Below are 57,120 nucleotides of genomic sequence, written 5' to 3' on the forward strand. Positions count from 1 at the left end.
TTTACGCGACCGAGCTTGAGCCCGGGATCGCCACCGACGTTGCCTTCGCCTTCCTGGTCGAGCTTGGTCGCCGCGGAACCGGCCAAGCCCTGACACCGGTTCGGGTCGAGTTCATGCGCTCCGGGCCTAAGAGCGATCTGTATCGGCTCTTTTTCGGGTGTCCCGTGAAGTATGGTGCTCCGCAGAACAGGCTCGTCCTGAAATCGGCCGATCTTGACCGGCCGTTTCCGGGCCACAATCCCGAACTCCTGGAAATCCTCACGCCGGCACTTGCCGCCGCTATGGGCGAACTGCAGGCCCGCAGTTCCATTGGCGACCAGGTGAAAGTCGTCCTGAAGCGATCGCTTGCAAGCGGACGTCCGGAGTTGTCGCAGATAGCGCAGGATCTCAACATGAGCGAGCGAACGCTGCAACGGCGCATCACCGAAGAGGGCAAGACCTTCCGCGAGCTTCTGTCGGAAGCGCGCCAGGAACTCGGACGGCAACTGCTGTCCAACCCGTCCACCGACATCGACGAGGTCGCATGTCTTCTGGGCTATCAGGATCGCAGTTCCTTCTATCGCGCCTTTCGCGACTGGGAGGGGCTGACGCCTCTGCAATGGCGCGAGCTGAACGGACGGGACGCGTTGCATTTCAATTCGCTGCATTGATGCGGATCAGGCCTCGCATGCTCCAGCCATAGCGGCGGAAGGCAGGCAACTACTTTCCAGCCATCGAAGGCAAATCCTTTGGCGCCTGCTGCAACGGGATCGGCAACGTCCGCCACTGCGCCGGCATGCCGGTGCTGATACCAAAAGATGCCGTAGCCGATAGAGGGCTGTTATCAGAATGGGGCTGAAGAAATGTGCGTTGCGCCAACGCACGAACAGCGACATTGGTGCCGTTAAAGGCATTCGCCGACAGCAACCTGCTGAATTGTCATAGCGGATTCCTGTTTTGTTCTTTGATGCATTTTCCGGGCACCGAAGTGCCCGGAAAATTGTTGATTGAAACATACTCAACCGTTTTGGGACAACCCACTGGCTTCCCAGGCTCTTGTTGTGCCAATACTCAGCTGCAGCCGCTCGTAGCCCCACACGTGTCGCACTTCTCGCAAGTTCCATTCCGAACCATCGTGAAGTTCTGGCACTCGGTGCACATGTTGCCGGTGTAGCCCTGCATGATGGAGCGGGCGCGGCGTTCGGATTCGAGCTTCTTGGCTTCCGTCTTTGCGTTGGCAGCCTCGCTTGCCGCGTTGTCGCTGAAGAGGCCCGTCGCGGATTCGGAGATGACTTCCTCTGCGATCTCTTCGGCCAGCTCCTTCGCACGCTCCTCATAATCGCGCTTGAAGGCGACGACTTCTGAGGTCGAGACCGAGCTTGCCGGTTCCAGCTTGCGGACCGTGTTGCCGGCAAAGGCGGTAACGGTCGAAAGCGAGGCGGCGCGGGCAGGGGTGGCCGTTGCCGAACCCTTGGCGTCTGCCGAACGCTCGCCCGATGTCGGAACCAGCGTCGGCTTGTAGCCGCGGGTCAGGCCCTTTGAGACGACATCGGCCTTGCCTTCGGAAACGCCGCGGCCGAGCGCCGTGTTGTTGAAGTCGGACGTGTCGACATGGGCGAGATCGTGGCGGCCGAGATAGGAGATCGCCAGTTCGCGGAACACGTAGTCGAGGATCGACGTGGCGTTCTTGATCGCGTCGTTGCCCGTGACGATGCCGGCCGGCTCGAACTTGGTGAAGGTGAAGGCGTCGACATATTCCTCGAGCGGCACGCCATACTGCAGGCCGAGCGAGACGGAGATCGCGAAGTTGTTGATGAAGGCGCGCAGAGCCGAGCCTTCCTTGTTCATATCAAGGAAGATTTCGCCGAGACGGCCGTCGTCATATTCGCCGGTGCGCAGGAAGATGGTGTGACCGCCGATCTTGGCCTTCTGGGTATAGCCCTTGCGGCGGCTCGGCAGCTTTTCCTGCGTACGCACGACCTTCTCGATCACGCGCTCGACGATCTTTTCCGTGATGGTGACGGCCTGGGCCGCTACCGGTGCCTGCAGGAATTCCTCCAGCGCATCCTCGTCGCTGTCATCCTCGATCAGCGAGGCGTTCAGCGGCTGGCTGAGCTTGGAGCCGTCGCGATAGAGCGCGTTGGCCTTGAGGCCGAGCTTCCAGGAGAGCATGTAGGCGTTCTTGCAATCCTCGACAGTCGCCTCGTTCGGCATGTTGATCGTCTTGGAGATGGCGCCCGAGATGAAGGGCTGAGCGGCCGCCATCATGCGGATGTGGCTTTCCACCGAGAGGTAGCGCTTGCCGATCTTGCCGCAGGGGTTGGCGCAATCGAAGACGGCCAGATGTTCTTGCCTCAGGAACGGAGCGCCTTCCAGCGTCATTGCACCGCAGACATGGATGTTGGCGGCTTCGATGTCCTTCTTGGAGAAGCCGAGATGGTCGAGCAGGTTGAAGCTCATATCGGCCATCTGCTCGTCGGACACCTTCAGCGTGCCCTTCAGAAAGTCGGCGCCGAGCGTCCACTGGTTGAAGACGAACTTGATGTCGAAGGCGCTCTTCAGCGCAGCGTTGACGGCATCGACCTTCTCGGCGGTGAAGCCCTTGGCCTTCAGCGTCGACGGGTTGATGGCCGGAGCCTGGTTCAGGTTGCCGTGGCCGACAGCATAGGCCTCGATCTCGGCGATCTGGCTTTCGGAATAGCCGAGCGTGCGCAGCGCTTCCGGAACGGCGCGGTTGATGATCTTGAAGTAGCCGCCGCCGGCGAGCTTCTTGAACTTCACCAGGGCGAAGTCCGGCTCGATGCCGGTCGTGTCGCAATCCATGACGAGGCCGATCGTGCCGGTCGGCGCGATCACGGTTGCCTGTGCATTGCGATAGCCGTGCTTTTCGCCGAGCTCAAGCGCCTTGTCCCAGGCCGCCTTGGCATGGGCGACGAGATCCTGGTCCGGATTGTCGGAGTGGATCAGCGCCACCGGATTGACCGACAGGTTCTCATAGCCCGAGGTCTCGCCGTAGGCGGCGCGGCGATGATTGCGGATGACGCGCAGCATGTTTTCGCGGTTCGGCTTGAACATCGGGAAAGTCCCGAGTTCGGACGCCATTTCGGCCGAGGTCGCATAGGCGACGCCAGTCATGATCGCCGTCAGCGAGCCGGCAATGGCGCGGGCTTCGTCGCTGTCATAAGGAATACCCGACGACATCAGCAGGCCGCCGATATTGGCGTAGCCGAGGCCGAGCGTGCGGTATTCGTAGGAGAGTTCTGCGATGCGGCGCGAGGGGAACTGCGCCATCATCACGGAGACTTCGAGAACGACGGTCCAAAGGCGGACGGCATGTTCGTAATCGGCGATGTTGATGCGCTTCGTCGCTGCGTCCTTGAAGGTCATCAGGTTCAGCGAGGCGAGGTTGCAGGCCGTGTCGTCGAGGAACATGTATTCCGAGCACGGATTGGATGCGCGGATCGGGCCGGCAGCCGGGCTGGTGTGCCAGTCGTTCATCGTCGTGTTGAAGTGCAGGCCCGGATCGGCCGATGCCCAGGCGGCGTAGGAGATGGATTCCCAGAGATCGCGGGCCTTCAGCGTCTTGACGACCTTGCCGTCCTTGCGGGCGGTCAGGTTCCAGTCGCCATCATTCTCGACGGCACGCAGGAAGTCGTCCTTGATCGAGACGGAGTTGTTCGAGTTCTGGCCCGATACGGTCAGATAGGCTTCCGAATCCCAGTCGGTGTCGTAGGTCTTGAATTCGAGATCCGTGTAGCCCTGGCGAGCAAACTGGATGACACGCTGGACGTAGTTTTCCGGAACCTGGTCCTTCTTGGCAGCGCGTATCTCGCGCTTCAGGGCAGGGTTCTTGGCCGGGTCGAAGCAATCGTCATTGTCGCCTTCGCAATTGACCGTCGCCTTCATGATCGCCTTCAGATGCTTGGCGACAATCTTGGAACCGGTGACGAGGGCGGCAACCTTCTGCTCTTCCTTGACCTTCCAGTTGATATAGTCCTCGATATCCGGATGGTCGATGTCGACGACCACCATCTTGGCGGCGCGGCGGGTCGTGCCGCCCGACTTGATGGCGCCAGCAGCGCGGTCACCGATCTTCAGGAAGCTCATGAGGCCGGAAGAACGGCCGCCGCCAGAAAGCTTTTCACCTTCGGCGCGCAGCATCGAGAAGTTCGAGCCGGTGCCGGAGCCGTATTTAAAGAGGCGGGCTTCGCGAACCCACAGGTCCATAATGCCGCCTTCGTTGACGAGATCGTCTTCGACGGATTGAATGAAGCAGGCATGCGGCTGCGGATGCTCATAAGCCGACTTGGACTTGGTGAGCTTGCCAGTGAAGGGGTCGACATAATAGTGGCCCTGGCCGGGGCCGTCGATGCCGTAGGCCCAGTGCATGCCGGTGTTGAACCACTGCGGCGAATTCGGAGCGACGCGCTGGGTGGCAAGCATATAGGCGAGCTCGTCCTGGAAAGCGGAGGCGTCTTCCTCAGAGGAGAAGTAGCCGCCCTTCCAGCCCCAATAGGTCCAGGTGCCGGCGAGGCGATCGAAGACCTGGCGTGCATCGGTTTCCGAGCCGCTCTGCTGATCCTTCGGCAGATCCTTCATGGCCGCATCGTCGGGCACGGAACGCCACAGGAAGGAAGGAACGTCGTTTTCCTCGACCTTCTTCAGCTTGGCGGGCACGCCGGCCTTGCGGAAATATTTCTGCGCGAGAATGTCGGCGGCGACCTGCGAGAACTGCGCGGGTACGTCGATGTTTTCGAGGCGGAACACGATCGAACCGTCAGGATTCTTGATCTCGCTCGTCGCCTTGCGGAATTCGATGTCCGCATAGGGTGACTGGCCGGCCTTCGTAAAACGACGTTCGATGCGCATGGTCCCAATCCTTCATTCGTTGGTGTGCGCCTGCATGAAAACAGGGCGCAAAAATTCTCATTCCGGCATCGCGAATTCAACGCGCAGCCAGCTTCCGATCCGCTCTTTGACAGGAGGTGTCACCCGGAGATGTCTTTCCTGTATCTTGTGGTGATGGTGGCTGCAAACACTAAATATAGTATTAACAGCTTGTTACCGCCAGTCCCCGCATGTATTTTTTCGGCAGCTCGAGATCGACACAAAAACCCTCACGGCGGGCCACCTGCACAGGTGAATCGCGTTGAATCCAAATCCGATTTCGAATTGAGAACCAGTCCTCGTAACCCCGCCTGGTCCAGTCGCCGCCGCAACGTCGTCCATTAACTTTGAAAGACCCGATTCCGTCAAGGGGTGGTTTGTAATGGATTGCTAACCACAATATCTTGTGGGCTCGCCTGTGGAAACTGGGGAAATGCCAGTAGGCTAAGAGATTCAAGAGCTTGAGGAGGGATGCTCGCCCTTCGCGCGACCGTTGGTGCAGCAAGTATCATCACCGGCGGTGTCGAAAGCGACAAAATTGTGACCGTGACCTCGATGCCATTGGCAGCGCCGCAAATTCATGCCGTGACGCATCATGATTCGCGCGGAAAGCCTTGAATCTCACGCTTTCTCGCCTTTGTGATGCCCACTAAATCTAGTGGGCGCCGTAGCGCCCACCTCTATTACCACTATTCGAATCGCATTTCGCGACGGCGCGTGAATCGTGACTGATTCGCGTGCCGGCAGCGGGAGATCAGCCGCGATGGCCCTTGGCGATTGGCTCCTGATAGGTGAAGCCCATGTCCCAGGGGAAGTAGATCCAGGTGTCCTGGCTAACCTCGGTGATGAAGGTGTCGATCGTGGGAACGCCGGTCGGCTTGGCGTAGACGCAGGCGAAATGCGCCTTGGGCAGCATGGCGCGGACTTCGAGAGCCGTCTTGCCGGTATCGGTGAGATCGTCGATGACAAGGACGCCTTCGCCGCCATTGACCGATAGTTCCGGTGCGATGCCCTTGAGCAGGTTCATTTCGCCCTGGCTGGAATAATCGTGATAGGAAGCGACACACACCGTCTCGATCAGCCGGATATTGAGCTCGCGAGAGATGATGGCAGCCGGCACGAGGCCGCCGCGGGTAATGCAGACGATTGCCTTGAATTCACGGTTCAGGCCGGCAAGCCGCCAGGCAAGCGCGCGCGCATCGCGATGGAACTGATCCCAGGATACGGGAAAGGCTTTATCGGGCAGGGACATGGCAGAAAGCTCCGGGGCATGGAATAACGACGCACCGGCAGCGCCGGTGACCCTGAGCAGACCCCGCGGCGGGCGCGGACCAAGAACCAAATCCGGAACGCGATTCGCTTGCTATCTGCCTGAACGGGATCTTATCCGGGAAAGCCTGGGCTTTTCGGGATCATGCCCCTTCGACCGCGCGAACGGTTCCCTGGCGGGAATTCTGTCATCGGTCGCTGCTTTCTGCTGGATTTACGGGCAAAAGGCAATAGCCGCGAAGCAGCCAACCGATGCACATTTGCACCGGTTGATATAGGATTTGAGCTTTCAGCCGCTCAGCGAGCCAGCAACGTCATTGCTGTCATCGATTGCAGCAGGGTGCGCGTCGTGCCGCCGAAGATCATCTGCCACAGCCAGGAATGCGTATAGGCGCCCATAACAAGCAGGTCGATGCTGTCGTCCGCCAGGCGGTTTTCGATGACCTGCGACGGCGTCGACTTGCCGCTGCAGGCTGCCGTTTCGAACTTGGCGCGCACGCCGTGGCGCGTCAGCGCCGCGGCTATCCGGACGCCGGTCTCCTTGGACGGATGAGGGTCCTTTTCCGACGTGCTGACGGAAAGGATCTCGACCGAATCCGCAGCCTTGAGGAAAGGCAGGGCGTCGAAGGTGGCGCGGGCCACTTCCTTGGAGCCGTTCCAGGCGATCAGCACGCGGCGGACGGGCTTAGGCTCCTTGAGAATATAGGGGATCAACAGGACCGGCCGGCCGCTGTCGAACAGGAAGGTTTCGACATCGACCTGGGTATCGGCATATTTCGACGGGTCCGGCTGCACGGCCACCAGCAGATCGGCACTGCGGGCACTTTCGATCAGCGGTTCGGTGCCGTAGCCGACCGTGCTGGCAAAGCTGTGCCATTCATAGTCGATACCAGCGGCTTCCATTCTTGAGCGGAACACCCGTTCGATTTCGACCGCCTGATTATGGGCGACATCCTGAAGTGCCTGAACCGCAACGGGGTCCGGAATCTCCATCGGCGCCACCAGCGGCACGGTCGAGACGATTTCCGCATGAAGCCCGACGACATGGGCGCCGTGCTCCTTTGCGAGCGCCGCCGAAAACGCGGCAGCGATGCGCGTATTGTCGGGATTGTCGAGAACGGTCACTATCGTTTTGTAGGACATGAAGAGATCTCCCATGCGGAAGGGTTGGATCGGATCATGATATCAGCATTCCGCTACAAGATAATGCTCCGAATGGTCTCAGAGTTCCCTGGAACGTACACACCTTCGTTAAAGGTCAGGCCTCAGCCGACTGATTTTCCTTGGCTTTCGACTGTCGGATGGCTTCGATCATTGCGCGTACTTCCGCTGCGACACTTTCGACCAATTCCGCCGAGCGGCCCCTGACGACGATCTCGGTCGAGAAGAATTGGCCGACATAGCGCGGGTAGGAGCCGATGCTGGTTTCAGGATGCGCCTTCTGGATGAGGCCGAGCGGCGTGCCGATCTCGCCTTCGCCATAGGGGCAGGAAATCGCTGTTGATAGCACCTTTGCGCCGGTCCTTAGCGTCGGTATGACATTGTCGAGCATCGCCTGGAAAACCTGCGGCACTCCGGCCATGACGTAGACGTTGCCGATGTTGAAGCCGGGCGCAGTCGAGACCGGATTGGCGATATGCTTCGATCCCACAGGCATCCGGGCCATGCGCTGGCGAGCCTCGGTGAATTCCATCTCGCGCCGTGCGTACATTTCGCCCATGATCCGCATGGCTTCGGCATCGTGCTCGCAGGGCACGCCAAAGGCCTTGGCGACGGCATCGGCGGTGATATCGTCATGGGTCGGGCCGATGCCACCGGACGTGAAGACGTAATCATACTGGCCGCGCAAGGCATTCAGCGCCGAGACGATGGCATCTTCATCGTCGGCCACGATGCGGACTTCCTTCAGGTCGATGCCGGCCAGCAGCAGCACATCGGCAAGATGGCCGATATTCTTGTCCTTGGTCCGGCCGGAGAGCAGTTCGTCGCCGATGGCCAGCATGGCGGCTGTGACAATGATTTCGTTCGACATGAAGATATCCAGGACAATGCGCAGTCGGCGCGTTCAAAAGTGTTCGAGATAGGTAGCGCTGTTTGCAGCGATTGCAAACGCTCGTTTTCACTCGACCGCAGGTCCCGGCAAATATTGCAAATGAAATTGCGTCTACGCAGGATGAACAGTGCGTTCTGAGCGTGGGGGCTGCGCCCTTGTCGCATCGCTGATACAAGATTCCCCGACATTCAACGCGTCCAACAAACGGGAGACGTTCTTATGGCTAAGGTTCTGGTTCTCTATTATTCTTCCTACGGTCACATCGAGAAGATGGCCTATGCCGTCGCAGAAGGTGCAAAGTCCACCGGCGCCGACGTCACCGTTAAGCGCGTACCGGAACTCGTTCCGGAAGAAGTCGCCAAGGCATCCTACTTCAAGCTCGATCAGGAAGCCCCGATCGCAACCCCGGACGAACTGGCAGACTATGACGCTATCATCGTCGGCGCCGGTACGCGCTTCGGCACGGTCGCCTCGCAGATGCGCAATTTCTGGGATCAGACCGGCGGCCTGTGGTTCGGCGGCAAGCTCGTCGGCAAGGTCGGCTCGGTCTTCACCTCATCCGCAACCCAGCACGGCGGCCAGGAATCCACCATCCTCGGCTTCATTCCGACGCTTCTCCACCACGGCATGGCCGTTGTCGGCCTCCCTTATGCTTTCCAGGGCCAGATGGGCACGGAAGAAGTCAAGGGTGGCTCGCCCTACGGCGCTTCGACGATCACCAATGGCGATGGCTCCCGCCAGCCTTCCGAAATCGAGCTGGAAGCGGCAAAATATCAAGGCGCGCACGTCGCCAAGATCGCTGCCAAGCTCACGGCTTGATTTGAATCTGCATATCGATTGAGAGAGGCGCGGCGAAGGCTGCGCCTCTTTTCATTGGGATTTTGATGAAATTTGATTTTTGGTGCGGACGACGGGGGTCGAACCCGTACAGCCAAAGGCCGAGGGATTTTAAGTCCCTTGCGTCTACCAGTTTCGCCACGTCCGCGTGCCTTTCCCCATCAAGCACTTGAGCGATTCAGTCAAGGATTGTTTTGCAGGAGGGAGCCGATCGGCGTCAGCCTGACATGCTCGGCTCAGCGACCCTTGAGAACGCTGACAAGCGCCGGTGTCACCTTCTTCTGTTGGAACATGGCCTTAAAATCGGCATAGCTGATCTTTCCCGATACCACACCGTTCATCAGTCGCTGACAAAAGAGCCGCTTTGCGTCGCTTCTTTGAGATTTGACGTAGAAAGCGATTTCATCCAGCGTTTCCGGTGGCAGGCGCTGCGACATGCACTTGTCGATGACCTGCGCTCGTGCCGTCGGGCTTTCCTTCATAATGGGGATGTTCTTCTCGAAGCTTTTTTCCTGCGAGGCGCAGGAAGCAAGCACCGCAAGAGTGAAAGCGATTATAGCTGGGCGCATAAGGCGCATGACGATGTTCTCCCCTTGAACAAAACTGGGATAAACATCTTTTGCGCGATTCTCAATCTTATGTGCAAGTATAAGTTAATGCCAGCATGGATAAGCGAAGCCCGCCGTAGCCGACGATCGGATTTAAGGCGGGCCTCTAACCATCATCATGATGGCTGTGTCATATTGGACGCAGGGGGAGCTTGGCTGTCAATTCACAGATTTAGGGGTTTCGACAGTCAGGGGCATAAATGGTTAATGACTTGTTCGGTGCGGCCAATCTTGCCATTGCAGGACCGAAAGCGCGATAAAGAGGCTTTCTTTGCTCATCTTTCCTGTGTCATAGCGGGGGTGATTGAAGAAGGACGGACAAGCCGTGGACAACCAGACTGTTCTCGAAGCCACAGAGGCCATGCGTGGCCTCTTTCCCGCAACGCCGCTGCAGCTGAACGAGCATCTTTCCGCGCGCTATGGCGCCGACATCTGGCTGAAGCGTGAGGATCTCACACCGGTTCGCTCTTATAAGATCCGCGGCGCCTTCAATTTCTTTCGCAAGGTGATTGCCGAGGGTGGTACGGGAAAGACCTTCGTCTGCGCATCCGCCGGCAATCACGCCCAGGGCTTCGCCTTCGTCTGCCGCCATTTCGGTGTGCCCGGCGTGGTCTACATGCCCGTGACGACACCGCAGCAGAAGATCGACAAGACCCGTATCTTCGGCGGTGAGTTCATCACCATCAAGCTCTTCGGCGATTTCTTCGATCAATGCTATCAGGCCGCGCGCGATCACGTCGAGAGCATCGACGGCGTCATGGTGCCTCCCTTCGATCATGCCGATATCATCGAGGGACAGGCGACGGTCGCTGCCGAGATCGCCGAGCAGCTGCCTGATGGCGTTATCCCCGATCACGTCCTTCTTCCCGTCGGCGGTGGTGGCCTAGCTGCCGGGATTACCGGCTATTTTGCCGATAAGCTCCCGCGTGATGCATTCACCTTCGCCGAGCCGGCCGGAGCGCCGAGCCTGCGCCGCAGCATCGAGGCGGGGCAAGTGGTCACGCTCGCCAAGGTCGACAATTTCGTCGATGGCGCTGCCGTCGGTCGTATCGGCGAGCTGAATTTCGCGGCCCTGAAGGACTTTGCGGCCGAGCAGGTGAAGCTCATCGAGGAGAACGCCATCTGCGTCACCATCACCGATATGCTGAATGTGGAAGGCGTGGTGCTGGAGCCAGCCGGCGCCCTGGCGATCACGGCGCTGGAAAAGCTCGATCGCGACAGCATCCGCGGCAAGACCATCGTTGCCGTCGTCTCCGGCGGCAACTTCGATTTCGAGCGCCTGCCTGATGTCAAGGAGCGTGCCATGCGCTATGCGGGCTTGAAGAAATACTTCATCCTGCGTCTGGCGCAGCGTCCCGGCGCGCTTCGCGATTTCCTCAACATGCTCGGCCCGGAAGACGACATCGCCCGCTTCGAATATCTGAAGAAGAGCGCCCGCAATTTCGGCTCCATCCTGATCGGCATCGAGACGAAAAATCCGGATAATTTCAAGCAGCTTATCGCCAATTTTGAAAGTTCCGGCATGGGCTACGAGGACATCACCGAAAACGAGATCCTGGCAAACCTGATCATTTGACTTTGCGACCTTGCAACCTTCATGCTAAAGGCGATCCATGGCTTCGTTCTTTTCAAATATCCTTTCGATTTTCACCGGTGGCGCATCGCAGGCTGGCACTGAAAAATCCGGCGGCTCGACTGTTAGCGTCGAACCTCAGGTACATGCCGGCTGCACGATCTATGCGACGCCGCAGCGCGAGGGCAATCAGTTCCGCCTCATGGGCCGGATTGAGAAGGATGTAAATGGTGAGATCCTGGTGCGCAATTTCATCCGCGCCGATGTCTTCACCTCGTCTGATGATGCCGTGGAATCGACCTTCCGCAAGGGCCAGCAGATCATCGACCAGAATGGCGCCGGCCTCTTCGGCGACGGCGAAAAGGTTCGCCAGGTCTGAAGCAGCCAAACTCCTTTAACATGCATCAGACGCAAGGCCGCCTCTGCATCTGCTTTGGCGGCCCATAACACTCATTGAAAATTGATGGCTGATAATTCGCAGGCTTCAAGCCGTGCGGAAGAGCTTCGCGCCGGACGGAGCGTTGATCGCGCCGCCGTCGACGGTGATTTCGATGGCCGTCACGTTGGCGGAATCATCGGAGGCGAAATAGAGCGCTGCCTTGGCGATTTCCTCGGCTTCGCTCATGCGGCCGAGCGGGCTCAGGCTGCCGAAGCGGGCTTGCAGCGCATCCAGAGCCTCCGGCGTGCTGGCGCGGGGCTCCCAGATCGGGGTCTTGGTGGCGCCGGGTGTAACTTGGTTGACGCGGATACCACGAGGCGCCAGTTCGGAAGCGAGATTGCGTGTCATGGCGCGAACGGCGCCCTTCGTGCCGGCATAGGCCGAAGCGCCGGGAATGCCGAGAACGGCATGGACGGAGCCGTTCAGGATGACGGAGCCGCCGTCGTTCAGATATGGCAGGGCGGCCTGTACGGTAAAGAAGACGCCGGTGAAATTGACGCGAACGATGGTTTCAAACTGCTCAAGCGTCGTTTTGCCGAGCGGCGTATCCCCGGCAATACCGGCATTGGCAAAGACCACATCAAATTTCCCAAGCTTCTCCGCAGCCTCGGCAAAGGCCTTTTCCATGGCCGGGATATCGGTGGTGTCGGCCTGCAAGGCCAGCACGCCGCCGCCGAGTTGCTCGGCCGCCGCAGCCAGTGTCTTGGGATTGCGGCCTGTGATGGCGACCTTCGCGCCTTCGGCGAGGAAGAGGCGGGCAGTGGCGAGGCCAATGCCGCTGTTTCCACCGGTGATGACGGCAACCTTGTTCTTGAGACGCATGTTCGTAGCTCCTGTTGGCTTTTGTCACGATCTGGATTATGATCGTTATCTATAAGGATTATGACCGTAATCCATTTTGTCAAGCCAGGCATGAAAGGATTTTCGATGGGCCGCTCACAATTGGAAAAGCAGAAGACGCACGAACGCATCGTGACGCTCGCCGCCAAGCGTCTGCGTGAGGAAGGATTGGAAGGGATTGGTGTCGCCGACCTGATGAAGGAGGCGGGGCTTACCGTAGGCGGCTTCTACAAGCATTTCGCCTCGCGCGATGAACTGGTGGCGGAAGCCGTGGAATCGGCGATCGGGTCGTGGCGGCGACAGCAGGAGGAAAAGGGGATCGATCCCGAAAGCATCTCGCTCGACGATTATGTCGATACCTATCTCAGCGAGCGTCACCGCGATCATTGCGGCGAGGGCTGCGCCTATGCCGCGCTGACGGCGGATATGGCGCGCAGCAGCGATGCGGTCCGTACCGTCGCGACGGATGGCCTGCGAAGGAATTTCGATGCCATGACGGCGCGCATGCCGAAGCCGGAGGCAGCCGAAGCCAGGCGCAAGGCGATCATCGCCTCCTGCCTGATAACCGGAGCCCTCGGCCTCGCGCGCGTGGCGAATGACGAGGCGTTTTCCAATGAAATTCTGGAGACCGTGAGGTCGTTCGTGAAGGAGTTGCCACAGGCGGAATAGCAAAGCAGCCGGCTGATGCCGGCCGCCTGTCAATGCCTGAAGGCTGCAGTCGATTAAGCGGCGAGAGCCAGCTCCGAGGCGCGGGCCTGGGCGGCACCGACAGCCTTTTCGGCAGCTTCCGGACCAAAAGCAACGCCTTCGATGTAAACGGTCTCGACATCGGTGATGCCGATGAAGCCGAGTACGGACTTCAGGTAAGGAACGGCATGGTTCAGCGGGGCAGCCGGGCCTTCGGAGTAGACGCCGCCGGAAGCGAGCACGATATAGGCCTTCTTACCGGTCGCCAGACCCTTCGGGCCGGTTTCCGTGTAGGTGAAGGTGCGGCCGGCGCGAGCGATGTTGTCGATCCAGGTCTTCAGCGAGGAATAGATATTGAAGTTGATGAGGCCGGTGCCGATAACAAGCGTGTCGGCTGCCAGCAGCTCGTCGACGAGTGCGTCGGAAACCTTGACCAGTTCCTGCTGCTCGGGCGTGCGGGCGTCGGCCGGCGTGCGGATGGCGGCGGTGAAGGGGCCATCGATATGCGGCAGGTTGTCGGCAGCGAGGTCGCGCTTGACGAGCGTCTTGCCCGGATTGTTGGCCTTGATCTTCTCGGCCAGTTCGGTGGCGATCTTCGTGGAGAGCGAGTCCGGACGCGGGCTGGAGGTCAGAAGCAGAATGGAGGACATATCCGTTTTCCTTTTCAATGAGTTGCTAAATCGGCTGGGAGAGTCCGATCACGTTCGCCTCCATAAATAAGTCGTCAGTGCTATCGAGAAAAACTGTGATAATATGGATCGGAATTATCGATAGAATGGATGGCAGATGCTCCCCAATCCCACCCTCGACCAATTGCAGGTCTTTCTGACCGTCGCCGAGTCAGGCAGCTTCTCGGCCGCTTCACGAATGCTCAACCGCGCTCAGTCGGTCATCAGCTACACGATTGCCAATCTGGAGGCTCAGCTCGAAATGCCGCTGTTCGAGCGCTCCGGCTCGCGTCAGCCGAAGCTCACGGATGCGGGCAGAGTAATGCTGGAGGATGCGCGCCGCATTCTTTCCGATCTGCAGGTGATGCGCGCACGCGTGAAGGGCCTGAAGAGCGGCCTTGAGGCGGAGGTGGCCGTCGCCATCAGCGTCATGGTGCCGGTGCATGCCACGGTCGATGTGCTGCGGGAATTTCGCGATCGCTTCCCTTATGTTTCCCTGCGCCTCGACACCGGCGAACTCGGTTCGATGCTGGAGCTGGTTGCCAGCGGCAAGTCGACGATCGGTATCGGCGGCTCGGTGTTGAAGCAGGATGATGCCCTGGTTATCGAGCGCATCGGACATTCCTTCATGATGCCGGTTGCCGCTCCGACGCATCCGCTCGCTCTGCTGGGGCGGCCGCTGACGCTGGCCGATGTGCGCGAAGAAGTGCAACTGGTTGTCACCGACGCGTCAAATCTCACCAATGGCAAGGATTTCAACGTCCTGTCCTACAAGATCTGGCATCTCAGCGATATCGCCACCAAGCATCAGCTGATCCGCGGTGGTCTTGGCTGGGGCGGCCTGCCGGCCTCGTTCATCATGGAGGATCTGCAGAAGGGACGGCTGGTGCCTTTGGCTCTCGATGCCTACGACCAGAGTGAATATCCGCTCTATGCCATCCGTAAGGTGGACAATCCCCCTGGCCCTGCGGCTGCCTGGATGATCGAAGCTTTCCGTGATCGTCTGTCGCGATGCCCGAATCAGGAGGACTTCAAGTCCGCTGTCGAGATGTTCCATCCGGGAGACAAGCGTCTGGCGGCGGAGTGAAAAAGTCCTCTCCCCAAATGAGAGGAGAGGACGATAGCGTTCGTGCTTACAGCACTAGCCGGTAGTTGCGGAAGCCGTCGGCACCTTCGCCGGCGTCTTCGATCTTCACGCTCTTGACTTGATCGAGAAAATCCTTGGCCTTCGGCGAGCTCTGGAACCGTGCGGTCGTGCCCGGCAGCGGCTTGAAGGTCCAGTTGCCGTCGGCGGTCGGATTGATCGTGCCCTGCTCGTGGACATAGCGCACGATGACGTCGCGATTGGTGTCTGGTGCCTGATAGACCACCTTGTCAGCCGCGATTTCCGGGAAGTTGCCGCCGCCGCCGGCGCGGTAGTTGTTGGTGACGACCAGGAACTTCTGCGCGGGGTCGATCGGCTTGCCGTCGAACTGCAGGTTTTGAATGCGGTTTGCGTCGGCATTCAGAACCTTGCCGTCATCGCCGAATCGGCGCGGCTGCGAGAGGTCGATCTGATAGGTGACGCCGTCGATGACGTCGAAGTTATAGGACGGGAAGCTGCTGTTGATCAGATCCGCATCCTTGGCACCCGGCTGAACCTGGTTGAACATGGCGGCCGACATTTCCAGCCAGTTCTTGACCTGCGCGCCGTTGATAACAACGGCCTGGACGGTGTTCGGATAGAGATAGAGGTCGGCGACGTTCTTGATGGCGATATTGCCCGCGGGGACGTCCGTATAATAGTCGGCGCCGTTGCGCCCGCCGCATTTGAAGGGTGCTGCAGCCGAAAGAACCGGCAGGTCCTTGTACTGCGTCTCCTTCAGTATGTTCTTGATGTACCAGATCTGCGCCTGGCTGACGATCTGCACAGAGGGATCGTCGGCGACCAGCGCGAAGTAGGAATAGAGCGGCGCAGACGTCTTGCCGACGGGCGTGCGGACATAGGTCAGCGTCGCCTCATGCTCGGCCTTGGCGGCTTCGACGACTTCCTTCTTGTCGGTGACGTCAGCGATGACCTTCTTCTTGTCGTCGCGATGGTAGATCGGGCGTGCTTCGGAGGTGAAGTCGACGATCTTCCAGCTCTTGCCATCCTTTTCGAGCAGCAGGTCGATGAGGCCGAGATGCGAGCCCCAGAAGCCGGCCATGACGGCAGGCTTGCCGTGCAGCGTTCCCTTGACCGGATCGGCGTCCTTGATGCCATCCCAGGTCTTCGGGCCGGGGAAGACAAGATGCTGGTGGCCAGTGAAGACGGCATCGATGCCGTCGACCGCAGCGACGTAAAGCGAAGCGTTTTCCATCTTCTCGGTCGGGCCGCTGCCGTCGATGCCGGAATGGGAGAGGGCGATGATGATATCGGCGCCTTCGGCCTTCATGACCGGAACCCAGGCCTTGGCGGCTTCGACGATATCGCGCGTCTGCGCCTTGCCTTCGAGATTCTTGATGTCCCAAAGCATGATCTGCGGCGGCACGAAGCCGATGAAGCCGATCTTGATCGGGCTTTCATTGCCGGCGCCGTCTTTGATCTTCTTTTCAAGGATCAGATAGGGCTTGAAGAACAGGTCGTCCTTCGTCGGATCGGAGGCCAGCTGGCCCTTGGTTAAATTGGCGCAGACGAACGGGAAATTCGCGCCGGCCAAGACCTTGAACATGAAATCGAGGCCATAGTTGAATTCATGGTTGCCGAGCGTGCCCACAGAGTAGCCGAGCGTGTTCATCGCCTTGATGACCGGATGGACGTCGCCATCCTTCATGCCGTGCTGATAGGCCATGTAATCGCCCATCGGATTGCCTTGCAGCACGTCACCATTGTCTATCAGGAGCGAGTTTGTGGCCTCGGCGCGGATATTGTCGATGATCGTTGCGGTACGCGTCAGGCCCATCGTGTCGTTCGGCTTGTCGGCATAGTAGTCATAGGGGAAGACGTTGACGTGAATGTCGGTCGTTTCCATGAGGCGCAGATGCGCCTGATTGCTCGCAGCGCGGGCTGCGAAAGGATGCAGCACGATCAGCGCCGCCGTGGCGCTGAGGCCTTGCAGCAGGGAACGGCGCGACATGCTGGGCAAATCCAGAATGGAAGACATAAGGCACTCCTTCAACGATGGGGCTATGGTCCGTCGATCATCTCTCGGGCGAGCGAGATTAGGACGATTTTTGAAGGTGTGCACCAGGAATGTGACAGGCTTATTGTGGATCGTAGCCGGCTTGCGCCGACATTCGATCAGCGCTTGAGAACCGGCTTTATGTCCTTGTGGAAAAAGCGGAAATAGGACGCGACCTTGGCCGAGGCATTGGACGAGCGATCGAACTCGATGCCGATACGGCCGTTATGAGCCCAGCGCACGAAACCATCCAGCAGGCCGATATCGTCGCATTCGACGCGAACCTTGCTGCCCGCCGCTGCATAGAGCGGCGCCTGCAGATCGAGCGCGATGCCGCTTGTCGAAATATCGACGACGCGGCCGGCGACAAGCTTGGTGAAATATCGAACCTGGCCCGTGAGCCGCGCATGATGGCGCGGCGAGCCGCGTGTCTTTATTTTCAGATTGCCCTGAACGGGAGATTTCGAAGAGAACTGCATGATGTTATCCCGGCTCATCCGTCTTTTCTCGGTTTGGATATCAGATGTGCCTTGCGGGATGTTTAGCATAATCGCTAAAATTGTAGCCGGGCGTCCCGAATCGGTACCGCATCGAGATGGCCGCTGCGATCGGCCATGTGACTATGAGAGGTGCGGGATATGCGTATCGTTTCTTTGAATGCATGGGGTGGCCGGCTGCATGAGCCGTTGATGCCCTATCTCGTCGATGTCGAGACGGATGTTCTGTGCCTGCAGGAAGTGGTCCGCACGCACGACGCAAAATCCGAATGGCTGGTTTATCGCGATCACGGGATCGAGCTCCCGCAGCGCGCCAATCTCTTCGAGGAGCTGAAAGCTGCTTTGCCGGCTTATGATGCCTTCTTCCTCCCCGTCGCGCGAGGCGATCTCTTCGACGGTGACGTGCGATTGGACTCTGAGTTCGGACTGGCAACTTTCGTGCGCAGAACCTATCCGATCATCGGCCAGGCAGCCGGCTTCGTCCACGGCGAATTCTCGGCCGATGGCTACGGACCGCATCCGCGCTCCCGCAATGCTCATTGCATCCGCCTTTTCGACTATGAGCGCGGCTATCCCGTCACCATTGCTCATATGCATGGCCTTCGGGATCTGGAAGGCAAGGGCGATACGCCGGCCCGGCGCCATCAGGCGCAAGCGCTGGTTGAGATCATTCGCCAGGTTCGGCAAGAGGGCGATCGGCTGGTGGTTTGCGGTGACTTCAACGTGCTGCCGGATAGCGAGACCTTCGAGATCCTCGGCAGCCTGGGGCTTGTCGACCTCGTCACTTCGCGGGGACATGACGACACGCGCACCTCGCATTACAAGAAGCAGCCGCGTTTTGCCGACTACATGCTCGTGACATCGAATGTCGAGGTCATCCGTTTCGATCCTGTCGCGGAGCCAGAGGTGTCCGATCATCGCGCATTGCTGCTGGATATGTGCTGACGAAGATCACAAGCCGACATTCGGCCGGTCGATGATCTCGCGCAGTGCAAAGCTGGAATTGATCTTCACGACATGGGGCAGGGCGGAGAGCCAGTCGCGATGGATGCGCTCATAGTCTTCGAGGTCCCGCGCGGCGACCCGGAGTATGTAGTCGTATTCCCCCGACATGAGGTAGCAGGAGAGCACGTTGGGGCAGCGCTTCACCGCGGTCTCGAATTCCGAAAGCGTCTTTGCGAACTGGCCGGATAGAGAGATGTGCACGAAGGCGATCATCTTGTAATCCAGCGCCTTGTGCGAGAGATGCGCGTGATAGCCGTCGATGACGCCGCTCTTTTCCAGGATGTCGAGCCGGCGTGAACAGGCGGAGGGGGAAAGGCCGACCTTCTCGGCCAGTTCCGCATTGGTGATCCTGGCATTCTGCTGCAGCATCCGCAGAATCGAATGATCGATGGCATCGAGGTCGGACATTCGAAAATCTTTCGAAGAAATTCCTATTTGCGCAATAAATCACGAAAAATGACTGCAGCGCAAATCGTCTTTGCAAGGACATTGCGGGGCGGAGGTGGTCTGATTTCCCTTGGAGAAAATGAAAGACGCAAAAGCATTCGAGGAGGAATGAAATGCGCGTTGGCTGCCCCAAGGAAATCAAGAACCACGAGTACCGCGTCGGGCTGACGCCGGCATCCGTTCGCGAATATGTCGCCCATGGCCACGAAGTCTGGGTCGAGACAAAGGCCGGTGCCGGCATCGGTGCCGATGACCACGCCTATGCGGCTGCCGGCGCCAAGATCGCCGCAAGCGCCAAGGATATTTTCGAGAAGTGCGACATGATCGTGAAGGTCAAGGAGCCGCAGCCCTCGGAATGGGCACAGCTCCGCGAAGGCCAGCTTCTTTACACCTATCTGCATCTGGCCCCTGATCCGGAACAGACCAAGGGCTTGCTCGCCTCGGGCGTGACCGCTGTTGCTTACGAGACCGTGACCGACGAGCGCGGCGGCCTGCCGCTGCTGGCGCCGATGTCCGAAGTCGCCGGCCGCCTGTCGATCCAGGCGGGTGCAACCGCTCTGCAGAAGGCCAATGGCGGTCTCGGTATCCTGCTCGGCGGCGTGCCCGGCGTGCTGCCGGCGAAGGTGGCGATCATCGGCGGCGGCGTCGTCGGCCTGCATGCGGCCAAGATGGCGGCCGGCCTCGGTGCCGACGTCAGCATCCTCGATCGCTCGCTGCCGCGCCTGCGCCAGTTGGACGATATCTTCAACGGCCGCGTTCACACGCGCTATTCCAGCATCCAGGCTCTGGAGGAAGAGGTCTTTTCCGCCGATCTCGTCATCGGTGCCGTGCTGATCCCCGGCGCCGCCGCGCCGAAGCTGGTGACGCGCGAAATGCTGTCGGGCATGAAGAAGGGTTCTGTTATCGTCGATGTTGCCATCGACCAGGGCGGCTGTTTCGAAACCTCGCATGCAACGACCCATTCCGATCCGACCTTTGTGGTGGAAGGTGTCGTGCACTACTGCGTCGCCAACATGCCGGGCGCGGTTCCCGTCACCTCGGCGCATGCGCTCAACAACGCCACGATCTATCACGGTCTCGCCTTGGCCGATCGTGGCCTGCGCGCCATCGCGGAAGACAAGCACCTCCGCAATGGCCTCAATGTCCACAAGGGCCGCATCACCAACCGGCCAGTCGCCGAGGCGCTCGGCTATGAAGCCGTTGCACCCGAAAGCATTCTGAACGTCGCGTAAAGCCCATCGCGCGCACGTCAGATGGAGGCGCCGGCATCCGCGTATGCCGGCGCTCCTATTTTATCGATCCGGCATTGGTAGCAATTGTTGCGGGCCGAGCGGACATGGACATAGGCTATGTCGGGACGCTCAAGCAGCGAAGCTGCATAGGCTGGGATATCGCCGGTCGGCGTCACAGCACCGCTCCCATAGACGATGCGGTCGTTCTTGCCATAACCACGCACGATGAAATCCTTGCTGGTCGTCAGCACCGGCGGCAGGATTTCTTCTGCTTCGTAGCGCTGACATGGCGTCTTGTGCAGGAAGATAGGTCCCGTCTCCGCATAGGGCTGCAATTCCGAGAAGGGGCGATAGGCGAAGACGAACAGCTCCTCGCCGGCATCGATATTGCGCAGGCAGTGGCGGCAGGGATGGCCGGGGCCATCGGAAATCACGGTCTCTGGCCGGTGACCATAGGCATCGACGCCGCCGTTCCACAGAACTTCGGCATCGGAGGTGGGCATGGCTGCAAAAGCGATGGAAGGCATGGCAAAGCTCCTTTCGAGACTTGCCATGTGATGCGCCCGAACAAGAACCGAAGCCACCCGATTCCTGCCGAAAGCGAACCCTTAGCTCTTCTTGGCGAGCTCAAGCAGTTCCTTGTCACTCAACGGCCGGACGATGCCTTCGCCCGTCGAAATCGGCGAAAAGCCGAACATCTGATAGAGCTGTAATGCCCTGGGATGATCGAGATTGTTTGTCGTCGTGATGATCCGTTGCGGGTTCAGCGTCCATATGGCGTAGAGCGACTGCAGCAGGAACCATTTGCCGATACCGAGGCCGAGTGCGTGTTCGATGAGGCCGAAATGGCTAAGCTCGATCGTCTCCTCGTCCTGGCGGAAATATTCGAAGAATCCACCCGGCGCGCCATTGACGTAAAGCACGCTGATATCGTTGCGTTGGTCGTGAAGAATAGCGGTCAATTGCTCGTCGGAGAGGCGCAGACGCTCCACCCAATGCCAGCGAGCGCCCACCTGGCGATAGAGATAGCGATAGAAGGGCAGCGGAATGCCAGGCGCCCGCATGATCGCAGTCTGGATATTGACCGGCACCGGCAGGCTGGCCTTGGGCGGCGCAGTCATTTCCAGGCGCGTGATATGAACCTTGATGGAGGAGGGCGTCTTCACGATCGATACGCTCAATCTTGACCTGTGACGATGGGCGTATCCGCCCGGCTGCCCCATTCCGACCATGAGCCGTCATAGAGCTTATTGTTACCGTGGCCGAGGGATTCGAGGGCCAGCGTGATGATGGCGGCGGTAATGCCGGACCCGCAGGTCGTCACCACAGGCTTGTCGAGATCGATGCCGGCCTTCTCGATGGTTTCCCTCAATTCCGGTAGCGACTTGAACTTGCCATTCGTAGCAAAGACGCCGGATGGCAGACTTCTCGCGCCCGGCATATGGCCCGAGCGCATGCCTTCGCGCGGCTCTGGCTCGGTCGCTGCGAAACGGCCGCCACTGCGGGCATCTGCGATTTGCACGGAATGGCTGTCGACGATTTCTCGCATCTCTTCAAACGAGACGACGCGGCTGCCGTTGAACTTAGGCTTGAACGTTGCCGGCGCCAAGCTGGGCGTCGTCGTCTCCAGCGGCCGCCCTTCGGCCTTCCAACCATCCAGACCGCCGTCGAGCACGAAAACATTCGGCGCACCCATGACGATGTGGAACAGCCACCAGACGCGCGGCGAAGCAAACAGGCCCGGGCCATCATAAACCACGATCCGATCGCTCTCGCTGATGCCGAGCTTGCCGACTTCGGACGCGAAGAATTCGGGCGAGGGGACCATATGCGGCAGGTTGGTCGAATGATCCGCGATCTTGTCCTGGTCGAAGCGGACGGCGCCGGGAATATGGCCGCTGGCATATTCGGCATCGGCATCGCGCTTCTGTGCCGGCAGATAGAAGGACGCGTCGAGGATGCGCAGATCCTTGGCACCCAGCTCGGCCTGCAGCCAGTCGGCGGATACGACAAAACGGCTCTTGTCCGCTGCCATGATGATCACTCCCTGCTATGGTTTATTGGTCTTGATATCGAGATATAGGCGCTTGCCCGGTCAATTCTCGTCGGTCGGCGCGCCGAAGCGAATGCGGAAGCGGCGGTTTTCCTTGCCCTTCTTCTCGATCTTGGCGATGTGGATCGCGCCGACCTCCTGCGTTTCCGACACATGTGTGCCGCCGCAAGGCTGGCTGTCGATGGCCGAATCCTCGCCGATACAGACAAGGCTGACACGACCGAGGCCCATTGGCGGGCGCACATTCTTGGATTTGACGATACCGGGATTGGCAATCAATTCTTCATCCGTGATCCAGCGGACGAAAACCGGATGGTTTTCGTTGACGAGCGCCATCAATTTCGCCGTTACTTCATCCTTGTCGATCGTCTCGCTCATGTCGAAATCGACGCGGCTTTCATCTTCGCCGACTGCCGCGCCCGTGATCGGATAGGGGCAGACCACCGAAAGAAGATGGCAGGCCGTATGCATGCGCATCAGCTTGTAGCGCCGCGCCCAGTCGATGTGCAGCACCAGCTTCTCGCCCACGATGGGCAATGGCTGGCCCTCGAGTGGAACATGGATGATGATGTCCTTGATCGGCCCATGCTTCGTTTGACCGAGCATGATCCTAGAGCCGTCGCCGCGCTCCAGGAAACCTGTATCACCCGGCTGGCCGCCTGAGGTTGCGTAAAAGCAGGTCTGATCGAGCTCGATGCCCCCATCTTCGTGGATCGCGGTGACGACGGCTTCCGCAGTCGAGAGATAGAAATCGTCACGATAAAGGGCATGGACGGTCATATGATCACGCTGTTGTTTCGTATGGGACGGCGATTTCAGCCCGTTTTTCCAAATAGCTTGGCAGCGGCAAACCCTTCGACTTCAGGAAGTCGGGATTGAAGAGCTTGGACTGATAGCGATTGCCGTAATCGCACAGGATGGTCACGATCGTATGCCCGGGACCGAGATCCTTGGCGAGACGAACCGCGCCGGCAATATTGATGGCCGTAGAGCCACCGAGGCACAGGCCCTCGTGTTCAACCAGATCGAAGACGTAAGGAAGTGCCTCGGCATCGGTGACCTGATAGGCGAAATCGGGCGTGAAACCTTCCAGGTTCGCCGTAATGCGGCCCTGGCCGATGCCTTCGGTGATCGAGGAGCCGGAGGATTTCAGCTCGCCATTCTTGTAGAATTCATAGAGCGCGGCACCTTCCGGGTCGGCAATGCCGATCTTGATGTCCTTGTTGAAGGCATGCAGCCCCATGGCGACGCCCGCCAGCGTGCCGCCGGAGCCAACCGAGCAGATAAAGCCGTCGATCTTGCCGTTGGTGTCGGCCCAGATCTCCTTGGCGGTCGTCTCGATGTGGGCCTGACGGTTGGCGACATTGTCGAACTGGTTGGCCCAGATCGCGCCGTTCGGCTCGGTCTTTGCGAGCTGTTCGGCCAGCCGGCCCGAAACCTTCACATAGTTGTTCGGGTTCTTGTAGGGAACGGCGGGAACCTCAACCAATTCGGCGCCGAGCAGCTTCAGCGCATCCTTCTTTTCCTGGCTCTGTGTCTCAGGAATAACGATGACGGTACGGTAGCCGAGTGCCTTGGCAACCAGCGTCAGGCCGATACCGGTATTGCCGGCCGTACCCTCGACGATGACGCCGCCCGGCCTCAGTAGCCCCTTTTTCTCGGCATCGCGAATAATGTAGAGCGCGGCGCGATCCTTCACCGATTGACCGGGATTCAGGAATTCGGCCTTGCCGAGAATGGTCGAGCCCGTCGCCTCTGAGGCGCCCTTGAGCTTGATCAACGGCGTATTGCCAATTGCTTCTAGGACGGAGGGATGGACGGTCATCGGAATCTGCCTTCTGTTCGCAACTACTGTAAGAACGGTCTTTTCCCTTCACAAGGCGGCATAGGCAAGAAATTCTGTTCCTTGCTACTCCTTTGCCTCGCAAAATTCGACTTGGCGGGTCTCTTGGCCTCTCTCTTTCATCCAAGCCCGCAGTCTCCAATTGGTGACATTGTTTTCCCGATGAAGCCGTCAGTCTGGCCGAAAGCGGCCACAATGATACGCTATTTCTAAAATGCCACGACGGTCGCTGTTGAAAGCGTTTGATGTAGGCGGCCGCCAGCCAAGGAGAAGAGCCATGAGCCCGTTCATCGCACGTCCTGAACATGGAGTGGTCTGGATCACCGGCGCCAGTTCCGGTATCGGCCGCGCGCTTGCGCTGAAACTGGCTGAAGAGGGATATAAGGTTGCCGTTACGGCTCGCAGCCACGATAAGCTTCTGGCGCTGCAGGCAGAGGCCAGCGCGCTTGCCGGCAGCATCGTCGTGCTCGATGGCGATGTATCCGACACGGAGGATATGGAGCACACTGTCGCCGCGATCGAATACCAGCATGGCCCTGTTGCTCTGGCAGTTTTGAATGCCGGGATTTATCTGCCAGCCCGGGGAGAAGACCTCAATCACGAAGTCTTCGAGCGCAGCTTTGCCGTCAATCTTCACGGTGTCGTCAATTGTCTCGTTCCGGCGGTGCGGCATATGCGGGCTCGGGGATATGGCCAGGTTGCCCTTGTATCTTCCGTTGCCGGATATGGCGGACTTCCCGGCGGTGCGGCCTATGGGGCCAGCAAGGCCGCACTGATCAACATGGCCGAAAGCCTGAACTTCGAGCTCGACCGCATGGGCATCCACATCCAGCTCATAACTCCAGGCTATGTCGACACGCCATTGACGGCACAGAACAAGGTCGTGATGCCTGATATCGTGTCGGCACAGCAGGCGGCTGATGCGATCGCCGCCGGATTGAAATCCCCATCCTTCGACATCAGTTTCCCGAAGAGCCTGGTCTATCGGGCAAAACTGTTGAAGTTGCTGCCCTACGGCCTCTATTTCAAGGCGCTCAGGTATTTTCTCGGGAGCGGCAGCAAGCGCAGATCGGTAGGGCCGCGCATAACCGCGCATCCGGCCGAATAGCGCCTATCCGCCATCTTTGAGCGATGCATGGGCGGCGAGTGCGCGCTGCCGCGCCATGGCATGATCGACGATCGGCCGAGGATAGTGCTTGCCGAGTTCTATGCCCGCACGCTTGAGCACGTCATCAGGCGCCTCGAACGGCCGATGGATATATTTGCGGTGGAGGGTGGCTAGCTCCGGCACGAAGGTCCTGACATAGCCGCCCTCCGGATCGAATTTCTCGCCCTGCAGCACCGGGTTGAAGATGCGGAAGAACGGCGAGGCATCGGCGCCGGAGCCCGCAACCCACTGCCAGTTTGCCGTATTGGCGGCCGGATCGGCATCAACGAGCGTATCGCGAAACCAGGCTTCCCCGTCACGCCAGTCGATCAGCAGATCCTTGATCAGGAAGGAAGCGGTGATCATGCGGACACGATTATGCATCCAGCCATGGCGCCAAAGCTGCCGCATGCCGGCATCGACGATCGGATAACCGGTTTGCCCGCGCTGCCAGCTTGTGAGCAGCTTGGTATCGGATAGCCAGGGAAAATCATCGTAGCGATCGTTCCAGTTTTCTGTCCTGAGCTTCGGGAAATGAAAGAGCTGATGATAGCAGAATTCGCGCCAGACCAGCTCCTTGCGGAAGCGGACGACGTTATCCTTGGCGATATTGTCGGCCAGTCGGCGCGTCGCATGCCAGATACGGGCAGGCGAAATCTCTCCGAGCGCCAGATGCGGCGAGAGCAGGGAGGTTGCCGGTCTGTCCGGAAAATCGCGGCCGACCGCATAATCATCGATGGCGCCATCGATGAAGTCCTTCACCTTCTCTTGCGCCGCGGCTTCGCCCGGCTTCCACATGTCCGTAAATTCTGATGCCCAGTTCGGCTTGGTGGGCAGCATTGACCAAGAGGCGAGCGTGTCCGATTGCGGCCAGCGGCCGGGTGCGAGGAGCTTTGCCGGCGCTTCTATCGGAAACGGCGGTTCGCCGGATTGCTCGAATGCGCGCCAGAAGGGCGTGTAAGTCTTGTAATGGTCGCCTGCGCCCGTGCGCAGGCGTGTCGGTTCATGCAGCAGCTGGCCGGCAAAGCTGTTGGCCTCGATACCCTTGCTCCGCAACGCCTTCTTGATTTGGGTGTCCACGTCGATCCCGGCCGGGTCGTATCGACGGTTCCAGACGACGGCCTCAGCCTTGGTTTCCTCAATAAGTTTTTCGAGCACCGTCAGCGCATTGCCCTGGCGGAGGATAAGCCTGCTCCCGAGGCCATCGAGGGCGGTTTGCAGGGCGGCGAGCGAATGATGTAGCCACCATTCCTGCGCTCCGCCAAGCGGCCCGCGCTCCGTCACGCCCGGCTCGCGAATATAGACGGGAATTACCGCGCGGCCTGAAGTTGCCGCCGCCTGTAACGCGTGGTTGTCGTCGAGGCGGAGATCCTTGCGAAACCATAGGAGAACGGGGCTCGGCTCTTTTGTCGGTGTCGTCATGGTCCTGGCCGATCGCCCATCCTCTGTTGTGTCTCGCATGTCTTATAAAGGCGAAAACCCTTATACGGTGCCAGCCGTCAAATGGTTCCACTACCGCGCGTTACATAAGCGGATGCCACACGCAACTCTCGTAAGGAAAACTGGATGCCGCTTATGATATAGGAATGCTTGTCACTGTTCTGTAATGCAAATTCGCTAGCAGTCCACCCGATTGACGTGCCGAGAATGGACAGGCGGGGAAGATTAAAATGGCGGAAATCCGCATCGAACAAGTTCGCAAGGCCTATGGACGCAACCCGGTCGTTCATGGCGTCGACCTGAATTTCCGATCGGGCGAATTTGTCGTCATCCTCGGACCTTCCGGCTGTGGCAAGTCCACGCTGCTGCGCATGATCGCCGGCCTTGAGGACATCACCTCGGGCGAGATCATTATTGACGGCAAGGTTGTCAACAAGCTCGAGCCGCGTGAGCGCGGCTGCGCCATGGTCTTCCAGAATTACGCGCTCTATCCGCACATGGATGTCGCCGCCAACATGGGCTATGCGCTCAAGGTTGCCGGCGTGCCGCGCGCAGAGCGTGATCGCCGCATCAAGGAAACCGCCAAGATCGTCGGCCTCGAGGATTTCCTCGCTCGCAAGCCGGCCGAACTCTCCGGCGGTCAGCGCCAGCGCGTCGCCATGGGCCGTGCCATCATCCGCGAGCCGAAGGTCTTTCTCTTCGACGAACCGCTTTCCAATCTCGATGCCAAGCTGCGCGTGCAGATGCGCGTCGAAATCCGCCGGCTGCACAAGCGCCTGTCGGCAACATCGGTCTTCGTGACGCATGATCAGGTCGAAGCCATGACGCTCGCCGACAAGCTCGTCGTCATGTACAAGGGCAATGTCGAGCAGGTCGGCACGCCGCTCGAGGTCTACAACACGCCGCGCACCCGTTTCGTCGGTTCCTTCATCGGCTCTCCGGCCATGAATTTCCTGGAAGGCACCTTCGCGGCCAATGGCGAGCAATTCATCTTCGACGGCATTCCGATCGCCATCGACGCCAACATCGGCAAGCGCCATGCCGGCCAGCCGGTCGCCCTCGGCATCCGGCCGGAACATGCACGCCTCGTTCCTGCCGGCACGCTCGGTGCTATCCCGGCAACGGTCGATTTCGTCGAAGAACTCGGTGCCGGCCGCGTCATCCATTGCGATATCAACGGTTCAAGCTTTGCCGTCGCCGTTGCCGATCATACGACGGGCCAGACCGGTCAGTCGGTAGCGCTGGAACTGCCGCAGCAGCACACGCATCTATTTGCCCAGGATACCGGGCTGCGGCTAGACGCCGTTGCCTCCGTCACGCCGCTCAAGGTGCTGGCGAGCTGATTTCAAACATAAATTTTCAGTAGTTGAGCCCGGAAGTTTTCCCGACTTCCGGGCTTTTTATTTGTGTAGGTCGACGGAGCTTGCCGATGGCAGAGACCGCTCACGAGCGGATATCCCGTGGAATGTCAGCCGGCGGCGATTGCGGGCAATGACACGAAAGCAGGCATTGCAAGGCATCGGACGGGAGCCAAGTCGATGCATCATGGGTTTTGATCTGTTACAAAGAGGAGAGAAGGCTCGGTCTAGCTCGGGATGTTACTGCACGATGCAGATCGATATGCTCTCGTTAAAAAACTGCCGCGCTCACAAATGCCGCGCGGCAGGTTAGCAAGGTCACTTCTCGGTGGCGATCACGCCGCGAACCACCCAACGCTGCATCAGCACGACGATGGCAAGCGGTGGGATCATGACGATCAGCGTACCGGCCATGGCGATATGCCACTCCGGAAGGCCACCGACGTTCGGGATGAGCGATTTGAGCTCGATCACAGCAGTCATATATGCCGGATCTGTTGTGACCAGCAACGGCCACAGATACTGGTTCCAGGCCCATAGGAACATGATAGTGCCGAGCGCGGCCATGTTTGTGCGCGACAACGGTATGAGGACGTCGATGAAGAAACGCAGCGCTCCAGCGCCGTCCATGCGAGCGGCCTCCGTCAGCTCATCCGGTATCGTCAGGAAGAACTGGCGATACAGGAACGTGCCCGTCGCCGTCGCGATCGATGGCAAGATCAGACCAGGGTAGGAGTTGAGCAGGCCGAGATTCAGCGAGACCTCGATGCCTGTGAGTTTTTGAATGAGCCAGGTGACGCCGGTGATGTCGAGAAGCCCTTGAAAGGGCGATAGGACGTTCGCCGCGACTGCGTAGGTCGGCACGATACGCACTTCGAGCGGCAGCATTAGCGTTATGAAGATCAGCCAGAAAATGAAATGGCGGCCCGGATAGCGAAAATAGACCAGCGAAAAGGCGGTGATCGCCGAAATGAACACCTTTCCTATCGCGACACCCCCAGCGAAAATGAAACTGTTCAGCAGCTTGGGGCCGAGATTGGCAGTCGTCCAGGCTGTTTGCATGTTGGCCCAGAAGTCTGAGCCGGGGACCAGTGACATCGGCACTTTGTTGACGTCGGCGAGATTGTGGGACGCGGCGATGGCAACGATGGCCAAGGGCCCCACCGCGACTACGAAGCCGATGAACAGGATCAGGTGCGTGAAGAAATTAAGAATGGGTGTGCGCTCGATCATGTCGGCCTCAACGGTAATGCACGCGCTTCTCGATGAAGCGGAACTGGAAGACGGTAAGCACGATGATCAGCAACATCAGGACAATGCTCTGCGCCGCCGCACCTGAGTAATCGAGGCCTTTGAAGCCGTCGAAAACGATTTTGTAGACCATGAGATTGGTTGAGTTGTGCGGGCCACCGGAGGTCATAATGTCGACCACGCCGTAGGAATCCTGGAAGCTCTCGGTGATGTTGATGACCAGCAAGAAGAAGATCGTCGGTGTGATCAATGGGAGCTGGATATCCCAGAAGCGACGAAGCACGCCCGAGCCGTCCATAGCAGCCGCCTCGATCTGAGAGCGGGGAATGCTCTGGAAGGCTGCGAGGAAGAAGATGAAGCTGTAGCCGATATATTTCCAGGAGAAAGCGGCGATGATCGATGCCATCGCGGCCGTGCCATCGAGGCCCGGGTCCCAGAAGCCTGGCCAATAGTGATTGACGACGGACATGAAGCCTGCTTCGGGCGCCAGGATGAAGCGGAAGGCCATTGCCGACGCGGGAGCTGCGATGCCGTAGGGCCAGATCAGCACCACGCGATAGAATTTTGAGCCTCTCAGCTGCCGGTCGGTCAGAGCCGCGAGTATCAGCGCGGCCCCCATGGAAATAGTGGTACTGATGGCCGCGAAAATGATGCTGATCGTGACTGAGTTCCAATAGTCGGCATTGGCAAGAATGGACTTGAAATTGTCGAGACCGACCCAGATGTTGCCGCCGCCCCAGGGTTGCTGCAGCGTCAGTGACCAGAAGACCGCCTGACCGGCCGGCCAATAGAAAAAGGTGAAGATGAGGAGCAGCTGCGGCACCGCGAATAGAATGCCGACGCTCCATTTGCTGAAAGTTATACGCTTTTCCATTGTCTCTTCCGGCTTGGTATCCCGATGCCACGCTTGCTCTCATAACGAACGTCCGCCGGGGTTCCCGGCGGACGCTGTCTGTCGCGAGCTTGCGCTGCTTACGGCAGCTGCTTGCCCTTGTAGGTGGCTTCGAAGCGGTCGAGGACGGCGTTGCCGTTCTTGACCAGGTTGTCGATGCCTTCTTGGACGCTGACCTTATTGGCGAAGATGGCCTGCATCTGGTTGCCGAATTCGGCGCGGATCTGCGTGAAGTTGCCGAGGCGGACGCCGCGGGTGATCGGGGTCGGCTCGGAAGCGGTCAGGCTGGCGATAGCGACTTCGCGGCCCTTGTATGGAGCCTTGTCATAGAAACCGGAGGACTTCATGAAGTCGAAGCCGGACTTCTTGACCGGGATGTAGCCGGTGTTGGTGGACCAGAACAAAGCGGTTTCGGGCTTGCCGATGAAGTCGAGGAACGCTGCGGCACCCTTGTACTCGTCAGCCGACTTGCCGGAGAGGACCCAGAGCGACGCGCCGCCGACGAGCGAGTTCTTGCGCTCGGTGCCGGCGTAAACCGGGAGCTCGGCGACATCCCAGTTCATGCCGGCCTTCTGCGTCTTGCCGACCGTACCGTGGTCGCCGACCGAGGTCATGATCATCTGGCAATCGCCGGCGGCGAAGGCCTGAACCATGTCCTGGCCGAGGTCCTTGGACTTGATCTTGATGAGGCCCTGGTCGTACCAGCTCTTGAGGTCCGTTACGTATTTGACGAACTTCGTCTTGTTGACGGTCAGGCGGGCGTCGAGGCCGTCATAGCCGTTGTTCTTGGTGGCAACCGGCTGGTCGTGGATGGCAGAGAACTGTTCCATCAGCTGCCAGCTTTCATTGCCGGAGATGTTGATCGCCATCGGGCAATCATAGCCGGCGCCCTTGAGCGCCTTCATATCTTCGGCAGCTTCTTCCCAGGTCTTCGGAGCGGCGGTCTTGCCGATCTTGGCGAAGGCGTCCTTGTTCCAGTAGAGCAGGGCGGTCGAAGAATTGAACGGGAAGGAAAGCAGTTCGCCCTTGGAGGTGGCGTAGTAGCGGGCGATACCCGGGAAATAGTCGTCCCACTTAACCTTGTAGCCGTTTTCGGACATCAGCTTGCTGACCGGGTAGTAGGCGCCCGAAAGCATCATGGTGGCGGTGCCGACGTCATAGACCTGGACGATCGTCGGCTGCTTGTTGGCGCGGAAGGCGGCAATGGTGTTCTGCAGCGCGGCGTCGTAATTGCCTTGGCTGATGCAGGAAACTTCATAATCCTTCTGGGAATCGTTGAAGTTCTTGCAGAGCGTCTGGACGACGCGTTCCAGGTCGCCCGAAAGGCCAAACCAGAAATCGAACTTGGTCGGAGCAGCAGCGGCCGGCATCGCCAAAGCGACGCTCATGACGCCGGCAGTAGCAGCCGAAATGAAGTTTTTAAGTTTCGACATAATCCCTATTTCCTTTTTGAAAGCTCGGAACCGGTGGCCTTGCGCAAGTCCGCGGTAGCGGCGTTATAGACAAGCTGTGTGACAGTTTGTTGTGGGCAAGAATCCCGCATTGACGGGCTTTTTCACACGCGCAGCGGCTTTGCGGAGCAGCGCTTATCGCAGGATCGTGCATTTGAGGTTCTGCTGATCAAAAGGTGTGGGCTGCGCCTGTTCGCCCACAGATTGCTGGTCGGTTGGAAAGACGCGATGGTCCTCCTTGCCTGTGCCCCGAGCCGTGTTGCAAGATCACCGGCAGGACGTTCGGATGGCATTGGAGGAATGAGAATATGGGTCTCAGCGAGCGGCAGAAAATGGCAGCGGGGGAGTGGTACTGCTGTTTCGATCCGGAGCTCGATGCCTTGCGCTGGCAGGCGCGCGAGGCAGTGCATGCACATAACACGATGCCGCCCGCCCAGCGGGGCAATCTTGCGCCGGCTTTGTCTGCGCTCTTTGCCGAGATCGGCGAGAGCGTCTTCATCGAGGCGCCGTTTCATTGCTCCTATGGCATCAATATCTCGCTCGGCCGTCGGGTCTATATGAATGCCGGCTGCACGATCCTCGATAGCGCCAGCGTCCGCATCGGTGACGGCAGCATGCTGGGACCGGGCGTCCATATCTATTGCGCCGAACATCATAGGGATGCCGAATTGCGCGGGGCGGGTCTGGAAGTCGCCCGGCCGGTGAAGATCGGTAGAAGCGTCTGGATCGGCGGCGGCGCGATCCTAGTCGGCGGCGTGTCGGTGGGGGACGGCGCGATCATCGGCGCCGGCGCGGTCGTCACCAGGGATGTTGCCGCTGGCGCGACTGTGGTCGGCAATCCGGCTCGTCCTGTTCGTGCGGGATAAGATAAAAGAGTTAGTTTGCCGGGCGGCGTTTTCGCGTCCACCATACGGCAAAGCGGCGGCGCCAACGGCGCACCATAGGCATATCGTGCGAGAGCACGATGAAGCCCAGCGGCAGCATCCAGAAGCCGAGCACCGGCAGGAAGCCGAGCAGTCCGCCGAAAATGAGGGCTATCCCCACGCCGACGCGGGCAAGACGCGATCGAGGTAGGGGAATTCTCACGGAGCCGAAAACCAGCTCGCGGGTCGAGGGATCAATGCCAAAATGGCGGGTTTTCCGGCCATTCCGATCGGCATTTGCTGTCGTTTCGCTTTGATCGGTCATCCACAGGAAATGGTGGCGCGAGGAAATAATGCAAGAGAATGCATTTTTTTTGAAAAAACCGCTTGGCAAATCGGGAAAGCATTTGTATTACCCCGCTCACACCGCGCCAAGCGCATTCCCTGGTAGCTCAGCGGTAGAGCATTCGACTGTTAATCGACAGGTCGCCGGTTCGAATCCGGCCCGGGGAGCCACTCTTCTTCTACAGAATTGAAGCTGATATCGGAGCAAGCGTGCCCGATTGACTTAATCCTGTGTTCGTAATTCATCAAAGCTGATGAGTGCGGCCAGGCTTATAGCAGCACATTTTTACAGTTTTATTGTGCATGCCCCGCAGCACTGACTTCGGCCGAGGCTCGCCTGGTTCGACAGCGGTATCTTCGTTGACCGGTCTTTCCCATTCATGCCAGATTGCCGCCACCTGTCAGCCAGGCGTCAATGCCGGTGGGGCAATCGGGGATGTGGGCCAAATCTGGCACATTTGGGGGATAAGATGGCCGAGAATGCGAGCTTTCGTGGTGGAGTGGCGGTGGGATGGGTTCTTAGCGTAATTGTGATTCTTGCATTGGTGGCCGATGGGGCGGTTGATCTGTTTGCGCCAGCCTTGATCAGCGCGCAGATGGAGGAGACGGGCTTTCCCGCCAATCTGGCTACGGTGGTGGGTTTGATCATCTTCGTCTGCGTCATTCTTTACGCAATTCCGCGCACGGCAGTCCTTGGAGCGATCCTGACGACCGGGTTCTTCGGCGGTGCAATTTGCGCCCATCTGCGTCTCGGAGAAATCGGGTCGCCTCCACAACTTATAAGTTTATTACTCGGCGTCATGGCGTGGGGTGGTCTTTATCTTCGCGACGAACGTATTCGGCGCCTGCTGCCCCTTCGTTCGGTGGACGACTGAAAATCGAGCGCATGACTCATTCAGGATTTTTGCGGTGCAATAACAATATCTTGCGCTGCACTTTTCTTCCCACGGGATGGTGAATGGTAGCGGGCTAATGAGATCGTGCCAAAATGATGCATTCGTGATTGTCGAGAGCCCGCCAAGGGATCTCTCGGGTGGATATATGTGGTCTTTCTGAAAAAATTAGTTCAAGGTATGGTTGCTCTCGCGAATGTGAGAGCATGTTCATGTGTCGTTAATGCCATGCGGCGCATGAACGTAATGCGCGATCCGCGCAGCATAGTCCCCCAATGCTTTAGAGGTTCGACATGAAAAATCTGATTCTTGCTTCTGCAGTAGCTGTGGCGTCGGTCTTTGCCTTCAGCGTGCCGTCCGAGGCCGCTCCGATGCATCATCATCGTCATCACCACTATCATCATCACTGCCATGTGAAGAAGGTAAAGCGCAAGATTCATGGGCGCTGGGTTGTGCGCCACGTGCGCGTCTGCCGCTGATCGGAAGACTTAAGGGCCGGCGCAGGTTCCTCTTAAACCCATACGGCCGCTGCCGGAGTTCCGGTGGCGGCCGTATCGTTTGCGTTATACCTCGAAGTGACCGGTTGCCTGCGTGTGGCGGCAGTTTGGCAGCCGGCACATCAGCTGCGATGTGCCAACTGCCCGCAGCGCCGGTACGCTAGGGCCGAATCTCGAATATTACGCCGCCATGGCGGCGATGATGATAGCGACGGTCGTCCCGCCATCTGTCATCCCAATGACGGCGGCGATCCCAGCCGCGGTCACCATGCCAGTGACGGCGATCGCGATCGCGCCAGCGGGGACGGTCGTCATCGCCCCATCGGCGCGATCCACGCTCTTGCACAAGGATAATATCAGACGCGCGCGATATGGATGGATTGCTCGGCGGCGCGGCCATTGCGGGCAGGGCGGCGGGTAGCGCCGAGCCTATGGCCAGCGTCACGCTCAAGGCGAGTGAGGCAAGGTGGTGTTTCAAGATTCTAACTCCTGTATTCAGCCATGTCCCTTTCATCGCTAAACGCCAGGGCAGCGACTAGGTTCCCCTTTTCGTTGACTGGAGATCCTTATGACACGCGTATTGATCGCAGGAGGAGCCGCTGATTGCGGGTGTTACAACAAAAAGGGGGCCGGCAGGGAAAGCCGGCCCCCTTCCTTCTCTGATCGGAGGTCAAGTCTGATCAGGTTAGAAGTTGCGTTCGAAGCGCAGGATGCCCGAAACGGTGTCGTCGTGGGCATAGTCATAGTGAACGTAGGTCAGTTCCGGCTCGACCAGGAGGTTCTTGACCGGGTTGAACTTCAGGTTCGTGGTTGCTTCGAAGATCTTCGAGTCGCTATAGGCGAGCTGGAGGTTCCACTTCAGCTTGTCGTTGAACGGAACGCCAACGCCGCCCCAGACAGCCCAGTCACCCCAGCCGCACTTCGATGCATTGACGGTACCGTTCGGTGCCGTGCAAGCGGAGACGTCCTGGTTGGTGCCTGCGTACTTGTTGAGCTTGTCGCCGTCGGTGTTCCAACCGCCCATCAAGAAGGCCGTGAATGCGCCGAAGTCAGCGTCAACACGAGCCTTGATGGCGCCTTCTTCGACGATCGAGTCGTAACCGCCGACGACCTTGAAGCCCCATGCGCCAGACTTGAAGCCGGCACCGGCGACGACGTCAGGAGCGTAGTGGTTCGTCTTGTCGTCCGTCCACCAGCTTGCACCGTAGGATGCCGAGCCGGTCGTGGCGGAGTTGGAATCTTCGAGCGAGATCACAGCCGAGAAGCCGTTGCCGGCATCATATTCATAGGTCAGCTGGTTGAGTTCGTACGGACCGTCATAGATCACGTCGTCGTTGATGACGTCGCCGGCGTAACCGATGTACAGGTTGTACTGCGAGTCCTTCTTACCAACGGTGAAGCCGCCGAGGCTGATGTAGGACCACAGCAGGTTGGTGGATGTGGAGCCGCCGTCGTTCCAGTCCCAACGAACGATGGTTTCGGTCTTCAGCGGACCGTACTCGGTGTCGGTCGCGGTGTCGACGTTCAACTCAGCACGGGTGTGCCAGAGTGTGCCCTGATGGCTGTCGCGGTTGTAAGCGTTGTACCATTCACCTTCCGTACGAACCTTGCCGCCGATCTTGAGGCAGGTTTCGGTGCCCGGGATGAAGAAGTAGCCAGCGCCGTATGCGTCGCAGATACGGACGTATTCCAGCGGCTCGGGCTCAGCTGCTACGATAGCGTCAGCAGCGTGAGCACCGGATACTGCTGCCAAAGCAGCAGCGGAGCCGAGAAGAAGGCTCTTGATGTTCATAATAACTCCAATCTTTCTTGATTGGGCATGAGATATCGCGCCGAGAAACGACGTGCCCAACCCCATCCCGTTCATGTTCCCTATCAGTAGGTGCGAAGTAATAAGCTTCGCGAACTATTTCCTGAACCTGCTTCAGTGATTTGGCAAGATACTAAGGGGACGGAACTATATGTGCACTACTCGAAAACCGGCGTTGTTGCAAAAATGACGCAATTCACGGGGCGTCTGATCCCAGCCTGTTTGCCATCTCGTTTGGATGGCTTGTCTTCTATAAGTCCAGAAAGCGTTTACGTCTCCGGCTGTTAAGGCGATACGCGCGCTGATTTGGGGCGGGCGAGGGCAGGAAGCCGCCGCCATATGATTATGGGCACTCCTGAGACCGGGCGCAGCCGATTGCCCCTCAATCCGGATGGCCGCCCGAGTCGCGGTTCTTCTGAGTCGCAACTATTGAAACGATTCCCGGCAACGAAACCCGTGGTGGCGCACGCGCATCACTCTATAAAAGAGAAGGTGAGAGACCGTCTGGAATCGCGCTTGGTTGCGATGCGGTTGATGGGCGCTTGGCCATGGTGCGTCCGACGACATTACTGGGGGCGTAGTCTCGTCGGACGCGGCACTGTCCGGTCCGTGGGTGGCTTACAAACCGGTAGTACGAATGCTAACAGCCACCACAGGTTTCCATAACCTACCTGAATGGGCTGGCAGCTCCAGGCGCCCGATAGGATGGCTGCGTCGCGATCCAGCAATGAATTTTCGCCCTCAGTTTCCATCGGTTCGCCAAAATCCAAGATGGTCGCCACAGCATCTGAAATGAAGCGTCATCGGCAGCAGCGCCTCATGGCGCGGTCGGTCTTTGCCATCGCAAATGAAGGATCGGGTAGGGGCGGCCCTGATCGTCGACATCGGCGCGCCCCGTCCCCTTGAATCCGAGCCGCTCGTAAAAGCCGACAGCGCCCGCATTCTGCTCGTTTACGTCGACGGTGACGACATCTTTTCCAGCATGAAAGCCGTTCGGCCGATATTGGCACATCTGCGACGCTCCTGCCGTCTTGGGCGCAATGCATTTCATCACCCGCATTGAAGGCTTACACACGAGCAGCGGGCAATTCTCTCTTCAGAGTGAAAAAAGGACAGAATTCAGAATAAGCCTCTTGCGGTTTTCTTTGGATCATTCTAAATCCGCGCCACCACAACGCAAATTGCTTTCGGATGGCCTCGTGGCGGAGTGGTTACGCAGAGGACTGCAAATCCTTGCACCCCGGTTCGATTCCGGGCGAGGCCTCCAATTTCCCTTAATCAACAATAAGCAATTGATTTTTCTGCGGAATTTCAGCGCGATTTGGGCCTGAAGCATTCAGCTATACCGAAGTTAAATGTGGCAATCCGTTCTATGTTCGGTTTTCTGTCTCATTGGCTGCCAGCAATGATCTGGTGCCTATTCCATTTGCTCCGATCACGGGTAGTCCGGCATCTGCCTGCCCAGTGTGCAGGACGGCGGTGGCGCGTTCGATCTTTCGAAATTCTCTATTGAGCAAACATCATAAGCGACACGATACCGAGCAGTGCCAAAGCACCGAAGATTGGCAGCAGTCGAATCATAATTAGGCGAGCAAGCTTCCTGCGCTCGACCGGTGTCAGCGCAAGCCACTGCGACTTCGGTAACGACATTGATACTCCCTATCCCCGTCACAGCGTCGCATTCGAAACTGAAATGACGCTTAAGGTACTGAGGAGTTGCGGGAGTTGAGGATGGCGGGTGTCGGCGTTTCAGCTTCGGGCATCGCCCAAGTGACAAATGCAATCGAACGCCGATCCGGTTCGGTGCTGAAAGTGCGAAGCAAATGAATAGAGAATTCGTGCTTCCACAAAAGCAAAAGCGGTCCAGTCTAGGGAAAAAACTGGGCCGCCTTTCGCTGGACTAGAGGTCAATCAAATTCAGCGTCCTAATTATAAGTCGTACTTAGTAATTGTCAACGCAAATGCGATGTGACGTCTTCGCGCATCAAGCCTCGCGATCTGCGGCCTGACTGAGATCTTCGCTTGAGCTACCGGTTCCGTTGCGTATTTGGTCCGCGGACGGGCAGGGGCGTGGTCGCTTCGGATGATTCTCAATCCTCAGCGAAAGTTTTAGCTGTCTCGTGTCGGTTCTTAGCCACCATTGCGGAAGAACGACTATTCCTCAAGGCAAGGAAAGGCGAATTTGTAGGCGCGTGCGATCAACGAGCTGGCAGGTCGCTCGAGCTGCCAGGAGTGCTCCGCCATCCATTTGCAGGCTATTGTCGTCGCCTTTGTATTGCTGAGCTCGGGCGGCAGACAGAAAGCGCCGACGAACTGTTGAAGGTAGCGCTCATAGCGCGATGAGTTTTTCGGAGTCTGCTTCGTGGCTCGGATTGTCAGGCTCTTCGTCCGCTGGGCCTCGTCGAGAATGCCCTGGATATAGACAGACGCAAGCGTTCGGTCCTCTTCGCACCATTCGTCGAGCTGTTTTCCGGTAACGACATGTCCGATGATCGGGGCTGTCTCTTTCGGCTCATCCTCGCTTGACGTTTCCTCGCTCAACGCGACCTGGGGTAAGAGAAGGAGAAGCGCGGCAGCGAAGAGCGAAAGCCTCATTCGGAAAACCTACATCATCGAGGAAAGGCTCGCGGCCAGAAAAACCACCAGCGGCAGCGACGTTACGACGAAAAGAACGAGAGAAACAGGCATCCCAGCCACCTTCTATTCAAATTTAATGTTTGGGCCGAATAGCTTCGGGCCGGAAGGTCGATTGGTCACCCACCCGGGCGGGTCCAATGTCCTGAAGCGTGGTCGTGTGAAGTTAACATTTTGCTAACGGGCGTTCCGGTCTGGGACATGGCGGATTAGCAATCCTTGCAGAATCCCGAGTATCAAAAGGCGCTGGCTCGAATTTAAGGGGTCGATTGTTGTTCGTCGGCGACGCCTCACCATGAATCTCGGCGCCTGTTGCGGCAATGCCTTGAAAGCGCAGCGTCAGGCGATTAAGACACGCGTAACAGAAAGTAGAGCCAGCCCGTTCGGGCACCAAGGGCGCAAGAGGATAAGATGGATTTCGAAGCAGCGCGCGTGAAGATGGTCGAGAACCAGATCCGGACGACGGATGTCACCTCCCATTCCGTGTTGAATGCATTTTTCGCCGTACCGCGCGAAAACTTCGTACCGGAGAAGTCGAAGCTCCTGGCGTATGTCGATTGCGATATCGAGGTCGCTCCCGGGCGCTTCCTCATGGAAGCCTCGCCACTTGCAAAGCTGCTGCAGCTCGGCGCGATCACCAAGGACGACAAGGTTCTCGATGTCGGCTGTGGCACGGGTTACGTGTCGGCCGTCCTCTCGCTTCTCGCCGGCAAGGTTATCGCGCTTGAATCCAACGAGGAGCTCGCAGCTCAGGCGAAGACCAATCTTGCCGCGCTTGGCTATGACAATGTAACCGTTGTTGGCGGTGACCTTGAAAAGGGGCATGCCGCCGATGCACCCTACGATGTGATTTTCCTCAACGGCTCGATCGAGCAGTTGCCGCAGGGCCTGCTTGACCAGCTCGGCGAAGACGGCCGCCTGATCACGGTCATCGGCTATGGTCATGCCGCCCGAGCCACCGTTTTCATGCGCGAGCGCGGTGCCTTCTCGGAAAACGTCTTCTTCAACGCCTCGATCAAGCCGCTTCCGGGCTTTGCCAAGGCCAAGGAATTCGTCTTCTGATTTTCTGGACGAGCTATTTTTGAGCTTGCGACGGGCGCCTTTTGGCGCCTGTTTTTTATTGTCGCCGCCTGTGGCAGAATCGTGCTTAGCAAAGCGATTCGTCGTGATCGTAACAAAACTGTGCATCACCGGGTTTAGTGCTTTTCAGGTGATTTTTTTCCCGAAGGCAGTCATCTAGGGTGGCCCTGATTCGGGTGCCGCCTGGCGAGTTTGTGGTGCGGGTTTCCGGTCGCTGAATATGGGAAAACGGGGATGAATATGGCTCAGCCAAATGTAGTGCGTGAACCGTCCATGGAAGAGATTCTGGCGTCGATCCGCAGGATCATCGAAAGCAACGAACCCGTAGGCGCCAAGCCGGTTCCCTCAACGCATTTCGCCGGCACCGGCATGCGTGATGACGATATTCAATTGACTGTGGATGAAGAGTTCGCTGCCGCCGATCGGGCGCGCGCAGCGGAACAGGATCCTCGTTTCGTTGCGGCAAACTCCCAGGTGCCGGTTGCAGAGCCGGAAGCTGGCGGCCGCGGTCTGTCGCTGGCCGATGTTGCCGCGCGTGTGCGTGCTGCTTCCGAGCGTAATACCGCCGCATTGCTGAATGCGGGGCGTGAGCCGCCACAGCCGCGCGAGCTGCCGCCCGCCATGGCTGCGCGCCTTGCCGAGGTGCACGTCGAGCCGATCGCCGACACCCCCCTGAGACAGGCCATTGCGGATGTTGCCGCGCCGGTCGCTCCGCCTGTTATGCCGGCGGTGGCCGAGGTTGAACCTGAGATGGAAGCGCAGAGGCCGACGGCTGCCTCTGCGGTGCCTCAGGTCGCAGCATCCGCCGAGACACCGATTTTTGAGGCGTCAGAACTAACCATTGCGGTGCAAGCGGAGGCTGCATCCTCGCCATCGGCCCAGGCCGTATCCGCATCGCCGCTGATGTCGGAAGCCGCCGGCGCACAGGTTTCCCGCTCGTTTGAAGAGCTGGCTGCCATCGTCGATGGCGGCCCGCGCCGTTCTCTCGATGAACTGGCGCAAGAGATGCTCCGACCCATGCTTCAGGAATGGCTCGACGACAACTTGCCGACCCTTGTGGAACGTCTCGTGCGTGAAGAAATCGAACGAGTGGCCCGCGGTCCGCGCCGCTGACAAGCCTGAGCTTCGGGTAGCTGATCCGCCGCTCCGGGCTCCGGGGCGGCTTTTTTATTGACTTGCCCACGGCCATCCTATTTACAACCCGCATCACCCAGTCCTCTAGATCCGGTCATAAAATGCTCGACAAAACATATGATTCCGCCACCGTCGAACCGAAGATCGCCCAAAAATGGGATGAGGCCGACGCCTTTCGCGCCGGTGCGAACGCCAAGCCGGGCGCGGAAACCTTCACCATTGTTATCCCGCCGCCGAACGTGACCGGTTCGCTGCACATGGGTCATGCGCTGAACAACACGCTGCAGGACATCATGGTGCGGTTCGAGCGCATGCGCGGCAAGGATGTTCTCTGGCAGCCGGGCATGGACCATGCAGGCATCGCCACGCAGATGGTCGTCGAGCGTCGTCTCGCCGAGCGCCAGCAGCCGGATCGCCGCAAGATGGGCCGCGAAGCCTTCATCGAGAAGATCTGGGAATGGAAGGCCGAATCGGGCGGTTTGATCTTCAACCAGCTGAAGCGCCTCGGCGCGTCCTGCGACTGGTCGCGCGAACGCTTCACCATGGACGAGGGCCTGTCCAAGGCCGTTCTCGAAGTCTTCGTCACGCTCTACAAGGAAGGCCTGATCTACAAGGACAAGCGCCTCGTCAACTGGGACCCGAAGCTCTTGACGGCGATCTCCGATATGGAGGTCGAGCAGCATGAGGTGAAGGGCAATCTCTGGCACTTGCGCTATCCGCTGGAGCCCGGCGTTACCTATCAATATCCGATCGCCTTCGACGAGGAAGGCAAGCCGACCGAATTCGAAACGCGCGATTATATCGTCGTTGCGACGACGCGTCCGGAAACGATGCTCGGCGATACTGGCATCGCGGTCAATCCGGAAGACGAGCGTTATCGGGGTATTGTCGGCAAGCATGTCATCCTGCCGATCGTTGGCCGCAGGGTCCCGATCGTCGCCGATTCCTATGCCGATCCGACTGCCGGCACTGGCGCGGTAAAGATCACGCCGGCGCATGATTTCAACGACTTCGAAGTCGGCAAGCGCGCCGGACTGCGTGCCATCAACGTCATGGACGTCGATGCCTCGATCACCATCAAGGATAACGAGGACTTCCTCCAGGATCTCGATCATCCGGCAGCGCTGCATGGCGCCTGGGACGAGCTGGAAGGCAAGGACCGCTTCGAGGCTCGCAAGATCATCGTTCGTATCTTCGAAGAGGCGGGCCTGCTCGACAAGATCGAGCCGCATACGCATGCCGTGCCGCATGGCGATCGTGGCGGGGTGCCGATCGAGCCGCGCCTGACGGAACAGTGGTTCGTCGACAACAAGACGTTGGGGCAGCCCGCGCTGGAATCCGTTCGCGAGGGCAGAACCAAGTTCGTGCCCAGGAATTGGGAGAATACCTATTTCAACTGGCTCGAAAATATCGAGCCGTGGTGCATTTCCCGTCAACTCTGGTGGGGTCACCAGATTCCGGCATGGTATGGCCCGGACGGGCAGGTCTTTGTCGAAAAATCCGAGGAAGAAGCGCTGCAGGCCGCGATCCAGCACTATCTCTCGCATGAAGGGCCGATGAAGGCTTATGTCGAGGACCTGCTGGAGAATTTCAAGCCCGACGAAATTCTGACGCGCGATGAAGATGTGCTCGACACCTGGTTCTCGTCCGCACTCTGGCCGTTCTCCACGCTCGGCTGGCCGGACGAGACGCCGGAACTGGCGCGCTACTATCCAACGAACCTCCTTGTGACCGGCTTCGACATCATTCCGTTCTGGGTCGTTCGCATGATGCAGATGGGCCTGCATTTCATGAAGGATGAGAACGGCAATCCCGTCGAGCCGTTCAGCACGGTCTATATTCATGCTCTCGTTCGCGACAAGAACGGGCAGAAGATGTCGAAGTCCAAGGGCAACGTCATCGATCCGCTGGAACTGATCGATCAGTACGGTGCCGATTCGCTGCGTTTCACGCTGGCGATCATGGCCGCGCAGGGTCGAGACGTGAAGCTCGATCCGGCCCGCATCGCCGGTTACCGCAACTTCGGCACCAAGCTCTGGAACGCCACGCGCTTTGCCGAAATGAACGGTGCAAAGAGCGATCCGCATTTCGTGCCCGAAGCGGCCGAGCTCACCGTAAACCGCTGGATCCTGACAGAGCTGGCGCGTGCGGAGCGTGACGTTACCGAAGCGCTGGAAAGCTTCCGCTTCAATGATGCCGCAGGCGCTCTCTATCGTTTCATCTGGAATCAGTTCTGTGACTGGTACCTTGAGCTCTTGAAGCCGATCTTCAATGGCGAAGACGAGAATGCCAAGGCGGAGGCTCAGTCCTGCGCAGCCTATGTTCTCGAAGAGACCTACAAGCTTTTGCACCCGTTCATGCCCTTCATGACCGAGGAGCTCTGGGCGCACACGGCAGGCGAGGGGCAGGAGCGTGAGGGCCTGATCTGCCATGCGGATTGGCCGGCACCGTCCTATGCCGATAATGTCGCCGCCGATGAAATCAATTGGCTGATCGATCTCGTTTCCGGCATTCGCTCCGTTCGTTCGGAAATGAACGTGCCGCCGGCCGCTACGGCGCCATTGGTTGTTGTCGATGCCAATAGCCTGACGCGCGAGCGCCTCTTCCGCCACGATGCCGCCATCAAGCGGCTAGCGCGCGTGGAAGCGGTTTCGCTTGCCGATACCGCACCGAAGGGTGCCGCTCAGATCGTCGTCGGCGAGGCGACGATCTGCCTGCCGCTTGGCAGCCTCATCGATCTCTCCGCCGAGAAAGCGCGCCTCGAAAAGGCGATTGCCAAGAACGATCAGGAAATTGCCCGCATTGCCGGCAAGCTTTCGAACGAGAAGTTCGTTGCCAACGCCAATCCGGACGTCGTCGCCGCCGAGCGCGAGCGCCTCGGCGAGCTCGAGGGGCAGCAGTCGAGCCTCAAGGTGGCGCTGGCCCGCGTCAGCGAGGCCGGCTAGGACATGCGTGCGATCGAAGGTGCAAAGCACAAGAAGCGAAACTGAGAAATCGCGATTCGCTTGAGGAAGTAGAGATCTGGGATCGAAAAAGGCACGCGGTGTTCGCCGCGTGCCTTTTCGTTTATTTCTCTCGAATCGATAGAATTGACGGGATCTAACACCCTGGATCCGCCGTCAGTTTCGCACAGGCGAAACAGATTACCCCTAAAGTTGCTGGGCACGCTCGAAAAGCAAAACTGTTGTCATATTGTAACAGAATTGTTGCCGTGAAGAATGAGATTCTATTAGGGGCTAAAAATGCTATTTCGAAAGAAAAAATTACCTACACCGATGGATTTTCAGAGGCGGCGTTCGTTTTCTTACGTAAATCAATCACTCTCTTACATGGCCAGTGCTCTTGTGGGCCACATTGCCAATTCACGCGATCGTCGCAACAATCAAACCACTGAATGCACATGTGGGGGAGATACAATGGCATTTTCTGTTGCGTTGAGGAGCGCAGTCACACTCGTTATCAGCTCGTCTTTCGCCACCGCTGCTTTTGCGGGCGGCCTTGATCGTGGCGGCTATGATATTGATTTGCTTTTCGACAAAGGCCGTTATGTGTTCGAGTCAGGCGTTACTTACGTCATGCCCGACCGTAAACTGAAGAACGCCAAAGACATCAATCCGGCTGACGGCAATCTCAACAACCGTAGCCGTTCGACGGATGCGGCGGAAAATTACGCCATTCCCTATGCCGCTTTCAAGATCGGCATCACCGATGATCTCGACTGCATGGCCGACTATTCGCAGCCTTTCGGCGGCCATCTCAACGAAGGTTCAAATTGGGCCGGCGCCAATAACGAAACCGAAGTCAAGGTTCGCACGAACAACTATTCGGCCACCTGCTCGTACAAGTTCGACGCGGGTCCGGGTCAGCTGCGTCTGATCGGCGGCGGTTTCTATCAGGAAGTCAGCGGCTACAAGTCGCGCCTCGTCTACGCCACTCCGGCTCCGATTTCAGCCATTTACAACGGCATGGGTTCGCTTGACATCGACGGTCACGGCTGGGGCTGGCGCGCGGGTATCGCCTACGAAATTCCGGAATATGCCTTCCGCACGAGCCTCGTCTACAACAGCCGGGTCAAATACGACAACCTGAAGGGCAGCGTCGACCTGACCGAAGTACCGCCACCTGTTGTCCCCGGCTTCGGTGGCAAGGTAACGTCTGTTTTCGGCTCGGCCGACGCTCCCGACTCCCTGGAATGGAAGGTACAGACCGGCATCGCGCCTGATTGGCTGGCCTTCGGATCGGTTAAATGGACCAACTGGAGTATCCTTCAGAGCATCGCACTCTGCCCGAGCTCCACGCGCAGCATATCCTGCAGAGCCAATGGCCCCACAGAGCTTACCTCGCTTGATCTGCTGTACAGGGACGGCTGGACGATCACCGGCGGTGTCGGGCACAAGTTCAATGACAAGTGGAGCGGCGCCGTCAGCCTGACCTGGGATCGCGGTACAAGCGATGGCTATGGCATGAACTCCGATACATGGACCCTCGGCGCGGGCGTGGCCTATAAGGCGACAGAGCATGTTCAGTTCAATTTCGGCGGCGCTCTCGGCCTCATGACATCAGGCAAATCCGGACCGGTCACGCGCGGCGGTGTCGTCTACGGCAATGATGCGACCTATAGCTTCGGCAATGACTTGGTCGCCGCTCTTCAGACATCGGTGAAAGTCAGCTTCTGACGATAAGCCATTGAATTGAAGGAGCTAGTTGACTGATCCTTCACTCTATCATCAACGTCGCGAGCTTTTCCGAGTCTCGCGACGTTTCTTTGTCTGAACGGCAAAAGGCGGAACGCAAACCGCCTCTTTTGCCTGATTTATGGTTAAAGAAATCTCAAGTTCGATAAAATCTTTGTGACGAATTAGCAACACTCTATTTCAAGACATTGCAGCCACGTGATCAGATTACAATTTGTCCATTTCCCGCCACAAATGGGGAGCAGCGATTACGTGGGCACAGGGGCAAGCCTTGTAGAAAGTGCGTAAGCGGTCGATGGGTGAACTTCCACTTTGGCATAAGCAACAATTCGGGATCGGAGCTGCGATGCTTCCGACGCAGCCGAAAACGCGTTGTCTGCCAAGGGAAGTCGTCAGCCGGCCGATCTTTGGGCTCCATCATCGGAAGGCGAACGAAGGTGCTGCTTCGATGGTGGGATGCGATAGCGGCCGCGCAAATGCTGGTTTGGACATAATTGCAAGCTATGCTCGCAATTGTGGCAAACAGCATCGGTTGGATGCCACAGGAAATGCCTTTTCGAAGGACGATCCAGTCTCGTGCGCCATCAGGGAAAACATTCGTGAAGCTGGCGGCGATTATGCAAGTGCCGTGACAGGTCCGAATGGAGCGAAAGAAATCGACTGTTATGTTTAAGTCCGAGTTCATATCAGCGAGAGTCATGATGCTCAGCCTGTCCCTTGCCACCGCGGTGGTACTGGCGGGTCAAGCCAAGGCATTCGATATCAATGCCGGCGTCACCAAGGAATCAGGTCCGTTCGATCTCTTCAAGTTCGGCTTTAAGGCCTACAAGAACGGACAGAAGGAAGAGGCAGTCGAAGCCTATCGTTATGCCGCCGAAAAAGGCCATACCGGCTCACGCTGGGCCTTGGCCAATATGTATGCCGATGGCGACGGCGTGGCGCAGAACGATTTCGAAGCCTTCAAGATCTATAGCGAGATTGCCCAGCAGGGTGTGGAACCGGGCTCGGAAGACACCGGCTTCTTCATCAATGCGCTGCTGGCGCTCGCGAGCTACTACAAGACGGGCATTCCCAACAGCCCGGTGAAGATCGACCTCAACCAGGCCCGGCAGCTCTATTTCCAGGTGGCATCGACATTCGGCGTTCCGGAAGCGCAGTTCCAGTTGGCGCAGATGATGCTGTCCGGCGAGGGCGGCGCCACCAATGTTCAGCAGGCCAAGAAATGGCTGAACCAGGCCCGCAAGAGCGGCCATCCGGGCGCCATGGCCGTCTTCGGCAATATCCTGTTCCAGGAAGGCCAATCCATCCGCGGTCTCGCCTTCATGACGGCGGCGCTGGACAAGTGCAAGCCGAAGGACTGCAGCTGGATGGAAGACCTGCAGGAGCAGGCATTCTCCGTTGCCAACGAGAACGACCGCCGCGTAGCGGTCTCCATGGCCCATCAGCTTGATGTTGCCGGCTCCGATTGATCGCGCCGGCTTTACTGACGCTGTTGTTGCTCGGGCCGCGCGGTATGCTTGCAGCCGAACGGACTAGCTCCCGAAATCAAGATGCGCGATGACGGGCACGTGGTCCGACGGTTTTTCCCAGGCGCGCACATGTTTCTCGATTGCCGTTGCGGTGAGGCGATCGGCAGCCTCGGGTGACAGCATCAGATGGTCGATGCGAATGCCATTGTTCTTCGGCCATGCGCCGGCCTGATAATCCCAGAATGAATAAAGCTTGATTGCATCCGTCGTCGCGCGCACCGCATCGGTAAAGCCGAGATGTTCGAGCTGACGGAAGGACTGGCGCGTCTGCGGCAGGAAGAGGGCATCGCTCTCCCAGACCTTCGGGTCGAAACAATCATGTGGCTCCGGAATGACGTTGTAGTCGCCGGCGAGTATCAGAGGCTCCTCCAAGGCCAGGCGATCCAAGGCGAATTTGCGCAGGCGCTCCATCCAGGCGAGCTTGTAGGGGTATTTTTCAGTATCGACCGGATTGCCGTTCGGCAGATAGAGGCAGCAGACTCGCAGGGCGCCGTGTCCTTCAACGGAGAACACAGCCTCGATGAAGCGGGCCTGTTCGTCGCTGCCGTCGCCGGGTAAACCGCGCCTCACCTCATCCGGTTTCGTCTTGGAAAGAATCGCAACGCCATTGAAGCCTTTCTGCCCATGTGTCTCTACGTGATAGCCGAGCGCTTCGATCTCCAGACGTGGAAAGCCTTCGTCGACCGTTTTGATTTCCTGCAGGCAGACGATGTCCGGGTTCGAGTCCTTCAGCCATTGGCAGAGGTTCTCGATACGCGCTTTGACGCCGTTGATGTTCCAGGTGGCGATTTTCATGGGCGGCTCATTCCTTTGCTTCGCCTTGTTGTATCCGCAGCCGATCGGCTTGACTACAGCCCACATGAAAACCGGCCCGGAGCGAAGGCTCCCGGCCGGTCATCAAATTGTGGAAAAAGAGGGTAGGGATCAGATCGCGAAACTGGTGCCGCATCCGCAGCTTGCGACTGCATTCGGATTCTTGATCTGAAAGGATTGGCCGAGAAGATTGTCGACGAAATCGATCTCCGAGCCCGCCATATAGACCAGCGACAGCTGATCGATCAGGACGGTCGCATTGTCCTTTTCGACGACGATATCGTCATCCTCAGGGCCTTCAACGAGATCGAATTTATAGGAAAAACCCGAACACCCGCCGCCTTCGACGGCAACGCGAAGAGCGCGCTTTCCGGCATCCGCGCCGACGATAGCAGCGATTCGCTTGGCCGCAGCATCCGATAGGGTAACACTTGCCTCAGTCATATTTTCCTCCTGCCGGGGTCAAGATCCGGAGAGAACCAATAATAAGCCGTCGAACTTTCAAACGGCTGATATCCGTAGCCTTTATCATGAAAGTCAGGCCGTTGACAGCTATGGTTTCGTGGTTGAGCCACACACCATTTTGCTGTTTTCTTGTCTATAGGTATGAAGGCCGCAAAGCGGCGTCAATGGGCCGGAATGTACGAAGAGCGGGCATATGTCCGTACTGCCGGACAGGGCCGGGGACCGATTGCAGGGAAACGACTGTCGCGCCGATAGCGGTGCGGGAGCCAAATGCCGGAATGGATTGATAATGACGATTGATACGCATGCATTGGGTTTCGGGTATGGGGAAAAGGCAGCCTATGCGACAAATCCCTGGGAATCGCGTGGAAGGCTCTACGAAGAAGGATCGAGCCCGACACGCTCTGAATTCCAGCGCGACCGCGACCGGATCGTCCATGCGACCGCCTTCCGTCGGTTGAAGCACAAGACGCAGGTCTTCATTGCTCAGGATGGCGATCATTACCGCACTCGATTGACGCATACGATCGAAGTTGCCCAGATTGCCCGCGCCTTGGCGCGTGCCCTGAAACTCGACGAGGATCTGGCGGAGGGTGTGGCACTTGTTCACGATTTCGGCCACACACCCTTCGGCCATACGGGCGAGGATGCGCTTCATGAAGTGCTGCTGCCCTATGGCGGCTTTGATCACAATGCCCAATCCCTGCGCATCGTCACCAAGCTCGAGCGCCGTTATGCCGATTTTGACGGACTCAATCTTACCTGGGAAACGCTTGAGGGCCTCGTCAAGCACAATGGGCCATTAATGACGCCTGATGGTAAGGGCATCCGCGGTCCGGTGCCGCAGCCAATCCTCGATTATTGCGAGATCCACGATCTCGAAATTGCTTCCTATGCCAGCCTTGAAGCGCAGGTCGCCGCGATCGCGGATGACATTGCTTACAATACGCACGACATCGATGACGGCTTGCGCTCCGGTTATCTGACCTTCGATATGCTGGAGGAGGTGCCCTTTCTCGCCAAGCTGATGGCCGAGGTCAGGGCACGCTACCCGCATCTGGAGGCGAGCCGCTTCACGAACGAGATCATGCGCCGGCAGATCACCCGCATGGTCGAGGACGTGATCGCCGTTTCGCAGCAGGCGCTCGCCGAAATCAAGCCGGGCAATGTCGCTGACATCCGTGCTGCCGGACGGATCATCGCAACCTTCTCGCCCGAGATGGCCGAAACCGACAAGCTGATCAAACAGATGCTGTTCAAGCGTATCTACCGTCATCCGGACATCATGCGCATCCGTGCCGGCGCGGCGCAGATCGTCACGGACCTTTTCGGCGCCTATATGGAAAATCCCAGGGAGATGCAGAGCCATTACTGGGTCGATCATATTGCGGGCCTGGCGATCGCCCCCAAGGCAAGGCATGTCGGCGACTATCTCGCCGGCATGACGGACACCTACGCCATCAGCGCCCACAAGCGCCTGTTTGACCAGACTCCCGATTTGCGGTAGGCAGCGGCGGCGTCGGGCCGATAGCGGCTCGCGAAGCTCATGCGTGGACGATATGATGAACCTTTTCACCGACTTCGAAGTAAGAATTAAGAACGCTCTCGAACAAATTGATATTGTGCGAGAAAAGCGATCTGAGCTCGACTTCGGACGTATCGGCGTAGAGCCGCCGCGCGATGCCAGCCACGGTGATGTCGCCACCAATGCGGCCATGGTTCTCTCCAAGCCGCTGGGCACGAATCCGCGTGCGCTTGCCGAAATCATCGTCGCCAAGCTGAAGGAAGATGCCGACGTCGCCGAGGTTTCGGTCGCAGGCCCGGGCTTCATCAATATCCGTCTTTCGGTCGGCTACTGGCAGCGGCTGCTGGCAACAATGATCTCCGAGGGCGAGAAGTTCGGCCGCTCCAAGCTCGGCGCGGGGCAGAAGGTCAATGTCGAATATGTTTCGGCCAATCCGACTGGACCGATGCATGTCGGTCACTGCCGCGGCGCCGTGGTCGGCGATGCGCTGGCAAACCTGTTGGCCTTCTCCGGCTATGAGGTGACCAAGGAATATTACATCAACGATGCCGGCTCCCAGATCGATGTGCTGGCGCGCTCCGTCTTCATCCGTTATCGCGAGGCGCTCGGCGAGCAGGTCGGCGAAATCCCGGCTGGCCTCTATCCCGGCGATTACCTCGTTCCGGTCGGGGAGGCGCTGGCCAAGGAATTCGGCACCAAGCTGCGCGGCATGCCGGAAGAGCAGTGGCTTCCGATCGTCAAGGATCGTGCCATCGATGCGATGATGGCGATGATCAAGGAGGATTTGGAGGCGCTGAACGTTCATCACGACGTCTTCTTCTCCGAACGCACCCTGCATGCCAATGGCGCGGCACTGATCCGCACCGCGATCAATGACCTGACCTTCAAGGGCTATGTCTACAAGGGCGCGCTGCCGCCGCCGAAGGGACAGCTGCCGGAAGATTGGGAGGATCGCGAGCAGACGCTCTTCCGCTCGACGGAAGTGGGCGACGATATAGACCGCCCGCTGATCAAGTCGGACGGCTCCTATACTTATTTTGCTGCCGACGTTGCTTACTTCAAGAACAAGTTCGACCGCGGCTTCAACGAGATGATCTATATCCTCGGCGCCGACCATGGCGGCTACGTCAAGCGGCTGGAAGCGGTAGCCCGCGGCGTTTCCGACGGTGCTGCGAAGCTGACTGTGCTGCTGTGCCAGCTCGTCAAGCTCTACCGCAATGGCGAGCCGGTGAAGATGTCGAAGCGTTCGGGCGATTTCGTCACGCTGCGTGAAGTCGTCGATGAAGTTGGTCGCGATTCGGTGCGCTTCATGATGCTTTACCGGAAGAATTCCGAGCCTCTGGATTTCGATTTCGCCAAGGTTACAGAGCAGTCGAAGGACAATCCGGTCTTCTACGTGCAATATGCGCATGCCCGCTGCATGTCCGTCTTCCGTCAGGCCAAGGAAGCCTTCCCGGATCTCGACATCGCCTTGCTTGATCTGTCGAAAGCTGTCATTGGCGCGATCTCCGATCCGGCTGAATTGCAGTTGGTTGCGAAGATTGCGGAATTCCCGCGAATCATCGAAGCTGCAGCACAGTCGCAGGAGCCGCATCGCATTGCTTTTTATCTTTACGATCTGGCCAGTTCCTTCCATGGACACTGGAATAAAGGTAAAGATTTACCGGAATTACGTTTTGTTAACGATAAGAACCGAGAATTGAGCATTGCCAGACTTGGGCTGGTGTACGCTGTCGCGTCGGTTTTGAAGTCGGGTCTTGGTATAACCGGGACCGCAGCACCGGACGAAATGCGATAAACGTCACCATTTACCCACATTGCGCTGGCATTAACTGTAGTGTTTGCGAGTGGAACGGGTGATGGCAGAAAAACAGTTGGCGTATCGCGCAAGCGGAAACGACGAGTTCTTTGCGGATGATGATCCGCTCGCAGAACTCGCTCGTATCGTGGGTTTTGAGCCGCGCCCCGCTGCTCAGGCAACTCCTGCGGCTCAACGGCAGGAGCCGGCCTTCAACCTGGAAGACGAGCTTCTTCGCGAATTCGAACGTTACGATACGCCGCGAATGAGTCCGGCAAATGACATCGCCGCTCCGGTCGAGCAGGTGTCACCGCCGAGCCATGAAGACGTTGCGCTCTCCGCTGAGCCGGTGCAGGCCGAGCCCAAGTTTGAAGAGCCGAAGTTCGAAGAACTTGCGCCGCAGCCTGTGGCTCCGGTGAAGCCGACGATCGGCGCTCGCGATCTGATCGACGAGCTGGAAATGTCGATCGCGCCGGTTCTGCAGCCAGCGCCGAAGGCCGCGCCTGTCGAGCCGCAGGCGGCTGCGCCAGTGCCGAAGCCGACGCCGCAATCCGCTGCCGCCACCATACGGTTGCCGCTTGCCAACTTTGCCCTGGCAACGCCCGTCGCCTCGCGTGAGCAGTTCACGCCGCCGGTCGCGCCTGCTGTTGCTCAGCCGGCGCCGAAAGCCACGTCTGACGAAGCGCTGTTCGATGATGCCCTTGATTTCGAGGCGTTTGATCCTGTCGAGCCTCCGCGCGCTCCGGAAGCCGTCTCGCAGCCTGCTGCATCCCAGCCAGCTGCGGCCGTCTTCCAGGCACCAGAGCCGCCTAAGGTCGCGAAGGCCGATCCGGCTGCGCTTTCCGCCGAGATCGACGCTCTGCTGGCCGATGTGAATCGCTATCCGGTTCCATCCAGAGCCAATGCGCCTGCAGCGAAGGAGGAGCCGGATTTCGGCAATTTCAGTGCGCCGTTTTCTGAGCCTGCAGAGTTGCCCGCCGCTCCCGCGGCAGCCGCACGGCATGAAGAGCCGAAGCCGATTACCTTCGGTGCGGAGGATCCTTTTGCCGGTCAGGACTTTGAATTCGATCTGGCCGATATCGAAATGGAACTTGCCGGCCTCGATTTCGCTGAAGCCGAAAAGTCTCCCGCTGCTCATCAGCAGGCTCCGGCCGCTCCGATCGCAGAGCCGATCCTTTCCCGCGCAACGCCGGTCGCTCCAGGCCCCGCCGCTCCGGTGATTGCCGCCGCAGCGCCGCAGCCAATGCGACCCGCACCGGCGCCGGCTGCACCTGCCGCAAATGTTGCTCATGCCGCAACCACGGCAGCGCCCGTATTTGAGGCCGACCAACCTCTGCCGTTCGATCCCACGGAAATCTCCGAGACGGAGGATCGTGTCGAGACCTTCGAGGGTTCGCACGTTCCTCATCTGCCGGCGATCGAGCCGGAGGAGCCGATCGCTGTTCCGCTGGAATTTGATTTCGATCTCGATTCGGAAATGGCGAGCCTGCTCGGTACGCCTGCCAAGGAAGCCGCACCCGAGCCGATCAAGCCGGCCGTTGCCGCCGCACTTGGCGGTGCTGCCGCCGCCGCTTCCTGGTCCAAAAATGCTGCAGCCCAGCCTGCTGCGCCCATCGCAAAGCAGCCGATCGAGGAGTTCGACGAGTTCGAGCGTGCGCTGGAAGAAGACTTCCGCCGCAGCTATCGCGAGGCGGCTACGCCTGTCGAGAACGTCGCCAGGATGACGTTGAACCCCGCCGCCAACCGTCGCCCGGTCCGCTCTGTGCGCGGCATGGTCACGACTGCAGCCGTCATCGTTGTTCTTGGCGTCGGTGCCTATGGCGCCTACAGCTGGGTTCGTCACGGCGCGCCGATCTCCAGCTTCTCCGGAGAGCCGCGCGTGATTGCGGCCGATAGCGATCCGATCAAGGTCGCTCCGGAAAATCCGGGTGGCACCGTCGTTCCGAATCAGGACAAAGCCGTCTACGATCGCGTCGCTGGCGATAGTACGGCGGCGCCGAAGCAGAAGGAGCTTGTCTCCTCCAACGAGCAGCCGGTTGATGTCGTCCAGAAGACGCTGATTCCCGAGGCGGTATCGCCTGACGACAGCGATGGCGATCAGGTGACGTCGACGCCGGTCGGTGAAACCGAAGATCCGCGCCTGCTGCCGAACCAGAATGGTGGAAACACCAACGTCGCCGCCAACAACGACGATCAGGTGCCATCAGTCTCTCCGCGCAAGGTGCGCACGATGATCGTCAAGCCGGATGGCTCGTTGGTTCCGCGTGACGAGCCGGTTGCCGATACCACGACCGCAGCCGCCAAGCCGGCGAACAGTCAGGTCGCATCGACCAGTTCGCGCCCGTCTCAGTCAAATACTCCCGCAGCAGCCCAGCCGGATAGCGCCGACGCTGCCAGCGCCGAAAGCACGCCGATCCGCGTCGTCAAGACGAACCCGGTGCCGACGGCACGCCCCGAACCTGCCGCCAAGGCCAGTACGGCTGCCCCGGCCCAGGAAGCCCAAGCTCAGCCCAAGGTTCAGCCGAAGCAGGTCGCATCGGCTAGCCCGGCGGCAGCCCCGGCTGCGACCTCTGCCGCGGGCGGCGGCGCTTACGGAGTGCAGATCGCATCCCTGCCGACCGAAGCCGACGCGCAGAAGTCGCAGGCGAACCTCAAGGTCAAGTTCGCCAGCATCATCGGCAATCATCCGCTTGAAATCCGCAAGGCCGACATCGCCGGCAAGGGCACCTACTATCGCGTCCGCGTCGTCGCCGGCTCGAAGGATGAGGCCGCGGCCATCTGCACCCGCTATCGCGCAGCCGGCGGCACCTGCCTGATCTCGAAGTAATCAAGTTGGGCTTTCAGCCTGGGTGTTCGATAAAGTTGAAAAATCCGCCCGCAGAGATCAATCTGCGGGCGGATTTATTTTTGATGCGCTAAGCGCGGGACATGGCGAACGATGCGGCATCTACAGCTATCGACGCGTCGAACGTTCATCAGGCCGTTTGTTCCTGAGGACGCCCCGGATATCTTCGCCAACATATCGCCTGGCATCACGCGTTTCATGGCCTGGCATCCGCCTGAGACTGAAGCGGCTTTTGCGGATGTTTGGCGGGGTTGGCTGAAGGCAATTGAAGACGGCTCGGAATTGCACTTCACAGCCCGCTGCAGGAATGACGATCGCTTTCTGGGTGTTATCGGTATGCATGCCGCGCTGACCGACACGCCGGAGCTTGGAATTTGGCTTCGCAGCGAAGCGCAAGGTCTGGGATTCGGCCGCGAATTGATCGGCGCGATCATCGGATGGGCAAGTGCGAGCTTTTCTATTCGATATTTCGTATACCCCGTCGCGGAGGAGAACATCGCCAGCAGACGGATAGCTGAAGCCTATGGCGGCGAGGTGAGGGAGTGCAGGTCAAATCCTAAATACCGCTCAGTCGTCTATCGTATACCGCCCAAATAGCCTGCCGAAGACGGTTGTTCCTGTGTATCCCAGCTTGACCTCACTCGCATTTCCCGGCGCAAGCCTTATGATTCGGATATGACCGAATCGAAATCCATGATCCTCGGCTGTAGCGGCCACACCATCACGCCCGAAGAGCGATCCTTCTATAAGGGGGAGCAGCCATGGGGTTTTATCCTGTTCGGACGCAATATTTCCGAATCGGCACAGATCGCCGATCTCGTTGCGTCTCTGCGCGATAGCGTCGGACGCGACGCTCCGGTTTTCATCGACCAGGAAGGCGGCAGGGTGCAGCGCATTCGCCCGCCGATCCTGCCGCATTATCCCTCGGGGCAGGCACTCGGCGATATCTATCGCCAGGATCGCGAACGAGGCCTCCGTGCTGCATGGCTGATGTCGCGGCTCCATGCCTTCGATTTGCTGAAATTCGGCATCAATGCCGATTGCCTGCCGGTGCTGGACGTGCCTGTGGAGGGATCGAGCAACGTCATCGGCAATCGCGCCTATGGCTCCGATCCGGTGACGGTGACGGAAATGGGACGCGCGGCGGCGGAAGGGCTCAAGGCCGGCGGCATGCTGCCTGTCATGAAGCACATGCCGGGGCATGGCCGGGGCTTTGCCGATTCGCATCATGAGCTGCCTGTCGTCTCGGTGCCACGCGCGGAGCTGGAGGCGCATGATTTCGCTCCCTTCGTTGCAATGAAGGACGAACTCATGGCGATGACCTGCCATGTCGTCTTTACCGATATCGATCCGGAGAACCCGGCCACGACGTCGCGCAAGGTGATCGAGGAGATCATCCGCGGGCATATCGGCTTCAGGGGCCTGCTCCTGTCGGACGATACCTCGATGAATGCGCTGAAAGGCACGATCGGCGAACGTGCAGCAAATATTATTGCGGGCGGATGCGATATCGTGCTGCATTGCAATGGCGTCATGGACGAAATGCAGCAGGTGGTTCGCAATGTTCCCGCTTTGGCGGGGATATCGCTGAAACGGGCCAAGGCGGTCGAAGCGGCATTCGGCAGAAGTGATGGCGCCGATGAAGCCTCTATTCGGGCGGAATTCGACGCGATGTTCGCAGTGGCGTAAAACCGGACTTCGAGGAACGGGCGGGTGACAGAGTGAGCGGCAGCACGGACAAGCTTCAGCAGGCGGCAACGCCGATGGACAAGCTCTGGCAGGAGGGTGAGACACAGCGCGGCTCGCACGAGCCGTCGCTTGTCGTCGACCTCGCCGGCTTTGAAGGACCGCTTGATCTGCTGCTGCATTTGGCACGCAACCAGAAGGTCGATCTGTCCCGTATCTCCGTTCTAGCGCTGGCCGAACAGTATCTTCAGTTCATCGAGAGTGCGCGGCGTATCCGCATCGAGCTTGCGGCCGATTATCTCGTCATGGCCGCTTGGCTCGCCTATCTGAAATCCAAGCTGCTAATCCCGCAGCAGAGCAAGGAAGACGGACCGACCGGCGAGGAGATGGCGGCGACGCTCGCCTTCCGCCTGAAGCGGCTGGAAGCCATGCGCGATGCTGCTACCGATCTTGTCAATCGCAACCGCCTCGGCCGCGATATCTTCGCGCGCGGCGCGCCGGAACATATTCCGGATCGACGCCAATCCGCCTTCGATGCCAGCCTCTATGATCTGCTCACCGCCTATGCGAGCCTGCGTCAGCGTCAGGCCGTGACCCAGGTAACGATCGAGAAGCGCCGTGTCTGGTCGCTGGCCGATGCCCGCGTTATTCTGGACAGAATGATCGGCGAAATCACCGATTGGACGGCCTTGGAACATTACCTGCTGAGTTACATGACGACTTCGAGCGAGCGGGTGACGGCGATTGCCAGCGCCTTTGCGGCATCGCTGGAGCTGGTGCGCGAAGGGCAGCTGGAAATTCGCCAGGAAGGCGCGTTTCAGCCGCTTTACATGCGGCGCGGGCCGAAGCATTCGTCACTGGAAGCAGCGGAATAGGGCAGGAAAGCGCGTGACTGAACCGGACGACGAGCAGC

At 58.9% G+C, this 57,120-nt stretch carries 50 protein-coding genes and 3 tRNA genes; 26 read left to right on the top strand and 27 right to left on the bottom strand.

Annotation, left to right across the window (positions count from 1 at the left end; all coding sequences use genetic code 11):
* On the top strand, positions 1-650 hold a 650-nt coding region (locus tag JJQ51_RS21220), incomplete at its 5' end, for an AraC family transcriptional regulator (RefSeq protein WP_269245314.1).
* 400 nt (positions 651-1,050) lie between these two features.
* Here the strand turns inward: JJQ51_RS21220 and JJQ51_RS21225 are convergent.
* The 4 genes from JJQ51_RS21225 to JJQ51_RS21240 form a co-directional block, all read right to left on the bottom strand.
* Positions 1,051-4,848 carry a vitamin B12-dependent ribonucleotide reductase gene (locus JJQ51_RS21225; RefSeq protein WP_152096188.1) on the bottom strand — a complete coding sequence of 1,266 codons (3,798 nt, stop codon included), beginning with the start codon at positions 4,846-4,848 and terminating at the stop codon, positions 1,051-1,053.
* 772 nt (positions 4,849-5,620) lie between these two features.
* A complete protein-coding gene (gene gpt, locus JJQ51_RS21230) occupies positions 5,621-6,118 on the bottom strand; it encodes a xanthine phosphoribosyltransferase (protein ID WP_069611931.1) in 498 nt (165 codons plus the stop codon).
* Between the two features lie 314 nt (positions 6,119-6,432).
* Positions 6,433-7,278: a universal stress protein gene (locus tag JJQ51_RS21235; RefSeq protein WP_113352649.1), complete on the bottom strand. Its 846-nt coding sequence runs from the start codon at positions 7,276-7,278 to the stop codon at positions 6,433-6,435.
* Between the two features lie 115 nt (positions 7,279-7,393).
* Positions 7,394-8,167, bottom strand: coding sequence for a competence/damage-inducible protein A (locus tag JJQ51_RS21240; RefSeq protein ID WP_113352648.1), 774 nt, complete (start codon positions 8,165-8,167; stop codon positions 7,394-7,396).
* A gap of 240 nt (positions 8,168-8,407) precedes the next feature.
* Between JJQ51_RS21240 and wrbA the strand changes: the two genes are divergently transcribed.
* A complete protein-coding gene (wrbA, locus tag JJQ51_RS21245) occupies positions 8,408-9,007 on the top strand; it encodes an NAD(P)H:quinone oxidoreductase type IV (RefSeq protein WP_113333517.1) in 600 nt (199 codons plus the stop codon).
* Between the two features lie 80 nt (positions 9,008-9,087).
* Here the strand turns inward: wrbA and JJQ51_RS21250 are convergent.
* Positions 9,088-9,173: transfer RNA gene (locus JJQ51_RS21250), tRNA-Leu, on the bottom strand.
* An 88-nt stretch (positions 9,174-9,261) separates the two neighbouring features.
* A complete protein-coding gene (locus JJQ51_RS21255) occupies positions 9,262-9,603 on the bottom strand; it encodes a hypothetical protein (RefSeq protein ID WP_069611935.1) in 342 nt (113 codons plus the stop codon).
* 391 nt (positions 9,604-9,994) lie between these two features.
* Between JJQ51_RS21255 and ilvA the strand changes: the two genes are divergently transcribed.
* Together ilvA and JJQ51_RS21265 are read left to right on the top strand one after the other, a co-directional pair.
* Positions 9,995-11,209, top strand: coding sequence for a threonine ammonia-lyase (gene ilvA, locus JJQ51_RS21260; RefSeq protein ID WP_233788715.1), 1,215 nt, complete (start codon positions 9,995-9,997; stop codon positions 11,207-11,209).
* Between the two features lie 37 nt (positions 11,210-11,246).
* Positions 11,247-11,585 carry an HlyU family transcriptional regulator gene (locus tag JJQ51_RS21265; protein WP_015339645.1) on the top strand — a complete coding sequence of 113 codons (339 nt, stop codon included), beginning with the start codon at positions 11,247-11,249 and terminating at the stop codon, positions 11,583-11,585.
* A 105-nt stretch (positions 11,586-11,690) separates the two neighbouring features.
* Here the strand turns inward: JJQ51_RS21265 and JJQ51_RS21270 are convergent, their stop codons facing one another.
* Positions 11,691-12,467 (bottom strand): SDR family NAD(P)-dependent oxidoreductase, encoded by a 777-nt coding sequence (locus JJQ51_RS21270; RefSeq protein WP_269245315.1) that lies wholly within the window; start codon positions 12,465-12,467, stop codon positions 11,691-11,693.
* A 105-nt stretch (positions 12,468-12,572) separates the two neighbouring features.
* On the opposite strand from JJQ51_RS21270, the gene JJQ51_RS21275 reads away from it, so the two are divergent.
* Complete coding sequence (locus JJQ51_RS21275) at positions 12,573-13,154, top strand: TetR/AcrR family transcriptional regulator (RefSeq protein WP_269245316.1); 582 nt, start codon at positions 12,573-12,575, stop codon at positions 13,152-13,154.
* Positions 13,155-13,207: 53 nt separating this feature from the next.
* On the opposite strand, the gene JJQ51_RS21280 is transcribed toward JJQ51_RS21275, so the two are convergent.
* A complete protein-coding gene (locus tag JJQ51_RS21280) occupies positions 13,208-13,822 on the bottom strand; it encodes an FMN-dependent NADH-azoreductase (RefSeq protein ID WP_113333514.1) in 615 nt (204 codons plus the stop codon).
* Between the two features lie 136 nt (positions 13,823-13,958).
* Here JJQ51_RS21280 and JJQ51_RS21285 point away from each other — a divergent pair, with 136 nt between their 5' ends.
* Positions 13,959-14,927, top strand: coding sequence for a LysR family transcriptional regulator (locus tag JJQ51_RS21285; protein WP_113333513.1), 969 nt, complete (start codon positions 13,959-13,961; stop codon positions 14,925-14,927).
* 46 nt (positions 14,928-14,973) lie between these two features.
* On the opposite strand, the gene JJQ51_RS21290 is transcribed toward JJQ51_RS21285, so the two are convergent.
* Entirely contained in the window at positions 14,974-16,962 is a 1,989-nt protein-coding gene (locus tag JJQ51_RS21290) for a bifunctional 2',3'-cyclic-nucleotide 2'-phosphodiesterase/3'-nucleotidase (protein ID WP_152094243.1), read from the bottom strand.
* Positions 16,963-17,099: 137 nt separating this feature from the next.
* Positions 17,100-17,459, bottom strand: coding sequence for a PilZ domain-containing protein (locus tag JJQ51_RS21295; RefSeq protein ID WP_145320271.1), 360 nt, complete (start codon positions 17,457-17,459; stop codon positions 17,100-17,102).
* Between the two features lie 159 nt (positions 17,460-17,618).
* On the opposite strand from JJQ51_RS21295, the gene JJQ51_RS21300 reads away from it, so the two are divergent.
* Positions 17,619-18,422, top strand: coding sequence for an endonuclease/exonuclease/phosphatase family protein (locus tag JJQ51_RS21300; RefSeq protein ID WP_152094242.1), 804 nt, complete (start codon positions 17,619-17,621; stop codon positions 18,420-18,422).
* 6 nt (positions 18,423-18,428) lie between these two features.
* On the opposite strand, the gene JJQ51_RS21305 is transcribed toward JJQ51_RS21300, so the two are convergent.
* Entirely contained in the window at positions 18,429-18,890 is a 462-nt protein-coding gene (locus tag JJQ51_RS21305; protein ID WP_075852386.1) for an Lrp/AsnC family transcriptional regulator, read from the bottom strand.
* A 152-nt stretch (positions 18,891-19,042) separates the two neighbouring features.
* Here JJQ51_RS21305 and ald point away from each other — a divergent pair, with 152 nt between their 5' ends.
* Positions 19,043-20,161, top strand: a complete 1,119-nt coding sequence (gene ald / locus JJQ51_RS21310) for an alanine dehydrogenase (RefSeq protein ID WP_145631293.1) — start codon at positions 19,043-19,045, stop codon at positions 20,159-20,161.
* A 17-nt stretch (positions 20,162-20,178) separates the two neighbouring features.
* Here ald and JJQ51_RS21315 read toward each other — a convergent pair whose 3' ends face one another.
* The 5 genes from JJQ51_RS21315 to JJQ51_RS21335 all read right to left on the bottom strand — a co-directional run bounded on the left by JJQ51_RS21315 (position 20,179) and on the right by JJQ51_RS21335 (position 24,039).
* Complete coding sequence (locus tag JJQ51_RS21315; RefSeq protein WP_152096187.1) at positions 20,179-20,688, bottom strand: DUF1203 domain-containing protein; 510 nt, start codon at positions 20,686-20,688, stop codon at positions 20,179-20,181.
* Positions 20,689-20,769: 81 nt separating this feature from the next.
* Entirely contained in the window at positions 20,770-21,330 is a 561-nt protein-coding gene (locus JJQ51_RS21320) for a GNAT family N-acetyltransferase (protein ID WP_113333547.1), read from the bottom strand.
* A gap of 8 nt (positions 21,331-21,338) precedes the next feature.
* Entirely contained in the window at positions 21,339-22,196 is an 858-nt protein-coding gene (gene sseA, locus JJQ51_RS21325) for a 3-mercaptopyruvate sulfurtransferase (protein WP_113352641.1), read from the bottom strand.
* A gap of 60 nt (positions 22,197-22,256) precedes the next feature.
* Positions 22,257-22,994, bottom strand: a complete 738-nt coding sequence (locus tag JJQ51_RS21330) for an alanyl-tRNA editing protein (protein ID WP_113352640.1) — start codon at positions 22,992-22,994, stop codon at positions 22,257-22,259.
* Between the two features lie 4 nt (positions 22,995-22,998).
* Positions 22,999-24,039 (bottom strand): cysteine synthase A, encoded by a 1,041-nt coding sequence (locus JJQ51_RS21335; RefSeq protein WP_113333507.1) that lies wholly within the window; start codon positions 24,037-24,039, stop codon positions 22,999-23,001.
* Positions 24,040-24,334: 295 nt separating this feature from the next.
* Between JJQ51_RS21335 and JJQ51_RS21340 the strand changes: the two genes are divergently transcribed.
* Positions 24,335-25,165, top strand: coding sequence for an SDR family NAD(P)-dependent oxidoreductase (locus JJQ51_RS21340; RefSeq protein WP_113352639.1), 831 nt, complete (start codon positions 24,335-24,337; stop codon positions 25,163-25,165).
* Positions 25,166-25,168: 3 nt separating this feature from the next.
* Here JJQ51_RS21340 and JJQ51_RS21345 read toward each other — a convergent pair whose 3' ends face one another.
* Complete coding sequence (locus tag JJQ51_RS21345) at positions 25,169-26,626, bottom strand: cryptochrome/photolyase family protein (protein ID WP_113352638.1); 1,458 nt, start codon at positions 26,624-26,626, stop codon at positions 25,169-25,171.
* Positions 26,627-26,874: 248 nt separating this feature from the next.
* Between JJQ51_RS21345 and JJQ51_RS21350 the strand changes: the two genes are divergently transcribed.
* Positions 26,875-27,987 carry a sn-glycerol-3-phosphate import ATP-binding protein UgpC gene (locus JJQ51_RS21350; protein WP_113352637.1) on the top strand — a complete coding sequence of 371 codons (1,113 nt, stop codon included), beginning with the start codon at positions 26,875-26,877 and terminating at the stop codon, positions 27,985-27,987.
* A 333-nt stretch (positions 27,988-28,320) separates the two neighbouring features.
* Here JJQ51_RS21350 and JJQ51_RS21355 read toward each other — a convergent pair whose 3' ends face one another.
* The 3 genes from JJQ51_RS21355 to JJQ51_RS21365 form a co-directional block, all read right to left on the bottom strand.
* Positions 28,321-29,235, bottom strand: coding sequence for an ABC transporter permease subunit (locus tag JJQ51_RS21355; RefSeq protein ID WP_113352636.1), 915 nt, complete (start codon positions 29,233-29,235; stop codon positions 28,321-28,323).
* Positions 29,236-29,242: 7 nt separating this feature from the next.
* Complete coding sequence (locus JJQ51_RS21360; protein WP_113352635.1) at positions 29,243-30,127, bottom strand: ABC transporter permease subunit; 885 nt, start codon at positions 30,125-30,127, stop codon at positions 29,243-29,245.
* A gap of 98 nt (positions 30,128-30,225) precedes the next feature.
* Complete coding sequence (locus JJQ51_RS21365; RefSeq protein ID WP_113352634.1) at positions 30,226-31,578, bottom strand: extracellular solute-binding protein; 1,353 nt, start codon at positions 31,576-31,578, stop codon at positions 30,226-30,228.
* Positions 31,579-31,904: 326 nt separating this feature from the next.
* Here JJQ51_RS21365 and JJQ51_RS21370 point away from each other — a divergent pair, with 326 nt between their 5' ends.
* Positions 31,905-32,462: a sugar O-acetyltransferase gene (locus JJQ51_RS21370; RefSeq protein WP_113352633.1), complete on the top strand. Its 558-nt coding sequence runs from the start codon at positions 31,905-31,907 to the stop codon at positions 32,460-32,462.
* A gap of 10 nt (positions 32,463-32,472) precedes the next feature.
* Here JJQ51_RS21370 and JJQ51_RS21375 read toward each other — a convergent pair whose 3' ends face one another.
* Positions 32,473-32,784, bottom strand: a complete 312-nt coding sequence (locus JJQ51_RS21375) for a hypothetical protein (RefSeq protein WP_113352688.1) — start codon at positions 32,782-32,784, stop codon at positions 32,473-32,475.
* Between the two features lie 116 nt (positions 32,785-32,900).
* Here JJQ51_RS21375 and JJQ51_RS21380 point away from each other — a divergent pair.
* The 3 genes from JJQ51_RS21380 (at position 32,901) to JJQ51_RS21390 (ending at position 34,176) form a co-directional block, all read left to right on the top strand.
* A tRNA-Asn gene (locus JJQ51_RS21380) sits at positions 32,901-32,975 on the top strand.
* Positions 32,976-33,274: 299 nt separating this feature from the next.
* Positions 33,275-33,679, top strand: coding sequence for a DoxX family protein (locus JJQ51_RS21385; protein WP_113352632.1), 405 nt, complete (start codon positions 33,275-33,277; stop codon positions 33,677-33,679).
* Between the two features lie 311 nt (positions 33,680-33,990).
* Positions 33,991-34,176, top strand: a complete 186-nt coding sequence (locus JJQ51_RS21390) for a hypothetical protein (protein WP_069611956.1) — start codon at positions 33,991-33,993, stop codon at positions 34,174-34,176.
* Between the two features lie 198 nt (positions 34,177-34,374).
* Here the strand turns inward: JJQ51_RS21390 and JJQ51_RS21395 are convergent, their stop codons facing one another.
* The 3 genes from JJQ51_RS21395 to JJQ51_RS21405 form a co-directional block, all read right to left on the bottom strand.
* Positions 34,375-34,509: a hypothetical protein gene (locus tag JJQ51_RS21395; RefSeq protein ID WP_267904003.1), complete on the bottom strand. Its 135-nt coding sequence runs from the start codon at positions 34,507-34,509 to the stop codon at positions 34,375-34,377.
* A gap of 370 nt (positions 34,510-34,879) precedes the next feature.
* Complete coding sequence (locus JJQ51_RS21400) at positions 34,880-35,986, bottom strand: porin (RefSeq protein WP_069611958.1); 1,107 nt, start codon at positions 35,984-35,986, stop codon at positions 34,880-34,882.
* A gap of 835 nt (positions 35,987-36,821) precedes the next feature.
* Positions 36,822-37,016 (bottom strand): hypothetical protein, encoded by a 195-nt coding sequence (locus tag JJQ51_RS21405; RefSeq protein WP_197044209.1) that lies wholly within the window; start codon positions 37,014-37,016, stop codon positions 36,822-36,824.
* A gap of 181 nt (positions 37,017-37,197) precedes the next feature.
* Here JJQ51_RS21405 and JJQ51_RS21410 point away from each other — a divergent pair.
* A tRNA-Cys gene (locus tag JJQ51_RS21410) sits at positions 37,198-37,271 on the top strand.
* A gap of 887 nt (positions 37,272-38,158) precedes the next feature.
* Here JJQ51_RS21410 and JJQ51_RS21415 read toward each other — a convergent pair.
* Positions 38,159-38,599 carry a Rap1a/Tai family immunity protein gene (locus JJQ51_RS21415; RefSeq protein ID WP_113333497.1) on the bottom strand — a complete coding sequence of 147 codons (441 nt, stop codon included), beginning with the start codon at positions 38,597-38,599 and terminating at the stop codon, positions 38,159-38,161.
* Between the two features lie 450 nt (positions 38,600-39,049).
* Here JJQ51_RS21415 and JJQ51_RS21420 point away from each other — a divergent pair, with 450 nt between their 5' ends.
* The 5 genes from JJQ51_RS21420 (at position 39,050) to exoR (ending at position 47,015) form a co-directional block, all read left to right on the top strand.
* Positions 39,050-39,700 carry a protein-L-isoaspartate O-methyltransferase family protein gene (locus tag JJQ51_RS21420; RefSeq protein WP_113352630.1) on the top strand — a complete coding sequence of 217 codons (651 nt, stop codon included), beginning with the start codon at positions 39,050-39,052 and terminating at the stop codon, positions 39,698-39,700.
* Between the two features lie 258 nt (positions 39,701-39,958).
* Complete coding sequence (locus JJQ51_RS21425) at positions 39,959-40,831, top strand: DUF2497 domain-containing protein (protein WP_113352687.1); 873 nt, start codon at positions 39,959-39,961, stop codon at positions 40,829-40,831.
* A gap of 122 nt (positions 40,832-40,953) precedes the next feature.
* Complete coding sequence (locus JJQ51_RS21430) at positions 40,954-43,797, top strand: valine--tRNA ligase (RefSeq protein ID WP_113333495.1); 2,844 nt, start codon at positions 40,954-40,956, stop codon at positions 43,795-43,797.
* Between the two features lie 471 nt (positions 43,798-44,268).
* Positions 44,269-45,528, top strand: coding sequence for an OmpP1/FadL family transporter (locus JJQ51_RS21435; protein ID WP_145320243.1), 1,260 nt, complete (start codon positions 44,269-44,271; stop codon positions 45,526-45,528).
* A gap of 683 nt (positions 45,529-46,211) precedes the next feature.
* Complete coding sequence (gene exoR / locus JJQ51_RS21440; RefSeq protein ID WP_069611965.1) at positions 46,212-47,015, top strand: exopolysaccharide production regulator ExoR; 804 nt, start codon at positions 46,212-46,214, stop codon at positions 47,013-47,015.
* A gap of 63 nt (positions 47,016-47,078) precedes the next feature.
* On the opposite strand, the gene xth is transcribed toward exoR, so the two are convergent.
* Positions 47,079-47,870 (bottom strand): exodeoxyribonuclease III, encoded by a 792-nt coding sequence (xth, locus tag JJQ51_RS21445; protein ID WP_113333545.1) that lies wholly within the window; start codon positions 47,868-47,870, stop codon positions 47,079-47,081.
* Positions 47,871-47,999: 129 nt separating this feature from the next.
* Positions 48,000-48,332 carry an iron-sulfur cluster insertion protein ErpA gene (gene erpA, locus JJQ51_RS21450; RefSeq protein WP_113333492.1) on the bottom strand — a complete coding sequence of 111 codons (333 nt, stop codon included), beginning with the start codon at positions 48,330-48,332 and terminating at the stop codon, positions 48,000-48,002.
* A gap of 310 nt (positions 48,333-48,642) precedes the next feature.
* Between erpA and JJQ51_RS21455 the strand changes: the two genes are divergently transcribed.
* The 6 genes from JJQ51_RS21455 (at position 48,643) to JJQ51_RS21480 (ending at position 57,082) form a co-directional block, all read left to right on the top strand.
* Positions 48,643-49,860 (top strand): deoxyguanosinetriphosphate triphosphohydrolase, encoded by a 1,218-nt coding sequence (locus JJQ51_RS21455; protein ID WP_113333491.1) that lies wholly within the window; start codon positions 48,643-48,645, stop codon positions 49,858-49,860.
* A gap of 55 nt (positions 49,861-49,915) precedes the next feature.
* Positions 49,916-51,676 (top strand): arginine--tRNA ligase, encoded by a 1,761-nt coding sequence (gene argS, locus JJQ51_RS21460; RefSeq protein ID WP_113333544.1) that lies wholly within the window; start codon positions 49,916-49,918, stop codon positions 51,674-51,676.
* Between the two features lie 61 nt (positions 51,677-51,737).
* A complete protein-coding gene (locus JJQ51_RS21465) occupies positions 51,738-54,503 on the top strand; it encodes an SPOR domain-containing protein (protein WP_269245317.1) in 2,766 nt (921 codons plus the stop codon).
* Between the two features lie 111 nt (positions 54,504-54,614).
* Positions 54,615-55,118, top strand: a complete 504-nt coding sequence (locus JJQ51_RS21470) for a GNAT family N-acetyltransferase (RefSeq protein ID WP_113389585.1) — start codon at positions 54,615-54,617, stop codon at positions 55,116-55,118.
* A gap of 78 nt (positions 55,119-55,196) precedes the next feature.
* A complete protein-coding gene (nagZ, locus tag JJQ51_RS21475; RefSeq protein ID WP_269245318.1) occupies positions 55,197-56,210 on the top strand; it encodes a beta-N-acetylhexosaminidase in 1,014 nt (337 codons plus the stop codon).
* Between the two features lie 74 nt (positions 56,211-56,284).
* Positions 56,285-57,082, top strand: a complete 798-nt coding sequence (locus JJQ51_RS21480) for a segregation and condensation protein A (protein ID WP_069612288.1) — start codon at positions 56,285-56,287, stop codon at positions 57,080-57,082.
* The last annotated feature ends 38 nt before the right edge of the window (positions 57,083-57,120 follow it).

The organism is Rhizobium sp. AG207R (assembly GCF_027109195.1).
GTDB lineage: Bacteria > Pseudomonadota > Alphaproteobacteria > Rhizobiales > Rhizobiaceae > Rhizobium > Rhizobium dioscoreae.

Coding starts and splice junctions, on each gene's coding strand:
- JJQ51_RS21225 (WP_152096188.1), bottom strand. CDS start 4,848: ATGCGCATCGAACGTCGTTTTACGAAGGCCGGCCAGTCACCCTATGCG.
- gpt (WP_069611931.1), bottom strand. CDS start 6,118: ATGTCCCTGCCCGATAAAGCCTTTCCCGTATCCTGGGATCAGTTCCAT.
- JJQ51_RS21235 (WP_113352649.1), bottom strand. CDS start 7,278: ATGTCCTACAAAACGATAGTGACCGTTCTCGACAATCCCGACAATACG.
- JJQ51_RS21240 (WP_113352648.1), bottom strand. CDS start 8,167: ATGTCGAACGAAATCATTGTCACAGCCGCCATGCTGGCCATCGGCGAC.
- wrbA (WP_113333517.1), top strand. CDS start 8,408: ATGGCTAAGGTTCTGGTTCTCTATTATTCTTCCTACGGTCACATCGAG.
- JJQ51_RS21255 (WP_069611935.1), bottom strand. CDS start 9,603: ATGCGCCTTATGCGCCCAGCTATAATCGCTTTCACTCTTGCGGTGCTT.
- ilvA (WP_233788715.1), top strand. CDS start 9,995: ATGCGTGGCCTCTTTCCCGCAACGCCGCTGCAGCTGAACGAGCATCTT.
- JJQ51_RS21265 (WP_015339645.1), top strand. CDS start 11,247: ATGGCTTCGTTCTTTTCAAATATCCTTTCGATTTTCACCGGTGGCGCA.
- JJQ51_RS21270 (WP_269245315.1), bottom strand. CDS start 12,467: ATGCGTCTCAAGAACAAGGTTGCCGTCATCACCGGTGGAAACAGCGGC.
- JJQ51_RS21275 (WP_269245316.1), top strand. CDS start 12,573: ATGGGCCGCTCACAATTGGAAAAGCAGAAGACGCACGAACGCATCGTG.
- JJQ51_RS21280 (WP_113333514.1), bottom strand. CDS start 13,822: ATGTCCTCCATTCTGCTTCTGACCTCCAGCCCGCGTCCGGACTCGCTC.
- JJQ51_RS21285 (WP_113333513.1), top strand. CDS start 13,959: ATGCTCCCCAATCCCACCCTCGACCAATTGCAGGTCTTTCTGACCGTC.
- JJQ51_RS21290 (WP_152094243.1), bottom strand. CDS start 16,962: ATGTCTTCCATTCTGGATTTGCCCAGCATGTCGCGCCGTTCCCTGCTG.
- JJQ51_RS21295 (WP_145320271.1), bottom strand. CDS start 17,459: ATGCAGTTCTCTTCGAAATCTCCCGTTCAGGGCAATCTGAAAATAAAG.
- JJQ51_RS21300 (WP_152094242.1), top strand. CDS start 17,619: ATGCGTATCGTTTCTTTGAATGCATGGGGTGGCCGGCTGCATGAGCCG.
- JJQ51_RS21305 (WP_075852386.1), bottom strand. CDS start 18,890: ATGTCCGACCTCGATGCCATCGATCATTCGATTCTGCGGATGCTGCAG.
- ald (WP_145631293.1), top strand. CDS start 19,043: ATGCGCGTTGGCTGCCCCAAGGAAATCAAGAACCACGAGTACCGCGTC.
- JJQ51_RS21315 (WP_152096187.1), bottom strand. CDS start 20,688: ATGCCTTCCATCGCTTTTGCAGCCATGCCCACCTCCGATGCCGAAGTT.
- sseA (WP_113352641.1), bottom strand. CDS start 22,196: ATGGCAGCGGACAAGAGCCGTTTTGTCGTATCCGCCGACTGGCTGCAG.
- JJQ51_RS21330 (WP_113352640.1), bottom strand. CDS start 22,994: ATGACCGTCCATGCCCTTTATCGTGACGATTTCTATCTCTCGACTGCG.
- JJQ51_RS21335 (WP_113333507.1), bottom strand. CDS start 24,039: ATGACCGTCCATCCCTCCGTCCTAGAAGCAATTGGCAATACGCCGTTG.
- JJQ51_RS21340 (WP_113352639.1), top strand. CDS start 24,335: ATGAGCCCGTTCATCGCACGTCCTGAACATGGAGTGGTCTGGATCACC.
- JJQ51_RS21345 (WP_113352638.1), bottom strand. CDS start 26,626: ATGACGACACCGACAAAAGAGCCGAGCCCCGTTCTCCTATGGTTTCGC.
- JJQ51_RS21350 (WP_113352637.1), top strand. CDS start 26,875: ATGGCGGAAATCCGCATCGAACAAGTTCGCAAGGCCTATGGACGCAAC.
- JJQ51_RS21355 (WP_113352636.1), bottom strand. CDS start 29,235: ATGATCGAGCGCACACCCATTCTTAATTTCTTCACGCACCTGATCCTG.
- JJQ51_RS21360 (WP_113352635.1), bottom strand. CDS start 30,127: ATGGAAAAGCGTATAACTTTCAGCAAATGGAGCGTCGGCATTCTATTC.
- JJQ51_RS21365 (WP_113352634.1), bottom strand. CDS start 31,578: ATGTCGAAACTTAAAAACTTCATTTCGGCTGCTACTGCCGGCGTCATG.
- JJQ51_RS21370 (WP_113352633.1), top strand. CDS start 31,905: ATGGGTCTCAGCGAGCGGCAGAAAATGGCAGCGGGGGAGTGGTACTGC.
- JJQ51_RS21375 (WP_113352688.1), bottom strand. CDS start 32,784: ATGACCGATCAAAGCGAAACGACAGCAAATGCCGATCGGAATGGCCGG.
- JJQ51_RS21385 (WP_113352632.1), top strand. CDS start 33,275: ATGGCCGAGAATGCGAGCTTTCGTGGTGGAGTGGCGGTGGGATGGGTT.
- JJQ51_RS21390 (WP_069611956.1), top strand. CDS start 33,991: ATGAAAAATCTGATTCTTGCTTCTGCAGTAGCTGTGGCGTCGGTCTTT.
- JJQ51_RS21395 (WP_267904003.1), bottom strand. CDS start 34,509: ATGACGACCGTCCCCGCTGGCGCGATCGCGATCGCCGTCACTGGCATG.
- JJQ51_RS21400 (WP_069611958.1), bottom strand. CDS start 35,986: ATGAACATCAAGAGCCTTCTTCTCGGCTCCGCTGCTGCTTTGGCAGCA.
- JJQ51_RS21405 (WP_197044209.1), bottom strand. CDS start 37,016: ATGTGCCAATATCGGCCGAACGGCTTTCATGCTGGAAAAGATGTCGTC.
- JJQ51_RS21415 (WP_113333497.1), bottom strand. CDS start 38,599: ATGAGGCTTTCGCTCTTCGCTGCCGCGCTTCTCCTTCTCTTACCCCAG.
- JJQ51_RS21420 (WP_113352630.1), top strand. CDS start 39,050: ATGGATTTCGAAGCAGCGCGCGTGAAGATGGTCGAGAACCAGATCCGG.
- JJQ51_RS21425 (WP_113352687.1), top strand. CDS start 39,959: ATGGCTCAGCCAAATGTAGTGCGTGAACCGTCCATGGAAGAGATTCTG.
- JJQ51_RS21430 (WP_113333495.1), top strand. CDS start 40,954: ATGCTCGACAAAACATATGATTCCGCCACCGTCGAACCGAAGATCGCC.
- JJQ51_RS21435 (WP_145320243.1), top strand. CDS start 44,269: ATGGCATTTTCTGTTGCGTTGAGGAGCGCAGTCACACTCGTTATCAGC.
- exoR (WP_069611965.1), top strand. CDS start 46,212: ATGTTTAAGTCCGAGTTCATATCAGCGAGAGTCATGATGCTCAGCCTG.
- xth (WP_113333545.1), bottom strand. CDS start 47,870: ATGAAAATCGCCACCTGGAACATCAACGGCGTCAAAGCGCGTATCGAG.
- erpA (WP_113333492.1), bottom strand. CDS start 48,332: ATGACTGAGGCAAGTGTTACCCTATCGGATGCTGCGGCCAAGCGAATC.
- JJQ51_RS21455 (WP_113333491.1), top strand. CDS start 48,643: ATGACGATTGATACGCATGCATTGGGTTTCGGGTATGGGGAAAAGGCA.
- argS (WP_113333544.1), top strand. CDS start 49,916: ATGAACCTTTTCACCGACTTCGAAGTAAGAATTAAGAACGCTCTCGAA.
- JJQ51_RS21465 (WP_269245317.1), top strand. CDS start 51,738: ATGGCAGAAAAACAGTTGGCGTATCGCGCAAGCGGAAACGACGAGTTC.
- JJQ51_RS21470 (WP_113389585.1), top strand. CDS start 54,615: ATGCGGCATCTACAGCTATCGACGCGTCGAACGTTCATCAGGCCGTTT.
- nagZ (WP_269245318.1), top strand. CDS start 55,197: ATGACCGAATCGAAATCCATGATCCTCGGCTGTAGCGGCCACACCATC.
- JJQ51_RS21480 (WP_069612288.1), top strand. CDS start 56,285: ATGGACAAGCTCTGGCAGGAGGGTGAGACACAGCGCGGCTCGCACGAG.